Below are 57,475 nucleotides of genomic sequence, written 5' to 3'. Positions count from 1 at the left end.
CTGGGCAGTGGCACGGCCTGCGGCGCGGTGTTGCCGCTCTACGCCGCCGCCGACGCGAGAAGCTCGGCGGTGGTGCTGCGGCACATTTCCGTTAATAGGCTGCGCGGCATCATGCGCCGTGCGGGGCTGGATGAACCACGCTACCCCCTGCGTGAACACGGCGCGGGTACGTTCTATGTGACCGGGCCTCCCGGCTATGTCGACCAGGTGTTGCGCCTCGCTCAACGGATGGACCGACCCCCTCGCAAGGTGCCAGAGCGCGCCCCGGTATTCGGCGTGGTGAAAGTGATCAATGTCCTCGTAGACGATCACCTGCAGGGCGCGGGTGCCAACAGGGTCCTTGCACCGGGCATGGCTTCAATGATCAAAGCTGGGCTATCCCAGGCGCAGAAGGACCAACTGGCCGATGGCCGCCTTGTGTTAATGGCTTATCCGGATACCAACAGTCTGTTGATCAAGGGGCCGCCTGGCCAAGTGAAGGTTATCGAAAAACGGGTGGCCGAGTTGGATGTCGCCCAGCCGCGGGATGAAACCTCGCCGGGGCAGGCGCACGCTGTCGGTGACGAGGTGCAACTGGCCGGCTCACCTCAGTTGACCGCCGCGCAATACGAGCACGTGCGACGTGCGTTCCTGCGAGCGGACCAAGAGTTTTCCCCCTGAAAAAGGCGTTTGTCCATGCACCTGGAAATACTGCTGCAGGAGCAACTGATCAGCCGCAAGCGTTTGGCCGCATTCGCACCAGGGAAGGTGCTGCCCTTGGACCCAGGCGTAACCCGCTGTGTGGAGGTGCGGGTCAATGGGCAACTGATGGCAGTGGGAGAGTTGGTGCAGTTGGAGGATCGGTTAGGGGTTGAATTGCAGGAAACCTTTCAGGAGTGGCTGCCGCTATAAGGGTGCGAGCGAATTATCTGACCGGCCTCGGCCCAAAAAAGGCAAATGAATAGGTTTTTTCCTAACGCAGGTACGGGGGCCGATTTTTATAGTCATGCCAATGGCAGATGAGTTGGTTCACACAGTATGGATTTGAATGTCGGCAGTCGACTACAGAGGTGCGTATGGCCGTCGTAATGGATGAAACGACGACGTCCCTGGTCTTCGCTCGTTGGACCTTGCACGGCGATGGCCGGTTGACGGGCGTGGAGGCGGATATTCAGTTGCCTCCCAAGGAGGGGCATGTGCTGCGGTTGCTGCTGGCCTCCGGCGGCGCGCTGATGACCAAGGATCGCTTGCTGGAACTGGCCTGGCCTCGGGGGGAAGTGGCCGATGAGTCACTCACGCGGTGTATCTATTCCCTGCGCAAGCACTTGAGGGCCGACAAAGGCTTTATCAAGACTATTTATGGCAAGGGTTATCGCTTTACATGCCCGGTCCGCACGGGTGATCAACCCAGGGCAGTGGTGCACGTGTGCGCCGTCTGTGGTCAGGCCAGCAATGTCCAGGGTTAAGGCATGGGGCAAAGGCCTGGCGCTCGGCGTATCGATGGGCTGCAACCCGGCATGGGCCTATTGCTGGGAAGAGGCGGCCAGCCGCCACGACCTTGAGCCGCAATTGCTGCAGGCTATCGCGTCGGTCGAATCGGGTTACCGGGCGCAAGCGATGAATTACACCAACCGCAATGGCACGCGGGACATCGGCTTGATGCAAATCAACAGCATCCACTTGCCTCGTTTGCTCAAGCAGGGCATTACCGAAGAACGGCTGTTGACTGAGCCTTGCCTGTCGGTAGAAGTAGGCGCCTCGATTCTTGCCGAATTTATCCAGCGCTTTGGCTACAACTGGACGGCGGTGGGGGCTTACAACGTGGGGCCTGGGCCCGGTCCTCAGCGTGAGGCATTACGCCTGCGCTACGCCGAAAGGATCTGGGTGCGTTATGAGGCGTTGATGGCGCAACGTCAATGAGATCGGGCGCGCCTCGCATGCAGGCCGCCACCCCGGCTATATCAGCGCCACCTTTTGCCGCCATCCGAGTCTAGCCCGCCCATGTATACCCTGGCCCGCCAGCTGTTGTTCAAACTCTCCCCGGAAACCTCCCACGATCTGTCTCTGGACCTGATCGGTGCCGGTGGCCGTCTGGGGCTCAATGGCCTGGTATGCAAGGCACCGGCGAAAGTGCCAGTGTCGGTGATGGGGCTCGACTTCCCCAACCCGGTCGGTCTGGCTGCCGGCCTGGACAAAAACGGCGCGGCCATCGACGGGTTTGCGCAACTGGGGTTCGGCTTTGTCGAAATCGGCACCGTGACCCCACGGCCGCAACCGGGCAACCCCAAGCCCCGCATTTTCCGGCTGCCGGAAGCGGAGGCGATCATCAATCGCATGGGCTTCAACAACCTCGGCGTCGACCATCTGCTGTCGCGAGTTCAGGCGGCGAAGTACACCGGCATTCTGGGTATCAACATTGGCAAGAACTTTGACACGCCCGTGGAACGTGCGGTGGAGGACTATCTGATATGCCTGGACAAGGTCTACGAACACGCCAGCTATGTCACCGTCAACGTCAGCTCGCCCAACACCCCGGGCCTGCGCAGCCTGCAATTTGGTGATTCCCTCAAGCAACTGCTCGAAGCCTTGCGCCAGCGCCAGGAAGACCTGGCCGTGCGTCATGGCAAGCGTGTGCCGCTGGCCATCAAGATCGCGCCGGACATGAGCGATGAAGAAACCGTCCTGGTGGCCCAGGCCCTGGTGGATTCAGGGATGGACGCGGTGATTGCGACCAACACCACCCTCAGCCGCGTGGGCGTCGAAGGCCTGGCCCATGGTGACGAGGCGGGCGGCTTGTCGGGCGCGCCGGTGCGGGACAAGAGCACCCATATCGTCAAAGTGCTGGCGGCCGAGTTGGCTGGGCGTTTGCCGATCATCGCGGTGGGCGGTATCACCGAAGGCAAACACGCGGCTGAGAAGATCGCGGCCGGCGCCAGCCTGGTGCAGTTGTACTCCGGCTTCATCTACAAAGGCCCGGCATTGATTCGCGAGTCGGTGGATGCCATCGCTGCCTTGCGCTGATCAGGCAATAATAAAAAGGGCTCCGTAAAGGAGCCCCTGGGCCGAAGCCCGCCGCCCGGATGGGGCGTGCGTGGTTAAGTCGCTACAAATTCAAAGATGTGTGTGTCGCAATTAAATCCCCTGATTAGCCGACGGCGTGAAGTTCGTTGAGTCTGTGGATGCCCGCAGTGCCAGTCATACCGTCCCAGTTGTCGCCGCGTCCTTCTCGCCAGCCGTTGATCCAGGCTTGGCGTACCGACGGTAGAGTAAATGGGCAAAGCTCACGGGATTTTCCATGAACGCCATATTGATATCCGCGTAAAAATGCTCTTTCCAACGGATCACGCTTAAGTCTTCTCATAGGGTGTTTCCCTCACTTGTTGACTGTCTAGATATCCTTCGGCCTTGTCCAAGGCCGGGCAGAGTTTTTCTGCCGTTGGTGGGCTCGCTGCCGGCGTGGCGAGCCAATGTGTTGGCACCGTTACGGCGCCAACCTGTGTTGAGTTCTAACCAATAGGTCACATGTATTCAATGATCGTTTTGTCATAAGCACGTAACGATAGCGATGCTATAGCCATAAGCTGGGCTGGTTATTCGCCCCTTTTATAGGGCAAAGCCAGCTATGATGTGCCCTGTAAAGAGGAAAGGTTTAATTCCTTAGTGAGAATGCCCGCCTATTGCAGTCGGTTATTATTCGACGAAGGGTCGGAATATTTCTTTTTGTTGCGCAACATTCTTCTTCTGCCTCGCCAATAAAGGCTCAAGAGCCCGCCAGACGGGGTGGAACGGCACATTCGTGCCACGCGAGCACTCTTCGAGAAAAGTGCTTGATTGAAAACCGAACCGGCGATGCGTCGCCGGTTCACTTATTGCTGAAAAGCCTGGAATGCCCCATGTCGGACCGTTTTGAACTCTTCCTCACCTGCCCCAAGGGCCTCGAAGGCCTGCTGATCGAGGAAGCCGTCGGGCTTGGCCTTGAGGAAGCCCGCGAGCACACCTCGGCCGTGCGCGGCATGGCCGACATGGAAACCGCCTACCGCTTGTGCCTCTGGTCGCGCCTGGCCAACCGCGTGTTGCTGGTACTCAAGCGTTTCCCGATGAAAGACGCCGAGGATCTTTACCACGGCGTGCTGGACATCGAATGGGCTGACCACATGGTCCCCGACGGTACCCTCGCGGTGGAGTTCAGCGGGCACGGCTCGGGCATCGACAACACCCACTTCGGCGCGCTGAAGGTCAAGGATGCGATCGTCGACAAACTGCGCACCCCGACCGGCGAACGTCCGTCCATCGACAAGATCAACCCTGACCTGCGTATTCACCTGCGCCTGGACCGTGGCGAAGCCATCCTGTCCCTGGACCTTTCCGGTCACAGCCTGCACCAGCGCGGCTACCGCCTGCAACAGGGTGCGGCACCCCTGAAGGAAAACCTGGCGGCGGCGATCCTGATCCGCGCTGGCTGGCCGCGCATTGCTGCTGAAGGCGGCGCGCTGACAGACCCGATGTGCGGTGTGGGTACCTTTCTGGTCGAGGGCGCGATGATCGCCGCCGACATGGCCCCCAACCTCAATCGTGAATTGTGGGGGTTCACCACCTGGCTGGGCCACGTCCCGGCGCTGTGGAAAAAACTGCACGCAGAAGCCACTGAGCGTGCCGCTATCGGCATGAACAAGCCGCCGTTGTGGGTACGTGGCTATGAAGCCGACCCACGCTTGATCCAGCCTGCACGCAATAATATCGAGCGCGCCGGGCTGAGCCATTGGATCAAGGTGTACCAGGGCGAAGTCGGCACTTTCGAGCCGCGCCCGGACCAGAACCAGAAAGGCCTGGTCATCTGCAACCCACCTTATGGCGAGCGCCTGGGTGATGAAGCCAGCCTGTTGTACCTCTACCAGAACCTCGGCGAGCGCCTGCGCCAGGCCTGCATGGGCTGGGAAGCGGCGGTGTTTACCGGTGCGCCGGACCTGGGCAAGCGCATGGGTATCCGTAGCCACAAACAGTATTCGTTCTGGAACGGCGCATTGCCGTGCAAGTTGCTGCTGATCAAGGTCAACCCGGATCAGTTCGTCACTGGCGAACGCCGCACTCCTGAACAGCGCCAGGCCGAACGTGAGCAAGCGGCTTACGACCAGGCCCCGAGCGAGCCGGCAGAGCGTCAGTACAACAAGAACGGCAACCCGATCAAGCCCGCCCCGACCCCCGTGGTGGAGCAGGCGCGCTTGAGCGAAGGCGGGCAGATGTTTGCCAACCGCCTGCAGAAGAACCTCAAGCTGCTGGGCAAATGGGCCAAGCGCGAAGGGGTGGATTGCTACCGTGTGTATGACGCCGATATGCCTGAGTACTCCATGGCGATCGACCTGTACCACGATTGGGTGCACGTGCAGGAATACGCTGCGCCTAAATCCATCGACCCGGAAAAAGCCTCGGCCCGCATGTTCGATGCCCTGGCGGCAATTCCCCAGGCACTGAACGTCGACAAGAGCCGTGTGGTGGTCAAGCGTCGTGAACGTCAGAGCGGCACCAAGCAATACGAGCGTCAGAGTGCCCAAGGCAAATTCACCGAGGTCAGTGAAGGCGGCGTTAAGTTGCTGGTCAACCTCACCGACTACCTGGACACCGGCCTGTTCCTCGACCATCGCCCGATGCGCATGCGCATCCAGAAGGAAGCGGCGGGTAAGCGCTTCCTCAATCTGTATTGCTACACCGCCACAGCCAGTGTGCATGCTGCCAAGGGCGGCGCACGCAGCACCACCAGCGTCGACCTGTCCAAGACCTACCTGGACTGGGCGCGTCGCAATTTCTCCCTCAACGGCTTCTCCGACAAGAACCGCCTGGAACAGGGAGACGTGATGGCGTGGCAGGAAGCGAGCCGCGATGAATTCGACATGATTTTCATCGACCCGCCGACCTTCTCCAACTCCAAGCGCATGGAAGGCATCTTCGACGTGCAGCGTGACCATGTGCAGTTGCTCGACCTGGCCATGGCGCGCCTGGCGCCGGGTGGCGTGCTGTACTTCTCCAACAACTTCCGCAAGTTCCAGCTGGAAGACAACCTCAGCGAACGCTATGCGGTCGAGGAAATCAGCGACAAGACCATCGACCCGGATTTTGCGCGCAATGCCAAGATCCACCGCGCCTGGAAAATCACCGCACGCTGATTTTCCCCTGTAGGAGCGAGCTTCTGTGGCGAGGGAGCTTGCTCCCGCTCGGGTGCGAAGCGCCCGCAAGTTTCCGGGGCCGCTGCGCAGCCCAGCGGGAGCAAGCTCCCTCGCCACAATAAGTCCGTTGACGGTTTTGCACTGGTCAAACCCGTGACCGATGGCTATAACTTAAGCCCTAGCCAAAGTGACACCCCCGCACACTGGCGCTGTGAGTGTTGCCTATGCCGATGCAAGCCGTTCGCCCGAAAATCCTTGGTTTTATCAGTGAGCAGGCATCGGCTTGGCTGGTGGCATTGGTGGTGTTACTGGTCGGTAGCGCGCTGACGGTGGTCGTCGCGTGGGCGGCTTCGGACCTGTATCAGCAACAGGTGCGCCAGCGGTTCCAGTTGCTGGTCAACGAACGCTACAGCCGCATCCAGGAACGTTTTGAAGACCAGGAGCAACGCCTGGGCAGCCTCCAGCGTTTCTTCGTCAATTCCGGCGAGGTATCCCGCGCCGAGTTCGACGGTTTCGCCAAACCGCTGTTGTTGCATGCCCGTGCCTATGCCTGGGCACCACGCATATTTCGCACGCAGCGCAGCTTGTTTGAGCAGGACATTTCTCGCCAGCGTGGCATTCCCTTCAGTATCCGCGAACTCAATACCTCCGGTGAATTGGCGTCAGCGGCCGAGCGCGATGAATACGTACCGGTACTGTACAGCCAGACGCAAAGTTTGCTGGGCTCGCCGCTGGGCTTTGATCTGCTGGCCCAGCCCCTGCGCCGTTCAGCGCTGGAGCGTGCGCAACAAAGCGGCCAGCTGGCGGTGTCACAACCTATGCAATTGGTGGGGGTGGAGCCCGCTTATGCGGCAGGCGTTTTGTTGGTGGCGCCCGTGAGCAAAGTCGCAGATGCCGAGCCTTATGGCTTTGTGATGGCGGTTATCAGCATGCGCCCGCTGGTGGCCGCGGGGTTGCCCAGGTCCAACCGGGACAACCTGGTGATGCAGATCGTAGACACCTCCGACACCCAGCAACGGGTGTTGTATGCCTCCAGCAACGCCTTGGGCAGCAGTGGCTTGACGGCTGCGCGCCGCCTCACCCTGGGCGATCATGTCTACGCCCTGAGCCTGAGCGCCAGCGAAGTGTTCGACAGGGCCAACCATTCTTCGATGCATACCATTCTGGCGATGGGCGTGCTGCTCAGTGCCTTGCTCAGTGCGCTGCTCTATGTGTTAGTCAGCCAACGCCAGCGCGCACTGAAACTGGTGGAGCAGCGCACCCTGCAATTGCGCGCCCGTGAGCAGGAGTTGCGTGGCGCCCATGGGCAACTGCGCAGTGTGCTGAATGCGGCGACTCAAGTGGCGATCATTGCCACTGACCTGCGCGGCGTGATCAACACCTTCAATGCTGGTGCCGAGCAGATGCTGGGCTTTACGGCCGAGGAGGTGCTGGGGCATATGACCTTGGACCGCCTGCACGTGGCCGTGGAACTCGACGCGCGCGCTGAGCCGTTGAGCAGGGCGTTGGGCAAGCGTATTCCAGCGAGCCAGGCGATGCTGGTGGAGAGCCCGGACAGTCAACATGAAGGACGTGAGTGGACGCTGGTGCGCAAGGACGGCAGCCAACTGACGGTCAACATGTTGCCGACCGTACTCTTGGATGACCATGGCCTGTGGGTCGGGCACTTGGCGATCTACCTGGATGTCACCGAGCAAAAGCGCGCCTATGAGGCCCTTGCGGTACGCGACCGCCTGCTGAAAAAACTCAGTGCCCATGTGCCGGGTGGGATCTTCCAGTTCACTTTGGAACCACAGGACAATTGGCGTTTCATCTATGCCAGCGAAGGCATGCGCGATATCTATGAAATCGAACTGGGCGTGCTGCAGCAGGATGCGGGCAAGGTGCTGGAGCGCATTCACCCTTTGGACCTTGAGCGAGTGCGTGCCTCCATACGCCTTTCTGCGTTGCAACTGAGCCATTGGCGCGAAGAGTACCGCGTGCAATTACCCCAGCGAGGCCTGCGCTGGATTCGCGGCGAAGCGACGCCAGAAGAGTTGCCGGGAGGCGGTACGCTTTGGCACGGTTATGTGTCGGACATTTCTGATCTCAAACGGGTCGAGGAAGAACTGCGTGCGCTGTCCATCACCGACTCCCTGACGGGGATCTATAACCGGCGCTATTTCCAGGATCGCCTCAAGGGTGAAATGCTCCGGCTCAACCGGACCTCTGGCGCGCTGTCGTTGATCATGCTCGATATCGACCACTTCAAGCGCATCAACGATCAGCACGGCCATGCCGTGGGCGACAGCGTGCTGCAGGAGTTGTGCAAGCGTATCGGCCAACGCGTGCGCCGCACCGATGTGTTTTGCCGGCTGGGCGGGGAGGAGTTCGTGGTGCTGTGCCCCAACACCAATGGCGCACAGGCCTACAGCCTGGCGATGCAGTTGTGGCAGTCGTTGCGTGATGCGTCGATGGAGCCGGTGGGGGTGGTTACCGCCAGCTTCGGCGTGGCCAGTTGGCGGGTTGACGAAGGCATCGATGGGTTGCTGCTGCGCGCTGATTCGGCGGTGTACGTGGCCAAACAGGCGGGCAGGGATCGGGTCGAGGAAGCCCTGATGCCTGTAGGAGCGAGCTTGCTCGCGAAAAAGCCATAGACGCCGCGTTTATTCAGGAAACACGCGTTATCGTTGACGTTTTTCGCGAGCAAGCTCGCTCCTACAGGGCAATGTGAAGCTTTAGAGAACCGGTGCGGCTGCAACGGCCTTCGGCTGGCGATACAGGTCCAGCAGCACCTGATCCAACACCGACGAGGCTCCCCAAGGCTTGGCGTCGTTGAGAATCGCCACCACCGCCCAGGTATTGCCATTGTTATCGCGGCTGTAACCGGCGATGGCGCGCACGGTGTTCAAGGTGCCGGTCTTCACATGGGCTTCGCCGCGCATGGCGGTGGTTTTCAGACGTTTACGCATGGTGCCGTCGGTGCCGGCGATCGGCATCGAGCTGATGTACTCCGCCGCATAAGGACTTTTCCACGCCGCTTGCAGCATGGCCGCCATTTCGCGGGCGCTGACCCGTTCGGCGCGGGACAGGCCGGAACCGTTCTCCATCACCAGGTGCGGCGCAGTGATACCTTTCTTGGCCAGCCACTGGCGCACGACGCGTTGCGCAGCCTTGGCATCGTCGCCATCGGCATCGTTGCGAAACTGCGCACCCAGGCTCAGGAACAACTGCTGGGCCATGGTGTTGTTACTGTATTTGTTGATGTCGCGGATGATTTCCGCCAGGTCCGGCGAGAAGGCTCGGGCCAGCACCTTGGCATCCTTGGGCACCGGAGCCTGGATATCACGGCCCTGGATGGTACCGCCCAACTCCTTCCAGATCGCCCGCACGGCGCCTGCGGTGTAGGTGGCGTGGTCGAGCAGCGACAGGTAAGTCTGCGAGCTGCAGCCATCGCCCAATTGGCCGCTGACGGTCACGGTCACGCTGCCGTCGGCGGCGGTCACCGGGCTGTAGCGCACGTCACCGGTGCACTGTTTGGCGTTGGTGACTTTTACCTGATTATCGATGCGGATGCTGGCAATCGGCGGCTCGACCGACACGATCACCCGCCCCGAATCATTGCGGGTCACGAAGCGCAGGGCCTTGAGGTTGACCAGCAAGGCGTCGGGCTTGACCAGGAACGGCTTGTTCTCATCGTTGCCGTCGTCGTTGAACTCGGGCAATTGCGGCTGGTTGAAGAAGTTGCGGTCCAGCACCAGGTCACCGGTGACTTGCTGTACGCCATTGGCACGCAGGTCGCGCATCAGCAGCCAGAGTTTTTCCATGTTCAGCTTCGGGTCGCCGCCGCCCTTGAGGTACAGGTTGCCACGCAACACGCCGCCGCTGAGGGTGCCATCGGTGTAGAACTCGGTCTTCCACTGATGGTTGGGGCCGAGCATTTCCAGGGCCGCGTAAGTGGTGACCAGCTTCATGGTGGAGGCCGGGTTCACCGAGACGTCGGCATTGAAAACCGTAGGGGTACCAGGGCCGTTCAGGGGCAGCATCACCAGGGACAGCGCGGTATTTTGCAGCTTGGCCTTCTGCAAGGCCTGCGCAACGCTAGGTGGCAGGGTGTTATTGACGGGAGCGGCGGAAACGGAAAAGGCCAGGGGCAAGACAACACTGGCAAGTAACACTGAACGCAAAGATTTGATCATAAGAAATAAAACCCTACTGCTGAGGAGGGTGAAAAAGGCGAGGGGTATGGAAGAAAATCCCTCATTGGTCACGAAAGTGTCGGCATTATGCCCCAAGCTGGCGCCACGTGTAGCTGAACGATAGCTGCTAATCGTGGTTTTTTTGCGCGCATTTGCCCGTCGGTCCCAGAGAGTCGGGCAATTGCCGCCTTAAACTGCTAAAGTGCCGCCCGTTAATACTTATGAGGATTGTTCCAATGGCGACTAACCGTTCCCAGCGTCTGCGCAAAAAACTGTGCGTTGATGAATTTCAAGAGCTGGGTTTCGAACTGAACCTGGACTTCAACGAAGGCCTGAGTGAAGAAGCTATCGACGCTTTCCTCGAAGCATTCATCAAAGAAGCCATGGAAGCCAACGGCCTGGGCTATGTTGGCGGCGATGACTACGGTCTGGTTTGCCTGCAAAAGCGTGGCTCGGTCTCCGAAGAGCAGCGTGCTGCGGTCGAAGCCTGGCTGAAAACCCGTTCCGAGCTGACCAAGGCTGAAGTCAGCCCGTTGCTGGACGTGTGGTATCCAGAAAAGCCGATCAACGCGGCTAAGTGATACTAAAAAAAACGGCGACCTGAGGGTCGCCGTTTTTTTATGCCTTGCGCCAATTCAATATCAGCAGCGTCAACACCCCCGCCACAATCCCCCAGAACGCCGACCCGATGGAAAACAACGTCAAGCCAGACGCGGTGACCATAAAGGTGATCAGCGCCGCTTCCCGTTCCTTCGGCTCATTCATGGCGATGCTCAAGCCATTGATGATCGAGCCAAACAACGCCAACGCCGCAATCGACAGCACCAGTTCCTTGGGCAGTGCCGCGAAGAGTGCCGCCAGCGTGGCGCCGAACACCCCGGCAATGCCGTAGAACACTCCGCACCACACCGCGGCGGTGTAGCGTTTGTTGCGGTCTTCATGGGCGTGGGGGCCTGTGCAGATCGCGGCGCTGATCGCCGCCAGGTTGATGCCGTGGGAGCCGAACGGTGCCAGCACCAACGACGCCAGGCCGGTGGTGGTGATCAATGGCGAAGCCGGCACGGTATAGCCGTCGGCGCGCAGTACGGCTACGCCGGGCATGTTCTGCGAGGTCATGGCCACCACGAACAGCGGAATGCCGATGCTGATGGTCGCCGCCAGCGAGAAGTGCGGCGTCGTCCATACGGGCGTAGCCACCTCCAGATGAAAACCGCTGAAGTCCAACAACCCCATCAGCCCTGACAAGGCGGTGCCGATGAGCAGGGCGGCCAGCACGGCATAGCGCGGCGACAGGCGCTTGATGATCAGGTAGGTGAAAAACATCCCCAGCACCAGCCCGGTACGGTGCTGGGCGGCGACGAAAATCTCGCTGCCGATCTTGAACAGGATCCCCGCCAGCAACGCCGCTGCCAGTGACGCCGGAATCCGCTTGACCAGTTTCTCAAAGCTGCCGGTCAACCCGCAGAGCGTCACCAGTACCGCACAGGTGATGTAGGCACCGATGGCCTCGCCATAGCTCACGCCGCCCAGGCTTGTGATCAACAGCGCCGCGCCAGGGGTGGACCAGGCGATGGTGATCGGTGTGCGATAGCGCAGGGACAGGCCGATGCTGCACACCGCCATGCCGATGGAAATCGCCCAGATCCACGAAGAAATCTGCGCGGTAGTCAAGCCGGCGGCCTGGCCGGCCTGGAACATCAGCACCAGGGAGCTGGTATAGCCGGTCATCATGGCGATAAAGCCAGCGACGACGGCCGACGCAGAAGTGTCGGCCAGTGGGCGCAAGGGCGCTTGGGTGGCGTCGGTCATGGAGCGATGATCCTTGTGTCAGGCTTTCTTGTAGGAGCGAGCTTGCTCGCGAAAAACGTCAACGATAACGCGGGCTACCTGAATAACCGTAGCGCTCTCAGGTTTTTCGCGAGCAAGCTCGCTCCTACAAAGAGGGCGTGGGAAATCGTGGAATCAAGCCTAAACTCAAACGTAACGAGTCATTGCAATACAGCCGGGGCCGCAAACAGCCGTACAGTGTGTTGGCGCAGTGGGTTGTGTACAATGTGCGCTGTTTTTAGGTGATACTTGCCAGCGACACGCTGTTGCCGTATTACCGTTAATTCGCCGTTCTCAAACCCGAGTGCCCATGAACGAACAGTTGCAACCTCTCAAGAAACAACCGCGAGCCGGCAAGGCCGGTCGCAGCGGAACCCAGGACGATATCGTCTATGCGCATATCTTCGAGGCGATCCTTGAACAACGCCTGGCGCCCGGAACCAAATTGAGTGAAGAGGCACTGGGCGAGATCTTCGGCGTAAGCCGCACCATCATTCGCCGCGCGCTGTCGCGTCTGGCTCATGAAAGCGTGGTACTGCTGCGGCCCAATCGCGGTGCGGTGGTTGCCAGCCCAAGCGTTGAAGAAGCACGCCAGGTGTTCATGGCGCGGCGCCTGGTGGAGCGGGCGATCACGGAGTTGGCGGTGCAGCACGCCACGGCCGAGCAGTTGGCCGAGTTGCGCCAGATGGTCAACGACGAGCGCGACAGCTTCTCGCGCGGTGACCGTGGCGCCGGTATCCGTCTCTCCGGCGAATTCCACTTGAAGCTGGCCGAAGCCGCAAAGAACGCGCCGCTGATCAGCTTCCAGCGCAGCCTGGTATCCCAGACGTCATTGATCATCGCCCAGTACGAAAGCGGCAACCGCTCGCACTGTTCCTACGATGAGCACACCCAGTTGATCGACGCGATCGAAGCACGGGATGCGGTGCTGGCGGTGAACTTGATGATGCATCACATGGATCATATCGACAGCAAGCTCAACCTCGATGAAGAGAGTGCGTCGGATGATTTGCATGCGGTGTTTTCGCATCTTTTACAGACTAAAAAACCTGGGCGCTCGTCTGTAAAGTTGTAAACCCAATCAAATGTGGGAGTGAGCTTGTGTGGGAGCTGGCTTGCCTGCGATAGCATCACCGCGGTGTAACTGACATACCGCGGTGCCTGCATCGCGGGCAAGCCCGGCTCCCACACAAGCCCCTCCCACATTGGTTTTGTGGTGTCTCTGAGATCAGCGCTGGTGCACCAGCTGCCCGGCTGCATAGGTCTGCAACACCGTCCGGTCATCCCCCAGCGTCATCAGCACAAACAACGTCTCGGCAATGTTATTGGCCTGTTTCAGGCGATAGCTCAGCAGTGGCGTGGCGTTGTAATCCAACACCAGGAAGTCTGCATCGGTGCCAGGCTGCAAGGTGCCGATCTTGTCTTCCAGGCGCAGCGCCCTTGCGCCACCCAGGGTCGCCAGGTACAGCGACTTGAACGGGCTCAGCCGCGCACCTTGCAGTTGCATGACCTTGTAGGCTTCGTTCAGGGTTTGCAGCAGCGAGAAGCTGGTGCCGCCACCCACGTCGGTGCCCAGGCCCACGTTCAAGTTGTGTTTCTCGGCCATCGGCAGGTTGAACAGACCACTGCCGAGGAAGAGGTTCGAGGTCGGGCAGAACGCGACTGCCGAGCCGGTCTCTGCCAGCCGTGCGCATTCGTCGTCACACAGGTGTACGCCGTGGGCAAACACCGAGCGCTCGCCGAGCAGCTTGTAATGGTCGTAGACATCCAGATAGCCGTTGCGCTCCGGGAACAGCTCATTGACCCACTCGATTTCCTGCTTGTTCTCGCTGATGTGGGTCTGCATGTACAGGTCTGGGTATTCGCCCAGTAACTGACCGGCCAGCGTCAGTTGCTCCGGCGTGCTCGTAGGAGCGAAGCGTGGCGTCACCGCATAGTGCAGGCGCCCCTTGCCGTGCCAGCGTTCGATCAGCGCCTTGCTTTCCTGGTAGCCGGATTCGGCGGTGTCGGTCAGGTAATCCGGCGCGTTGCGGTCCATCATCACCTTGCCGGCAATCATGCGCAGGTCGAGTTTCTCGGCCGCTTCAAAGAATGCATTCACCGATTGCGGGTGCACGCTGCCGAACACCAGCGCCGTGGTGGTGCCGTTGCGCAGCAGTTCCTTGATGAAGATATCCGCGACTTCTTCGGCGTGAGCCTTGTCGGCAAACTGGCTTTCACAGGGGAAGGTGTAGGTGTTGAGCCAGTCCAGCAACTGTTCGCCATAGGCGCCGACCATACCGGTTTGCGGCAGGTGGATATGGGTGTCGATCAAGCCAGGGGTGATCAGCGCGTCCTGGTAATGGGTGATGTCGATATCGGCGGGCAGGCTCGGCAGCAGGTCGCTGGCGTGGCCAAGGGCGCTGATCTGGCCGTTGTCGATCACCAGCAGGCCGTCCTCGAAATATTCATAGGAGGCTTCGATCCCAACAACGGCAGGGTCGGCGATGCTGTGCAGGATGGCGGCACGGTAGGCTTTGCGAGTCAAAGGCATGATCGTCTCAATTCAGATAGCTTGGCTGCGGCGCGAAGCCGGCAGCAGTTTGGCAATAGGTTCGGCGCCGGCAAGGTGCTGGCCGAAACTGGCGTTATAGGTGGCGATGATTTCGCCGGCGATGGAGATGGCGATCTCCACCGGAAGCTTGCCCTTGACCTCGGGGAGGCCCATGGGGCAGCGCATGCGTTGTAATTGCGCGGCGTCAAAGCCACGGTCACGCAGGCGGTGTTCGAATTTGACCCGCTTGGTTTTCGAGCCGATCAGGCCGAAGTAGGCGAAGTCGTTGCGCTTGAGCAGGGCGGCGGTCAGTTCCAGGTCCAGCGCGTGGTTGTGGGTCATGACAATGCAGTAACTGCCTGCTGGCAAGTCGGCAATTTCGTCGACCGGCTCTTCGCTGACGATTTTACGCACGCCTTGGGGGATGTGCTCTGGGAATTCCTGCTCGCGGGAATCGATCCAGCGCACCCGACAAGGCAGGCTCGCCAGCAATGGCACCAACGCACGGCCGACGTGGCCGGCGCCAAACACGGCGATGTGCGCTTGCGCCTGGCCCATGGGCTCGAACAGCAGCACGGTGACGCCACCGCAGCACTGGCCCAGGCTGGCGCCGAGGCTGAAGCGCTCCAGATGGGTGTTTTGCTGGCCGCGCACCAGCATGTCCCGGGCGATCTGCATCGCCTTGTATTCCAGGTGCCCGCCGCCGATGGTGTCGAAGGCGTGCGCGGCGCTGATGACCATCTTGGAACCAGCGTTGCGCGGGGTTGAACCGAGTTCTTCGATGATGGTGACGAGCACGCAGGGTTCGCCCTGGTTGTGCAGGGTGGCGAGGGCGCTGATCCAGTTGTCCATGTCTACCTCAACATTTCTGCTGTTAGTTCTGCCGCTATCGCAGGCAAGCCAGCTCCCACATTTGATCGGGTTCGCACCTCAAAATGTGGGAGCCGGGCTTGCCCGCGATGGCAGCGCCTGGGTCTAGAGCGAAGCCAATTCAGTGTCAGCCTCGACAGCTTTCGCTGCCTGCAACTGCCGCATCTGCTCACACCCCCACAACACCCGCTCGGGCGTGGCCGGCGCATCGATCTTGGGCTGCTGGCGATAGTCAGCCAAACTCGCCACTGCATCCTTGATCGCACACCACGACGCAATCCCCAGCATGAACGGCGGCTCGCCCACGGCCTTGGAATGGAACACCGTGTCTTCCGGGTTCTTGCGGTTCTCTACCAGCTTCACCCGCAGGTCCAGCGGCATGTCGGCCACCGCCGGGATCTTGTAGCTGGCCGGGCCGTTGGTCATCAGCTTGCCCTTGTTGTTCCACACCAGCTCTTCCATGGTCAGCCAGCCCATGCCCTGGATGAAGCCGCCTTCCACCTGGCCAATGTCGATGGCCGGGTTCAGCGAGGCGCCCACGTCGTGCAGGATGTCGGTGCGCAGCATTTTGTATTCGCCGGTCAGGGTGTCGACGATCACTTCGCAGCAGGCCGCGCCGAACGCGTAGTAGTAGAACGGCCGCCCGCGTGACTGGCTGCGGTCGTAGAAAATTTTCGGGGTTTTGTAGAAACCTGTGCTGGAGAGCGATACCTGGGCGAAATACGCCTGCTGGATCAACGCCTCGAAGCTCAGGATCTGCTCGCGCACGCGCACATGGCCGTTGCGAAATTCCACGTCCGCTTCGCTCACGTCGTATTTGCGCGCCGCAAATTCCACCAGGCGCTGCTTGATGGTTTCGGCCGCATTCTGCGCGGCCTTGCCGTTCAGGTCGGCGCCGCTGGAAGCGGCCGTGGGCGAGGTGTTGGGCACCTTGTCGGTGTTGGTGGCGGTGATCTGGACGCGGTCGATCTCTACCTGGAATACCTCGGCCACGACTTGCGCGACCTTGGTATTCAAGCCCTGGCCCATCTCGGTGCCGCCGTGGTTCAGGTGGATGCTGCCGTCGGTGTAGATATGGATCAGTGCGCCGGCCTGGTTGAGGAAGCTGGCGGTAAACGAAATACCGAATTTCACCGGGGTCAGCGCCAAGCCCTTTTTGAGGATCGGGCTGTGGGCGTTGTACAGGCGGATCGCTTCGCGGCGCTCTGCGTACTGGCTGCTGGCCTCAAGCTCGGCGGTCATTTCTTCGAGCATGTTGTGCTCGACGGTCTGGTAGTAGTGGGTAACGTTGCGCTCGGTCTTGCCGTAGTAGTTGGCCTTGCGCACGGCCAGCGGGTCTTGGCCTAAATGGCGCGCGATGGCGTCCATCACCTCTTCGATGGCGACCATGCCCTGCGGGCCGCCGAAGCCGCGATAGGCAGTGTTGGAGGCGGTGTTGGGCTTGCAGCGATGGCCGTTGACCGTGGCGTCGCCCAGGTAATACGAGTTGTCGGCGTGGAACATGGCGCGGTCGACAATCGAGTTGGACAGGTCCGGCGAACAACCGCAGTTACCCGCCAGTTCCAGGTTGATGCCGTGCAGTCGGCCGTTGTCGTCAAACCCCACGTCGTATTCGATATAGAAGGGGTGGCGCTTGCCGGTCATCAGCATGTCTTCGACCCGTGGCAGGCGCATCTTGGTCGGCTGGCCGGTGAGGCGCGCCACCACGGCGCACAGGCACGCCGGGCTGGCGGCCTGGGTTTCCTTGCCGCCAAAGCCACCACCCATGCGGCGCATGTCGACCACGATCTTGTTCATCGACACATCCAGCACCTCGGCCACCAGCTTCTGCACTTCGGTGGGGTTTTGCGTGGAGCAGTAGACGATCATGCCGCCGTCTTCGGTGGGCATCACCGAAGAGATCTGGGTTTCCAGATAAAAGTGCTCCTGGCCGCCGATATGCAAGGTGCCCTGGATACGGTGCTTGGCGCTTGCCAGCGCAGTGGCCGAGTCGCCGCGTTGGTGGGTGTGGCTGTCGAGCACGAAGTGCTTGTTGCGAAACGCCTCGACCACATCCAGCACTGGCTCCAGGTCTTCATATTCGATCACCGCCGCCATCGCCGCCTTGCGTGCGGTCTCCAGGTCGCGGGCGGCCACGGCCAGCACCACCTGGCCGACGAACTGCACGGTGTCGATGGCCAGCAGCGGGTCGCCGGGCACCAACGGGCCGATGTCTTTCAGGCCCGGTACGTCTTCATGGGTGATTGCAATGCGCACGCCGTCGAAGGCGTAGCAGGGCGCGGTGTCGATGCTGATGATCCGGGCATGGGCGCGGTCGGACATGCGCGCATACAGGTGCAACTGGTTGGGAAATTCCAGGCGATCGTCGATGTACTGCGCTTCACCGCTGACGTGCTTGGCGGCGCTGTCATGCTTGACGCTGCGCCCGACCCCGGTGGTGAGGTCCTGGGCAAACAGTGCGGCAAGTTCGGCCTGGGTTTTTACCACGGCGTGATGGTTAGACATAAGCGGTCACCCGAGTCTCGATGTGCGGCGTTTGCAGTTCGATGAAGTATTTGCGCAACAGGTTCTGCGCGCTGAGCAGGCGGTATTCCTTGCTGGCGCGGAAGTCCGACAGTGGGGTGAAGTCACCGGCCAGGGCGGTGCAGGCTTTTTCTACCGTGGCCGCATTCCACGTGGCGCCTACCAACGCAGCTTCGCAGCGGGTTGCGCGTTTTGGCGTGGCGGCCATGCCGCCGAACGCAACGCGCGCTTCGCTGACCACGCCGTTGTCGATCTTCAGGTTGAACGCTGCGCACACGGCGGAAATATCGTCGTCCAGGCGCTTGGACACCTTGTAGGCCCGGAACAGCGTGTGGCCCTTGGGCACGATGATGGTCTCGATGAACTCGCTGTCCTGGCGCGCGGTGACGCGGTAATCGATGAAGTAGTCTTCCAGCGCCAGGGTGCGGCGGGTGTTGCCCTTGCACAGTACGATCTGTGCGCCCAACGCAATCAGCAGCGGCGGCGAATCACCAATGGGCGAAGCGTTGCCGATATTGCCGCCCAGGGTGCCTTGGTTGCGAATTTGCAGGGAGGCGAAGCGGTGCAGCAGTTCGCCGAAGTCCGGGTATTGGTGGTGCAGCGCGGCGTAGCAGTCGGAGAGGGCGGTGGCCGCGCCGATTTCCAGGCGGTCGTCGAACTGCTCGATGCGCTTCATGGCTTCAATGTTGCCAACGTAGATCATCACCGGCAGGGTGCGATGGAACTGGGTGACTTCCAGCGCCAGGTCGGTGCCGCCGGCCAGCAGGCGGGCTTGCGGGTAGGCGTCATAGAGGTCGGCCAGGTCGGCGACGGTCAGTGGCACCAGGCAGCGCTTGTCGCCGCTGTTGAGTTCACCGGTCTGGGTCGGCGCGATGGACTTGAGGCGGGCGATGGTTTCAGCCTGGCGGCTGTCGAATTGATCCTGGGGCTTGTTGCAGCAGGCCTGTTCGGCGGCGGCGAGAATGGGGCGATAACCGGTGCAACGACACAGGTTGCCGGCCAGCGCTTCATGGGCTTTCTGGCTGTCGGGGGCATTGCTGTTCTTTTGCAGGGCAAACAGCGACATCACGAAACCTGGGGTACAAAAGCCGCACTGCGAACCGTGGCACTCGACCATGGCCTGTTGCACGCTGTGCAGTTGGCCCTGGTGCTTGAGGTCTTCGACGCTGATCAGTTGTTTGCCGTGCAGTGACGACACGAACGTCAGGCAGGAATTGAGGCTGCGATAACGAATCTGCTCGGCGCCTTGCTCGTCGGTGTGCAGCTCACCGACCACCACGGTGCACGCGCCACAGTCGCCGCTGGCGCAGCCTTCCTTGGTACCGGGTTTGCCCACATGCTCGCGCAGATAGTTGAGCACGGTCAGGTTGGGGTCCAGGGCGTGCTCGCTACGGAGTTCCTGGTTAAGTAAAAACTGGATCACGGAAGGCCTCGCAGACTCATTATTGTTGTTAACCGCTTTGCGCCGAATCTAGTCATGTCTGACTTTTCGGTCAATGGTTTTCTGACCTAAGGGTCAAGAAAATACGGTCGCAACACTTTCAATTATGGTCCAGTCTTCTGGAACCGGCGTTTTTGGCGGCTTACAGGCTTTCAACGTTGCTTATTTCATGCCAAATTCGCCACGGTGGGCGTAGCGCCATCAGCGGGCCAATGCGCTACACTGCCGCGCTTGTACCGATAGCAGATTTTGAAGGGAAAACATGACGTTCAAGGCGCCGGACAGTCTCGCCGAGCAAATTGCTCACCACCTCGCCGAACGTATCATTCGCGGCGATCTCAAGCCTGGGGAGCGGATCCAGGAACAGAAGGTCACGCTGGCGCTCAACGTCAGCCGTGGTTCCGTGCGCGAAGCTTTGCTGATCCTTGAGCGCCGCCATCTGATTGCGATCCTGCCGCGCCGTGGCGCCCACGTCACCGAACTCACCGCGCACAAGGTGCAGAGCCTGTGTACGTTGATGGGCGAGATGTACATCCTGCTCGGCAATGCGGTTGCCGAAGGCTGGCAGACCCAGGCCGACATGGCGCCGTTCCTGCAGATCCAGCAACGCCTGCAGCTGAGCCTGGAGCGCGAGGACATCCGCGCTTTCGTCGAAGAAAGCTTCAGCGTGATGCGTGCCGCGTACCCCTTCGCCAACAACCCTTATTTGCAGGAAACCGTCGAAAACCTGCAGCCGGCGATGAACCGCGCTTATTACCTGGCGCTGGATCAGCGCAAGGCGTCCATGAGCGAGTTCCTGGCGCTGTTCGAGCAATTGCTCGCTGCGGTGCTTGCCCGTGACCTGGTGCAGATTCGCCTGGTGCTCACCGCCTATTGCCAGCGCAGCAGTTCGCTGGTCATCGCAGCCTTGGCGGGCGCCTAAGCGTGCGGCTCAAGTGCATCAAGTTGGCGGGGTTCAAATCCTTCGTCGACCCCACCACCGTCAACTTTCCCAGCAACATGGCGGCGGTGGTGGGCCCCAATGGCTGCGGCAAGTCGAACATCATCGATGCCGTGCGCTGGGGGAGGGGGGAGAGCTCGGCGAAGAACTTGCGTGGCGAGTCGATGACCGACGTCATCTTCAACGGCTCCCCCAGCCGCAAGCCGGTGAGCCAGGCCAGCATCGAACTGGTGTTCGACAACTCCGACGGCACCCTGGTCGGCGAATACGCGGCCTACGCGGAGATCTCCATTCGCCGCAAAGTCACCCGCGACAGCCAGAACAGTTACTTCCTCAACGGCACCAAGTGTCGCCGTCGCGATATCACCGATATCTTCCTCGGCACCGGCCTGGGTCCGCGCAGCTATTCGATCATCGAGCAGGGCATGATCTCCAAGCTGATCGAAGCCAAGCCCGAAGACCTGCGCACCTTTATCGAAGAAGCAGCCGGCATCCCCAAGTAAAAGGAGCGCCGCCGTGAAACCGAAAACCGCATCCGCCGTACCCATGAAAACCTCGCCCGCCTGACCGACCTGCGCGAAGAACTGGAGCGCCAGTTGGAGCGCCTGCACCGCCAGGCCCAGGCCGCCGAGAAGTATCAGGAATACAAGGGCGAAGAGCGCCAGCTCAAGGCGCAACTGTCGGCCCTGCGCTGGCAGGCATTGAATGACCAGGTGGGCCAGCGCGAAGCGATTATTGGCACCCAGGAAGTCAGCTTTGAAGCGCTGGTGGCCGAGCAGCGTAATGCCGACGCCAGCATTGAGCGCCTGCGTGACGGCCACCATGAGTTGTCCGAACGCTTCAATCTGGTGCAAGGCCGCTTCTATTCGGTGGGCGGTGACATTGCCCGGGTCGAGCAGAGTATCCAGCACGGCCAGCAGCGTTTGCGCCAGTTGCAGGATGACTTGAAGGAAGCCGAGCGCGCACGCCTGGAGACCGAGTCGCACCTGGGCCATGACCGTACGTTGCTACTGACTCTGGGCGAAGAGCTGGACATGCTCACCCCCGAGCAGGAAATCACCAGCGCCGCCGCCGAAGAAGCCGCCGCCGCCCTGGAAGAATCCGAAACCACCATGCACGGCTGGCAAGAGCAGTGGGACGCCTTCAACCTGCGATCCGCCGAGCCACGCCGCCAGGCCGAGGTGCAGCAGTCGCGCATCCAGCAGTTGGAAATCAGCATGGAACGCCTGGCCGAGCGCCAGCGCCGGCTGCAGGAAGAGCGCGTCCTGCTCGCCGCCGACCCGGAAGACGCGGCGATCATGGCGCTGAGCGAACAACTGGCCGAAAGCGAAATGACCCTGGAAGAGCTGGAGGCCAGCGAAGAACAGCAAGTGGAGCGCCTGGAGCAACTGCGTCAGCAGTTGCACACCGCGACCCAGGCGCAGCAGCAGGCCCAAGGCGATTTGCAGCGACTCAATGGTCGGTTGGCTTCGTTGGAAGCCTTGCAGCAAGCCGCGCTCGACCCCGGTACCGGCACCGCCGAATGGCTGCGCGACCAGCATTTGGCCGAGCGCCCGCGCCTGGCCGAGGGCTTGAAAGTCGAAGCCGGCTGGGAGTTGGCGGTGGAAACCGTGTTGGGTGCCGATCTGCAAGCGGTGCTGGTAGATGATTTTGCTGGTTTCGACCTGGCCGGGTTTGCCCAGGGCGATTTGCGCCTGCTCAGCCCAGCGGCTGATGGTGCACGGGTACCGGGCAGCTTGCTGGACAAGGTCGAGGCGGCGATTGATCTGTCGCCATGGCTGGGCCAGGTCAGGCCGGTGGAGTCCCTTGAGCAAGCCCTGGCCCAACGCGGCCAGTTGGCGGCCGGCGAAAGCCTGATCAGCCGCGATGGCTATTGGGTCGGCCGCCACTTTCTACGCGTGCGCCGCGCTAGCGAAGCGGAAAGTGGCGTATTGGCTCGTGGCCAGGAAATTGTCAACCTGAGTGCCGAGCGTGAAGAACGCGAAGCCACTCTGGAAAGCCTGGAAACCGAACTGCAAACCCTGCGCGCTACCCAGCGCCAGCAGGAAACCGGCCGCGAACACCTGCGTCGGCTGTTGCAGGACGAAGCGCGCCAGCAAGGCGAGTTGAAAGCCCAGTTGTCTGCGAGCAGAGCCAAGGTGGAGCAATTGACCCTGCGCCGCACCCGTCTTGACGAAGAAGTGGCCGAAATGGGCGAACAGCGCGCCCTGGAACATGAACAGATCGGTGAAGCGCGCCTGCACTTGCAGGAGGCCCTCGACAGCATGGCCCTGGACACCGAACAGCGCGAGTTGCTGCTGGCCCAGCGCGACAGCCTGCGCGAGCGCCTCGACCGCGTGCGCCAGGAAGCCCGCCAGCACAAGGACCATGCCCATCAGTTGGCCGTACGCCTGGGCTCGTTGCGCGCCCAGCACGATTCCACGCGCCAGGCCCTTGAGCGCCTGGAGATGCAGTCCGAACGCCTGACCGAAAAGCGCGAGCAACTGAGCCTCAACCTGGAGGAGGGCGAGGCGCCACTGGAAGAGCTGCGCCTCAAGCTCGAAGAGTTGCTCGACAAGCGCATGACCGTCGACGTCGAACTCAAGACCGCACAGATCGCCCTGGAAGACGCCGACCGAGAACTGCGCGACGCCGAAAAGCGTCGCACCATGGCCGAGCAGCAATCCCAGTTGATCCGCGGCCAGCTCGAACAACAGCGCATGGAATGGCAAGCCCTCACCGTGCGCCGCAAGACCTTGCAAGACCAATTGCTGGAAGACGGCTATGACCTGCACGGCGTGCTCAACACCCTGACCGCCGAGGCCAACGAGAAAGACGCCGAAGAAGAGCTTGAACGGATTGCCGCGCGCATTCAGCGCCTGGGTGCGATCAACCTCGCCGCTATCGATGAGTACCAGCAGCAGTCTGAGCGTAAACGTTATCTGGATGCCCAGGACGCCGATCTGGTTGAAGCCCTGGACACCCTGGAAAACGTGATCCGCAAGATCGACAAGGAAACCCGCAACCGCTTCAAAGATACCTTTGATCAGATTAATGGCGGTTTACAGGCGTTATTCCCAAAAGTTTTCGGTGGTGGCAGCGCCTACTTGGAACTGACGGGCGAAGATCTACTCGATACAGGGGTAACGATCATGGCGCGGCCTCCGGGCAAGAAGAACAGCACCATCCATTTGTTGTCCGGCGGCGAGAAAGCCCTGACCGCATTGGCCCTGGTATTTGCCATCTTCAAGTTGAACCCGGCACCGTTCTGCATGCTCGACGAAGTTGACGCGCCGCTGGATGACGCTAACGTTGGACGCTACGCTCGGTTGGTTAAAGAGATGTCCCAGACCGTGCAGTTCATCTATATCACCCACAACAAGATCGCCATGGAAATGGCCGACCAGTTGATGGGGGTGACGATGCATGAGCCCGGCTGTTCGCGGTTGGTCGCGGTGGATGTGGAAGAGGCGATGGCGATGGTGGAATCCTGAGCCACGCCGGGAGAGAGAATTTACAGCGCGCTGTAGGGCGATTTACCGGTCTGGGGAAAGTGGCAAATGGACATATTTGTTCAAGGCATTTTGACAGACGGTGTAAAGTTATCTTTGGTCGTGCTAGTTTAATGTCAATTTTTCGTGTGCGTGGGCAAAACGTCAGTCAGAACATAGAGTTGGCGCCACGTTTTAAAGCGGTTTGCACGGTGCTAAACCCCTTATTTTTCAGCATTTTTTATTAGAGGCACGGGATTACATGGAAATCGGTCTGCGCGAGTGGCTGATCGTCATCGGCATCATTGTCATTGCCGGTATTCTTTTTGATGGCTGGCGCCGCATGCGCGGTGGCAAGGGCAAGCTCAAGTTCCGGCTGGACCGAAACCTGTCCAATTTGCCTGACGACGACGGCTCCGCCGAGCTGCTCGGGCCGCCCCGTGTGCTGGATACCCATAAAGAGCCGCAACTGGACGAGCACGACCTGCCGTCGATGAGCGCTCCGCTGCGTGAAGCCCGCGAACCGTCGTCCAAGCGTGGCAAACGTGGTAGCGCGGCGGTTGCCGAGCCGCATCAGGGCGACCTGAACCTCGACGTCGATGATGGCCCGAGCTTCAGCAGCCGCGATGACGATTTCCCGGACGAGACGTCCACCAAGAGTGCAGCGCGCCAATCGGTGAACGATCAGCCGGCTGCCGAAGAAGTCTTGGTCATCAGCGTGATCTGCCGCGACGCCGGCGGTTTCAAAAGCCCGGCACTCTTGCAGAACATCCTCGAAAGCGGCCTGCGTTTTGGCGAGATGGATATCTTCCATCGTCACGAAAGCATGGCCGGGAACGGCGAAGTGCTGTTCTCCATGGCCAACGCGGTCAAGCCGGGCACGTTCGATCTGGACGATATCGACCTGTTCAGCACCCCGGCGGTAAGTTTCTTCCTTGGCCTGCCAGGCCCGCGTCACCCGAAACAGGCGTTCGACGTGATGGTGGCCGCCGCCCGCAAGCTGTCCCAGGAACTCAACGGCGAGCTCAAGGACGACCAACGCAGCGTGCTCACCGCCCAGACCATCGAACACTACCGTCAGCGCATCGTCGAGTTCGAGCGTCGCGCCCTGACACAGAAACGCTGAGGATCGATCTTAAGCGTTGTCTGTAGAATCCGTGCACTAACATATTGAGCAGCTTCGGCTGCTCTTTTGCTTTATGAGAGAACACCCATGACCGCCGCCCATACCCGCATTCTCGAACTGCGCGCTGAACTGGATCAGCACAACTCCCGCTACCACGTCCTCGACGAGCCGAGCATCCCGGACGCCGAGTACGACCGCCTGTTCCACGAGCTCAAAGCCCTGGAGGCCGAGCACCCGGAACTGGTGACGCGTGATTCGCCGACGCAGCGGGTCGGCAGTGCGGCGTTGTCGGCGTTCACCCAGGTCAAGCACGAGATCCCGATGCTCAGCCTGGGCAACGCCTTCGATGAAACCACCATGCTGGAGTTTGATCGCCGGGTCACCGAGGGGCTTGACCTGCCGGTTGGTGATCTGTTTGGCGCTGGCGCGGCGGTGGAATACAGCTGCGAGCCGAAGCTGGATGGCCTGGCGGTCAGCCTGTTGTACCAGGATGGCGAGCTGGTGCGCGGTGCCACCCGGGGCGACGGCACCACGGGCGAGGACATCAGTGTCAACGTGCGCACCGTGCGCAATATCCCCCTGAAACTGCACGGCACGGGCTGGCCGGCCACCCTGGAAGTGCGCGGTGAAGTGTTCATGTCCAAGGCCGGTTTCGAGCGATTGAACGCCTCGCAACTGGAGGTGGGCGGCAAGACTTTCGCCAACCCGCGCAACGCCGCGGCGGGCAGCCTGCGCCAACTGGATTCGAAGATCACCGCCAGTCGCCCGCTGGAGTTCTGCTGCTATGGCATCGGCCAAGTGACCGCGGATATCAGCGACACCCATATCGGCAACCTCAAGCAGCTGCAGAAGTGGGGCATGCCGATCAGCCACGAATTGAAGCTGGCCAAAGGTATCCAGGAATGCCTGGACTACTACCGCGACATCGGTGAGCGCCGCAATGCGCTGGGCTATGAAATCGACGGCGTGGTGTTCAAGGTCAACAGCATTGCCTACCAGCGTGAACTGGGCTTCCGTGCCCGCGAGCCGCGCTGGGCGATCGCGCACAAATTCCCGGCCATGGAAGAACTCACCGAACTGCTCGACGTGGAGTTCCAAGTCGGCCGTACCGGTGCGGTCACGCCGGTGGCGCGCCTCAAGCCGGTCAAGGTGGCCGGCGTGACCGTGTCCAATGCCACCCTGCACAACATGGACGAAGTGGCACGCCTGGGGCTGATGATCGGTGACACGGTTATCATTCGCCGCGCCGGTGATGTGATTCCGCAGGTGGTCTCGGTGGTCACCGAACGCCGCCCGGAAAACGCCCGCGCTGTGCAGATCCCGCAAAATTGCCCGGTGTGCGGTTCCCATGTGGAGCGCACGCAGTTGGTCAAGCGCAGCAAGGGCAAGGAAACCGTCAGCGAAGGCGCGGTGTACCGTTGCGTCGGGCGTCTGGCCTGCGGTGCGCAGCTCAAGCAGGCAATCATTCATTTCGTCTCGCGCCGGGCCATGGACATTGATGGCCTGGGTGACAAGACCATCGAGCAACTGGTGGATGAACAGCTCATCGGTTCGCCGGCCGATCTCTACAAGCTTAAGTACGAACAGATCATCGACCTGGAAGGCTTTGCCGATATCTCCAGCAAGAAGCTGATCAGCGCCATCGAAAACAGCAAGACCCCGAGCCTGGCACGCTTTATCTACGCCTTGGGCATCCCCGATGTGGGCGAGGAGACGGCCAAGGTCCTGGCGCGCTCGCTGGCGTCCCTGGAGCGTGTTCAAAAAGCGTTGCCAGAGGTGCTGACGTACTTGCCGGATGTAGGGCTGGAAGTGGCTCATGAGATCCATAGCTTCTTTGAAGACGGGCACAACCAGCAGGTGATTGGCGCGCTGTTGTCGCCGGACGAATGTGGCCTGCAATTGCAGGAGCAGGGCGAGCTCAGCGCGGAATTCGCCGCCAGCACCACCTTGGGTGGTTTGCTCGACAAGCTGCATGTGCCATCGGTGGGCCCGGGCGCGGCGCAGAAGCTTGCGGACAAGTTCGGTTCGTTGGAAGGCGTAATCAAAGCTGACTGGCTCGATATGCGCCAAGCGCTGCCCGAGAAGCAAGCCAAGGCTGTACGGGAGTTTTTCGACAATGCTGACAACGCCAACCACGCCCTGGCCATTGAGCAACAGCTCAAGGACTTCGGCATGCACTGGCAGAGCGAGAAAAAGGTCGTTGAAGGCTTGCCCGAAGCCGGGCACACCTGGGTACTCACCGGCTCCCTGGAGCTGATGAGCCGCGATGTGGCCAAGGACAAGCTCGAAAGCCTGGGGGCCAAGGTGGCCGGTTCCGTTTCGGCGAAAACCCACTGCGTGGTGGCGGGACCGGGCGCCGGTTCGAAATTGGCCAAGGCCAATGAGCTGGGCCTGAAAGTACTGGACGAAGAGGCCTTCGTCGCTTTCCTGGCCAAGCACAACATCACCGTCTGATTGATCGTCCCCACGCTCCGCGTGGGAACGCATCCTGTGACGCTCCGCGTCGCGGCCTTCGCGCAGACGCAGAGCGTCCAAGGCGGCATTCCCACGCGGAGCGTGGGAACGATCTCTTCCGAGAAATGATCTAGTCTCTGTCACCCCAGGGAGAGATCGCCATGTTCCGCTACTTCGAGCAACTCAGCACGCGCATCGCCGCTCCGTTCATGGCCCAAACCTCGCGCAACAGCAAGGTGTGGCAATGCCGGTGCGGCCAGTCGCTGTTCTTTCGCAACAGCCAATGCCTGGCCTGCCAGGCGGCGTTGGGTTACCAGCCGCAGCAAAGCCGCCTGTCGTCCTTGCAACCTGGACCGGTGGTCGGTACGTGGCTGGCCGACGGCAATCTCGATGCCGGCGCTTTCCGGCGCTGTGCCAACCTCGATTCACCCGCCGCCTGCAACTGGCTGATTCCTGCTCACAGCACAGCGTCGTTATGCGTGGCCTGTAGCCTGAACCGCACCATCCCTGACCTTTCCGTTGCGCAAAACCCCGAACGCTGGCGCAAGGTCGAAACCGCCAAACGCCGCTTGGTCGCGCAACTGATCAGCCTGGGCTTGCAGGTGGTGCCCAAGAGCGTAGACGAAGAGGCTGGCTTGGCCTTTGACTTCATCGGTATCGACCTGGAAGGCAACGCGCCCACCACTGGCCACGCCAATGGGCTGATCACCCTGGACATCAAGGAAGCCGACGACGCCCACCGCGAAAAAATCCGCGTACAGATGCGCGAGCCGTACCGCACTTTGCTTGGCCATTTTCGTCATGAAGTCGGCCATTACTACTGGGACCGCCTGATCGCCAACAGCCACTGGCTTACACCTTTTCGCAACCTGTTCGGCGACGAACGCGCCAGTTATGCCGAAGCCCTCGACCGGCACTACCAGAGCGGCCCGCGCCCGGACTGGCAACTCACCTGCGTGAGCGCCTACGCCACCATGCACCCATGGGAAGACTGGGCCGAAACCTGGGCTCACTACCTGCACATGATGGACGCCGTGGACACAGCACTGGGCTTTGGCATGAGCGCCCGCGAGATGGACCTGGATTACCAGCCATTCCCCCTGACCACGCTCTACGACCCCCAACACCCTGGCGGCCCGGCATTCCTTTCCTTCGTCAATGCCTGGATCGAACTGGCCGGCATGCTCAACGAACTGTCCCGCGCCATGGGCCAGCCGGATTTCTACCCCTTTGTGCTGCCGCCCGCGGTGATTGCCAAGCTGCACTTTATTCACCTGGTCATCCAGGAAGAAGGCGGCAGGGCCGATGGGGTTATGGCAAGTGCTTGAGCCTTCTCATTTTTTAATCCGGAACCAACGGTTGTAACTTCCGATGAGATGGGTACAATGGCGCGGCTTGCCGAGAGGCAGCGTCGTTATGGTGACCCCATCGGTCCCCCCGCAACGATTACCCGTGAACCTGGTCAGAGCCGGAAGGCAGCAGCCACAGCGGGAACATTGTGTGCCGGGGTGTGGCTGGTGGGGTTGCCTCCATAACGCTCCCTTCTGCAGTCCCTTCTAAAACTCAAGTTATTTTCAGCCAGTCATCTGTGATGCTTCTTGCACAGTGCATGACGGTCATTTCGCGTCTAGTGGCATACTCCCAAGCGTCTCTTCCCCTGGCTACGAGGCTCTATGCACTCGGAACATTTCGACTTATCCAGCCCCGTATTCTTGCCGATCACCGCGAACACCTGTGCGGGTTTGTTGGGCAGTGAGGGTTTCGATGCGCTTGTAGCCCTGAGTGAGCCCGAATTGGCGGCGGTGCTGGTGATCCAGAACCTGGCGCAGGTGCCGGAAAGCGACCTGAGCGCCAACGGTGCTGAAAAAGTGTTGGCCAAGCTGATTGACTGGGCAGTAGATGCCAGCCATTCGGCCAGTGTGTCCCTGCTCTCTGAAGCGCAGCGGCTGTTCGATCAGAGGAAGCTGTACTTCGGCCTCAATGTGGTCAAAAGCCTGAAGCTGCGCTTTCTGCTGGAGGAGGAAGTGCAGGCGCGGGACTATCTGTTGCCCAGTGGCAAATGGGATGTCGAATATAAAGTCCGCCACCTCAAGGCCAATGATCCGTTCAGCCAGCAGGTGATCACGCCCAGGCATCGCGAGCGCTGGTTGAGCGCCGAACAGGACAAGCTGCTCAGAACCTTCCGTGCCAACCTGAACGAAGACCTGCATGTGCAAGGCTACGCAGGCATTGGCAAGAGTCACCTGCTGGTGGCCTTGCTGGAGCACCTGCGCCCGGAAAAGACCTTGCTGCTGGCACGCACCCCGGCAAAACTCGAAACCCTGCGTGCGCGCATGGTGGGAGTGCGGGAGCGTAAGGCCGGGCATACCTTCCAGGGCTTTGCCCATGCCCTGTTGCATGGCCCCAGGTTACAGCCGCTGAACACGCCGGCGAGGGTGCCGACCAAGCAGGCGCTCGCCCAAGAACTGAATATCTTTGGTTTTCGCCGCCTGGAAGGGCAAGCGGTGGTGGAGGTGTGCCTCAAGGTGCTTGAGGCTTACTGCCGCTCCTGGGAGTACAGCCTGTCGGCCCAGCATTTGCCGCATTTCAAGCAACCGCTCGCCGGCGTCGATGCCAGGGTGCTGCTCGAATATGCTAGCCGGTTGTGGGGCTATCTTGAGGCGAACCCGGCCTGGGGCCACCATACCGGGTTTGAAGCCTTGTTGATGATCAAGCGCGCCAGCCTTGCAGGCTGCGTCGTCCCCGAGCGCTATACCCACGTGCTCATCGATGAGAGCCAGGACATCCCGGCGCCGCTGCTGCAAATCATCGAGCGCGGCCGCCAGGTGCTGATCACTTTGGGGGATGAGTATCAGCAGGCCAGTGGCGGCGTGGTCAAACGCGCCCGTGAGGTTCGCCATACCGACGTGTGCTACTCCGTGCGTTCCGGGCGCAATGTCGAGCGCCTGGTCAACTCGTTGATCAGCTTGCACTCGGAAAAAAGCAAATCGCTTTTCGAGGGCGCACGCGATGCCGATGTCGGCATTGAGTTTTACCCGCAGGGTTTCGTACCCCCGCAAGGTTGCGTGGTATTGACCGCTTCCCATTGGGACACCATGCAGTGGGCGATCCAACTGAGCCAGGCCCGTTGTGCGTTCGGCCTGGCGAGCAAAGAGGCCCAGCAGTCGCTCAAGCATTTCATGGACACGGTCATCGCGTTGTTCAAACCCGATTTCTATAGCAATGAGTTCAATGACCTCGGCCCCCATGCGTTTTTCAGTGACATGGCCGATTGGCAGCAGGTGCGCGAAGCCTGCCAGTTCGATGAGGCGTTTCTGTGGGTCGAGGCCGAACTGGAAAAAGGCTTTAACGTGGCGGATGTCACGCGTTTGAACAGGTTGATCGGCCATCCAGACGAGCGCGTCCTGCTGATGCTGGCGCAGGATGCGGGCGGCATGGAGTTCGACCGGGTACTGCTTACGCCGGAACTGTTGACCAACGTGAAGTTCCAGGACGCCTACGCGTTCGATCAAAGACTCTGTGCGGTGTATATCGCGATTTCACGGGCCAGGGTGCAGTTGTACCTGCCCTACGATGTGGTCGAGTGGCTCGACTACCACAAGTATCAAAAGACCCGTGAGTCCCACGGTTACTGACGGATTTAAGCCGGCTGTTTCACAACTTTCATAAAGCCCTCTGGACAACCCGCAGACCGCCTTGTTAGCTTGCGCCGGCCACTTGTTTCAGAGTATGACAAGGGCATGGATTTGATGTTGAAGTGCTATCACTTCTTTCACTCACAAGGATGTCTGTCATGAAAAGCCTGCAAGGGTTGCCTCGTCTTATCAGTGCTTCGGTGGGGACGCCCGGCAAAGCCCGCAACTTGCCCGCCGATGTTCAGTGCATCCAGTATCTATTCAATTTGATCATTCCCAAGATGGGGTTTGCCTTGCTGGAGAACGGCAAGTGCGACGGCCAATTGGTGCAATGCATCAGCCAGTACCAGTTTCGCCATCTCAAGTACGCCCATCCCGATGGCGTGATCGACCCCACCGGGCGGACGTTCAACAGTCTGATCGAAGAGGCGCTGAAGGTGCCGGTGCGGGCTTTTCCTAACACGCGTATTCCGACGTTTCTCAATATCTTCGGCAATAACAACGTCGATGCGGTACAGGCCACGGTCAATGTGTACCTGGACCGCGTGCGTGCGGTGATCGAGGCCGAACGGCGTAACCGGCAGTTGATGATGCAGTCCACCTGCGACGGCGGGACGACATTGAGCGATACGGATTTCCAGAACGCAGCCAAGCAATTGGGCAACGGTATTTCGGTGAATGTGGTCAAGGCGTTCGCCACGGTGGAGTCGGGCGGGAAGGTGGGGTTCGGGCCCGCCAAGTTGCCGATCATCGCCTTTGAAGGGCACCACTTTCGCAAGTACACCAAGCACATCTATGACCAGTCGCAGCCGCTGCTGTCGTATGTCTACAAGAAAAAAGCCGGCCCGCAGTGGCAGGTGAACAACAAGGATCAGGTCAAGGCCTGGGAGACCATGGCCACTGCCTTTGCGCTGGACCAGGAAGCGGCCTTGATGTCGGCCTCCTGGGGCATGTTTCAGATCATGGGGTTCAACTTTGCCGCGTGCGGATTCAAGACAGTGTTTGAGTTCGTGGCGTCATTGAAGGTCAATGCCGGTAACCAACTCAAAGCCTATCTCAGCCTTTGCAGCCACAATTCGGCGTTGTTGAGTGCCATGAAAAACAAGGATTTTACCGCCATGGCCCGAAACTATAACGGCGACGATTACGGCAACTATGACGTCCTGATGAAACAAGCCTACGAAGCCTTTGAAGGGAAGAAATAAGATGATTCGTTATCTGGCGATGGGAGTGTTGTCGTGGTGCGCCGTGGCGCCCGCGTTGGCCGGCTCGGCGGCGTTGCATTCAGGCCAATATGAAGGGCTGATGCTGGCGGTGACGCCTGGGCATCAGGTCGAGGGTTTCTACCAGGAATCGATGGGCGAAGGTGTGGCCCGTGGTTGCACGTTCTACCTGCAAGGCAAACCCGAAGCGCTCACCACCTGGCGGGACGCTGCCTACCCAGGCAGTGTGGCAGCGGCGCCCGACGGGGTGACCCTGACGGTGGAGCAGGGCCGCCAACACCCTGGCTGCATCAACGTGCTGATGCCGGAAATCGCCACCGGCCTGGAGCTGAGCCAGACCGCCAGCAAACAATGGATCGGCTTGGTGACGGTGTCTGCCGACAAGGCTTACCTGCTCAAAACGCCGGGCGCCAAAGCGGCAAAGCGGCCCTACATTGTCAAGCATGACGTGGTGGGCGTACTGGCATTCAAGGACGGCTGGGCGCAGGTGGAATTCATCAACGCTGACGACCGTTCGTTCACGGGCTGGATCAGCCAGGGCCAGTACGCACGGTTGGCTGCCCCGAAGCCCTGAATTGTAGGAGCGAGCTTGCCCGCGAAAAACGTCAACGATAATGCGTGCTTTCTGAATAAACGCGGCGCCCGTGAGTTTTTCGCGAGCAAGCTCGCTCCTACATTAGGGCGATTAAGGCAAGTCAGCCGAAGGTCTCGCGCAGTAGCCCGGCAAACGCATCTCGCGCCAGATGCCGCTGGGTGTCCGTATGCCAGAACAACAGGTTGTCCACGGGCGTCAGCGCTTCAAAGCGATAAGACGCCAACTGATTGGCCTGTTCATAGCGCGCCAGGATCCCCTCGGGTGCCAACGCCACGCCAATCCCCGCGCTGACGCATCCGATGATCGTGCCCCAGCTTGCATAGCTGGCGATTGCTGGCTTGACGTCATAGGGCTTGAGCCAGTTTTCCAGGGCGGCGCGATAAGGGCAGCCCGGCGGCCATACCAGCAATGTACGGCCGGCCAAGTCCTCGGCGCTGTTGATAGGTGCGCTGCACGCGCTGGCAATCAGCACCAGGCGTTCGCTGTAGACCACGCTCTGTTCCAGCTTCGTGCGTTTACCGCCGGCGGCCACCAGCGCCACATCCAGGCGGTGGTGCTGCAAGTCGTCCAGCAGTTGCGCCCAGGCACCGGTGACCAGTTCCAGGCTGACGTCGGGATAACGCCGGTGGTATTCCGCCAGCAGCGGCGGCAAGCGCCCGCTGGCACTGGATTCCACCGCACCGATGCGCAAGGTGCCACGGGGAATGGCGCTGGCATCCACCGCGCGTTTGGATTCATCCACCAAGGCCAGGATACGTTCGCAGTAATCCAGGAAGATCTCTCCCGCGGCGCTGATCGCCAGCCCTCGGCCGGCGCGGATAAACAACGGCGTGCCCAACTCGCTTTCCAACTGCTTGATGCGCGTGGTGATGTTGGACGGCACGCAGTGCAATTGCAGTGCAGCCTGGGCCACGCTGCCGGTTTGCGCCACGGCTCGCACCATTTTCAGTTGGGCCAGTTCCATTGCTCAGTTCCAATGAATTCAGAAGTCAGAAACGCTTAATTGTCCTATGCCTGGCGTGGGCCAAGACTGGCAGCATTCCTTTTGCGTGGATGCTGCCGATGAATACTCCGTCACCTCTGAAGCTTACGCTAGTCATCGCCAGCGTCATCCTCTGCTGGGCGTATTCGCCCATCGGCGTACACATGGGGCTGCACAGTTATAGTCCCGGCCAATTGGCGCTGCTGCGGTTTTTGATCGCGTCGGTATTCATGGGCGGCGTGGCCTGGGTGGTGGGAATTGGACGGCCACCATTGCGCGACCTGCCGTGGCTGCTGGTGCTGGGCTTTTTCGGGGTGTTCCTGCACCACACCAGTCTCAATTACGGGCAGCAATGGGTGACGGCGGCGGCGTCGAGTGTGTTGGCACAGTCGGCGCCGTTGTTCAGTGTGTTGATCGCGTTTTTCTGCTTGAAGGAGCAGGTCAGCGCCTGGCGCTGGGGCTGCGTGCTATTGGGGTTGGCCGGCGTAGTGGTGGTGATCTGGGGCGACCAGGGCATGGGCGATATCAACCCGCGAGGTTTGCTGATCTTGTTGGCGGCCTGCTCATGGAGTGTGTACTTCGCCATCCAGCGGCATTACGCCCATCGCTACAGCCCGTTGACCATGGCCTGCTACATGGTGTGGTCCGGCACCCTGATGCTGTGCGTGAACCTGCCGGGACTGCCCGCCGCCATCGTGCAGGCACCGATGGCGGAGAATCTTGCCGTGCTGGTGCTGGGCATTTTTCCCAGTGCCTTGGCCTATCTGGCCTGGGGTTACGTGTTGAAGCACGTCGAGGTCAGTCGTGCGTCGGTGGCGATGTACCTGATTCCCCCGGTTGCCATGCTGATGGCCGCCACGCTGCTGGGCGAACACGTCACGCTGCAGGTGATGCTGGGCGCGGGGATCGTGTTGGCCAGCGTCGCCGCTATCAGCCTGGAAGGGCGTTGGCGCTCCAATGTGCCAGCAACACGCCCGCAGGGGCCTTCTGGGAGGCCAATCGAATAAGCTTCGTCAGATTAGACGAGCGTGCCGGATGCAATTTCCCCCTTGCTCCGCTAGCATTACCGGCTTCTGCTTCCCAGTTGCGACGGTTTTCGATGAGTTATCAGGTTCTTGCACGTAAATGGCGCCCGCGCTCGTTCCGCGAAATGGTCGGCCAGACCCATGTGCTCAAGGCTCTGATCAATGCCTTGGACAGCCAACGGCTGCACCACGCCTACCTGTTCACCGGTACGCGCGGGGTGGGCAAGACCACGATTGCGCGCATCATCGCCAAATGCCTGAATTGTGAAACCGGTATCACCTCGACGCCGTGTGGCACCTGTTCGGTGTGCCGTGAGATCGACGAAGGGCGTTTCGTCGACCTGATCGAGATCGACGCCGCGAGCCGAACCAAAGTCGAAGACACCCGCGAGCTGCTGGACAACGTGCAGTACGCGCCGAGCCGTGGCCGCTTCAAGGTCTACCTGATCGACGAAGTGCACATGCTGTCCAGCCACTCCTTCAACGCCTTGTTGAAAACCCTGGAAGAGCCGCCGCCCTACGTCAAGTTCATCCTGGCCACCACCGACCCGCAGAAACTTCCGGCAACGATTTTGTCGCGGTGCCTGCAGTTTTCCCTGAAAAACATGACCCCCGAGCGCGTGGTCGAGCATTTGACCCATGTGCTGGGCGTCGAGAACGTACCGTTCGAAGACGACGCACTGTGGTTGCTGGGCCGTGCCGCCGATGGTTCGATGCGCGATGCCATGAGCCTCACCGACCAGGCCATCGCGTTTGGTGAAGGCAAGGTCATGGCCGCCGACGTGCGCGCCATGCTCGGTACCCTGGACCACGGCCAGGTGTTCGACGTGCTGCACGCGCTGATCGAGGGGGACGCCAAGGCGTTGCTCGAAGCGGTGCGCCACCTGTCGGAGCAAGGCCCGGACTGGAACGGTGTGCTCTCCGAAATCCTCAACGTATTGCACCGCGTCGCCATCGCCCAAGCCCTGCCGGAAGGCGTGGACAACGGTCATGGCGACCGTGATCGCGTATTGGCCCTGGCCCAGGCCTTGCCTGCCGAAGACGTGCAGTTCTACTACCAGATGGGACTGATCGGTCGCCGCGACCTGCCCCTGGCGCCCGACCCGCGGGGTGGCTTTGAAATGGTGCTGCTGCGCATGCTGGCGTTCCGGCCGGCAGATTCGGCAGACGCACCGAGACAGCCGCTAAAGCCAGTGGGGATCAGCCAGGCCACAGTTGATTCCGCCAAACCAGTGGCTGGCGCGGCCGTTGTCGCGCCAGTAGTTGCTGCGCCAGCGGTTGCTGTGCCTGAGCCGGTTGCGCTGGCACCTGAGCCCGAACCTGCGCCAGTTGCCGTCGCACCTGTGGTCGAGCCCGAGCCGGTCATCGAGCCCGAGCCCGTGGTCGACTTGCCCTGGAATGACCCGGTCGAAGCGCAAGTAGAGCCCGAGCAACAGCCCGCCGTGGAGCCCGTGCTGGAAACCACCGGCGAGCAGCCCGAGCTGACGCCGATGCCTGCGCCGACTCCGGACAGCGTGGTGCCGGATGCCCCAGAGTGGGTGTCGGCGCCCGTTCCTGAACCGACGGTCGCCCAGGTCGACGCCGCCACCCCCGGCATTGACCTGGACGACGAGCCGCCGCTGGACGAAGACTACATCGAGCCGGACATGGATTCGGCCTACAGCTACCTGGACGAATTGGCCAGCGAGCACACTGCGGAACCTGCGCCCGAGCCCGAGGCAGAACCTGCCGCGGCCCCGGCTACCGGCCTGGCCCTGCAATGGCTGGAATTGTTTCCGAAATTGCCGATCTCCGGCATGACCGGCAGTATCGCCGCCAACTGCACCCTGATTTCCATCGAAGGCGACCACTGGCTGCTGCACCTGGACCCGGCCCATAGCGCCTTGTTCAACGCCACCCAGCAGCGCCGGCTCAACGATGCGCTCAACCAGTACCATGGGCGCACGCTGACCATCGCCATCGAGCTGATCAAGCCCGAGCAGGAAACCCCGGCCCAGGCAGCGACCCGTCGGCGCCTTAACCGCCAGCGCGAGGCCGAGGACTCGATCCACGCAGACCCGCTTATCCAACAAATGATGCAACAGTTCGGTGCGGTCGTCCGCCACGATACTATTGAACCTGTCGAAGCCCCGGTGCCCCAAGCGTCATGACACCGGGCTACTCATTGATCCACGTACTTTTGAGGTGATTCCCATGATGAAAGGTGGCATGGCCGGCCTGATGAAGCAGGCGCAGCAGATGCAGGAAAAAATGGCCAAGATGCAGGAAGAGCTGGCCAACGCCGAAGTCACCGGTAAAGCCGGTGGCGATATGGTCAGCGTGGTGATGACCGGTCGTCACGACATCAAGCGTGTCAGCATCGACCCAAGCGTATTGCCGGGCGTGGGTGAAGATGACCTGGAAATGCTCGAAGCGCTGTTCGCCGCAGCCGTCAACGACGCTGTGCGCAAGATCGAAGCCAACAGCCAGGACAAAATGTCCGGTGTGACCGCTGGCATGCAACTGCCACCGGGCATGAAACTGCCGTTCTGATACACGCTTTAGCTAAACTCAAATGCCAGGCATCGCGCCTGGCATTTTTTTGGCCGGTCGAAACATCGAACCCCAAGCCTTCACCGATGGTCTGCACCCTATACCGTTGAAACCACTCACCGATAAAGGAGCCCCGCTGATGCCTCAAGATATGACGCTCAACCAACGCATCGTTCTGGTCTCACGCCCTCAAGGCGCCCCCACGCCGGAAAACTTTCGCCTGGAACGTGTAAGCCTGCCGGACCTGGCAGACGGCCAGGTGCTGCTCAAGACCCTGTACCTGTCTTTGGACCCCTACATGCGTGGACGCATGAGTGACGCGCCGTCCTACGCCGCGCCCGTGGAAATCGGTGAAGTGATGACCGGTGGGGCTGTCAGCCGTGTCGAGCAATCGCGCAACCCGAAATTCGAAGTGGGCGACCTGGTGGTCGGCGCCACTGGCTGGCAAAGCCACTGCATTTGCGAAGGCCATAACCTGATCCCGCTGCCCAAGGGCCTGCCGAGTCCGTCGATGGCCTTGGGCGTCCTGGGTATGCCGGGCATGACGGCCTATATGGGCTTGATGGATATCGGCCAGCCCAAGTCCGGGGAAACCCTGGTGGTGGCGGCTGCGTCGGGCGCGGTGGGGTCGGTGGTGGGCCAGGTGGCCAAGCTCAAGGGCTTGCGCGTGGTGGGCATTGCCGGTGGCGCGGAAAAATGCCGCTATGTGGTGGATGAGTTGGGCTTTGACGCCTGTATCGACCACAAGAGCGAAGATTTTGCCCATGAGCTGGCCCTGGCCTGCTTCAAAGGCGTGGACATCTACTTTGAAAACGTCGGCGGTAAAGTCTTCGATGCTGTGCTGCCTTTGCTCAACCCCAAGGCGCGCGTGCCGCTGTGCGGGTTGATCGCCGGCTATAACGCCCATGAAGCGCCCAGCGGCCCTGACCGTTTGCCGGCCCTGCAACGCACCTTGCTGACCAAGCGGGTGCGCATCCAGGGCTTTATTGTGTTCGACGACTATGGCGACCGCCAGCCGGAGTTCCTCAGCGCCATGGCGCCTTGGGTGCGCGAGGGCAAGATCAAGTTCCGCGAGGACGTGGTCGATGGCCTGGAGCAGGCGCCCGAAGCCTTTATCGGCCTGCTCGAAGGGCGCAACTTCGGCAAGTTGGTGGTGCGCGTCGCGCAGGATTGAGTATTTGACGCTAATCCGGGGCGCGGGTATAAACCGCGTCTCGTTGTTTTGTCGGACCCTTCGCCCATGAGCTTCAGCCCCCTGATTCGCCAACTGATCGACGCCTTGCGCACTTTGCCCGGCGTCGGCCAGAAAACTGCCCAGCGCATGGCGCTGCAACTGCTGGAGCGTGACCGCAGCGGCGGTACTCGCCTGGCCCAGGCCCTGAGCCAGGCCATGGAAGGCGTGGGCCATTGCCGCCAGTGTCGCACCCTTACTGAAGAAGAACTCTGCCCGCAATGCGCCGACCCGCGTCGCGACGACACGTTGCTGTGCGTGGTGGAAGGGCCGATGGATGTGTACGCCGTGGAGCAGACCGGTTACCGCGGGCGTTACTTTGTGCTCAAGGGCCACCTGTCGCCGCTCGATGGCCTGGGGCCGGAAGCCATCGGTATTCCACAACTGGTGGCGCGGATACAAGAGCAGGGCACCTTTACTGAAGTGATCCTGGCGACCAACCCGACGGTGGAAGGTGAAGCCACGGCGCATTACATCGCCCAGTTGCTGACCAATAAAGGTTTGATTACTTCACGGATCGCCCATGGCGTACCGTTGGGTGGCGAGCTGGAATTGGTGGACGGCGGCACCTTGGCACACTCGTTCGCAGGCCGTAAACCCATCGCGCTCTAAAACCCACTGCAATTTGGGCTTCCTAATCCTGTAGGAGCGAGCTTGCTCGCGAAAAACTAATAGGCGCCGCGTTCACGCAGGAAGCACGCGTTATCGTTGACGTTTTTCGCGAGCAAGCTCGCTCCTACAGGGTTAGCGCAGATGCATGACTTGATAACCAAGCAAGCGCTTGGTAAGTTCGCTCCATCCCGCCATGGAGCTTGCCGATGTCTGCCTTTCAGGAATACTTCGATCCCAGCCACCAATTGGTCCGCGACAGCGTGCGCCGCTTCGTCGAGCGCGAGATGTTGCCCGGCATCGAGCAGTGGGAGGAGGCGCAAAGCTTTCCCCGCGAGCTCTACCTCAAGGCCGGTGCGGCGGGCATTCTGGGGATCGGTTATCCCGAAACGCTGGGTGGCAGCCACGAAGGCGATCTGTTCGCCAAGGTCGCCGCCAGCGAAGAACTGATGCGCTGCGGCTCTGGTGGCGTGGTGGCAGGGCTCGGCTCCCTGGATATCGGCCTGCCGCCCATCGTCAAATGGGCCCGGCCTGACGTGCGTGAGCGCATAGCGCCTCGGGTGCTGGCCGGCGAAAAGATCATCGCCCTGGCGGTCACCGAACCCAGCGGCGGCTCAGATGTAGCCAACCTGCAAACCCGCGCCGTACGTGAAGGCGAGCATTACCGCGTAAGCGGCGCCAAGACCTTTATCACCAGCGGCATTCGCGCTGACTTCTACACCGTAGCCGTGCGCACGGGCGGGCCGGGCTTTGGCGGTATCAGCCTGCTGCTGATCGAAAAAGGCACCCCGGGTTTCACCATCGGCCAGCCGCTGAAGAAGATGGGCTGGTGGGCGTCGGACACCGCCGAGTTGTTCTTCGACGATTGCCGCGTGCCGGTGGGCAATCTTATCGGCGTCGAGAACATGGGCTTTGCCTGCATCATGGGCAACTTCCAGAGCGAGCGCCTGGCCTTGGCGCTGATGGCCAACATGACTGCACAGCTGGCCCTGGAGGAAAGCCTTCAGTGGGCCGCCCAGCGTGAAGCATTCGGCAAACCTATTGGCAAATTCCAGGTGCTCAAGCATCGCCTGGCGGAAATGGCTACCGCCGTGGAGGTTTCCCGCGAGTTCACCTATCGCCAGGCCGCGAAAATGGCCGCTGGCAAGAGCGTGATCAAAGAAATTTCCATGGCCAAGAACCTGGCCACCGATACCGCTGATCGAGTGACGTATGACGCGGTGCAGATACTGGGGGGGCAGGGGTATATGCGTGGCAGCCTGGTGGAGCGGCTTTATCGCGATAACCGGATTTTGTCGATTGGTGGCGGGACGCGTGAAGTGATGAATGAAATCATCAGTAAGCAGATGGGGTTGTAAACCGGGGTGTTCTTTCGGGCCTCATCGCGGGCAAGCCCGGCTCCCACAGGGGAATGCATTCCAAGGTGGGAGCCGGGCTTGCCCGCGATGACGGCAGTACTGACGACTCTTATCTCTCAGTCAGCCCAAATTGCGTCAGGCAAAACGTCGGAATGCCCATGTCTGCCAACCGCTGCGAGCCACCCAGCTCCGGCAAATCAATAATCGCCGCCGCCTCAAAAATCTTTGCCCCCATGCGCCGCACCAGGTTCGCCGCCGCAATCAGGGTGCCTCCGGTGGCGATCAGGTCATCGAACATCAGCACGGAATCGCCTTCGCACAGGCTGTCGGCGTGCACTTCCAGGAAGGCTTCGCCGTACTCGGTCTGGTAACCCTCGGCCAGCACGTCCGCCGGCAACTTGCCTTGCTTGCGAAACAGGATGAGCGGCTTGTTGAGCTGGTAGGCGATGATCGAGCCGATCAGGAAGCCACGGGCATCCATCGCACCGATATGGGTGAAATCGGCTTCGACATAGCGTTGGGCAAAGCTGTCGGCCACCAGGCGCAAGGCACGGGGCGATTGGAACAGCGGCGTGATGTCACGGAAGATCACCCCAGGCTTGGGGAAGTCGATGACGGGGCGAATCAGGGATTTAATGTCGAACGAATCAAAGGTCATCGTCGAGGAGTCCAGAGCGGAAAACGGACTCGAAGTATACCTGCGGCCTCGCCGATTGGCGCGGCCGCAGCCTGGATCAGACCTCCAGGGAACCGCCAGCCAATGCACACAGCTGGATCGGGTCGAGGATATGCACCTCTTTACCCTCGGCGGCAATCAACTGGTTCTGCTGGAAACGGGTAAACACGCGGGACACGGTCTCCACTGCCAGGCCCAGGTAATTACCGATCTCATTGCGCGACATGCTCAGGCGGAACTGGTTGGCCGAGAACCCACGGGCACGGAAGCGCGCCGACAGGTTGACCAGGAACGTGGCGATGCGCTCATCGGCGGTTTTCTTCGACAGCAGCAGCATCATTTGCTGGTCATCACGAATCTCGCGGCTCATCACGCGCATCAATTGGCGGCGCAATTGCGGCAGTTGCAGGGCCAACTCATCCAGGCGCTCGAAAGGGATTTCGCACACCGACGTCGTCTCCAAGGCCTGGGCCGACACCGGGTGAATCTCGGTGTCCATCCCCGACAGCCCGACCAACTCGCTGGGCAGGTGGAAACCGGTGATTTGTTCTTCGCCGCCATCGCTGAGGCTGAAGGTCTTCAATGCGCCCGAACGTACTGCATAGACGGAATCAAACTTGTCGCCCTGGCGAAACAGAAACTCGCCTTTTTTCAGCGGGCGGCCGCGTTTGACGATGTCGTCCAGCGCATCCATGTCTTCCAGATTCAATGAAAGTGGCAGGCAGAGGGGAGCCAGGCTGCAATCCTTGCAATGGGCCTGGCTGTGAGCGCGCAGTTTGACTGGCTCGGACATTTCTTAAATCCTTGTGGGAAAACACACATAAGACGTAAGGGTAACGCACTGGGGGGCACGGAGGCCAGCGTGTACAAAAAACCGATCGGTATATAAAGATTTGGCTAAAACCGCCGATAGTACTGCTATCGACTACAAATACGGCGGCTCAAACCATGTTAGCCCTCACTGCTCAACTCGCTTCGCGCACTCAGATCCAGGCACTGCCTGAACCCAAGAAGGCTGCCGAACCCGATGTTGCCGCTATCCCGACGACGGACGAAGCCAAGCCTGCTGTTTCGGTGACCATTTCCGGCGCCGCGATGAAAGCTGCTGCGGCGGAAAAAACCTCAAACAGTGACATCGACGAAAGCGGCCTGGCGGACAACGTCAAGAATCTGCTCAAGATGATTCGTGAGATCAAAAAGCAGATTGCCGAGAAACAAGCCGAGATGGCTGCGGTAATGGCCGACAGAAATCTCAGCCCTGAACAGGCCCGTGCCCGACTCTCCGGGCTGCAGTCAGCGTTGAGTGCACTGCAAGCCAGCTTGACCAGCGCCCAGGCGTCCCTGACCAAGGCGATGAAAGACATGAGTGCCGGTGATGCAGTCAAGGCCGCCAGCCTGGCCATGAAGTAAGTAAGTCTAGATGACCCGCGAAAATCGTTGCCTGTTCTGGTGCTCCAGGTAGGCATCGAACACCATGCACACTGAACGTACCAGCAAGCGCCCGGCCGGGAGCACACGAATGCCCTGGGCGTCCAACTCGATCAGGCCGTCGGCGGCCATCGTTTCCAACTGCGGCCATAACTCGGCAAAATAGCCGCGAAAATCGATGTTGTACGCCTGTTCGATCCCCTCGAATGCCAGGCTGAAATTGCAGATCAAATGCTGGATCACATCCCGTCGCAACCGGTCGTCCGTAGTGCAGACCAGGCCGCGGCTGGTCGCCAACTGCGCGCCCGCCAAGGCATTCTGGTACTGGTTCAGGTCACTGCTGTTCTGGCAATACAGGTCGCCGATCTGGCTGATCGCTGACACCCCCAGCCCAATCAAGTCGCAGTGCCCGTGGGTGGTGTAACCCTGGAAGTTGCGCTGCAGCTTGCCTTCTTCCTGGGCGACGGCCAATTCGTCGTCCGGCAGCGCAAAGTGGTCCATGCCGATGTAGCGGTAACCGGCCTGGGTCAGTTGTTCGATGGTGGTTTGCAGCATCAGCAGTTTTTCTGCCGGCGAGGGCAGGTCGTCGGTGTTGATCCGCCGTTGGGGCATGAAGCGTTCCGGCAGGTGCGCGTAGTTGAACACGGACAGGCGATCAGGCTGCAAGCGGATGACTTCTTCCACGGTGCGCGCAAAGTTCAACGGCGACTGCTTGGGCAGGCCGTAGATCAGGTCGATATTGATCGAGCGAAATTGCAAGGTGCGCGCTGCATCGATCACGGCGCGGGTTTCTTCCAGGCTTTGCAGGCGATTGACCGCCCGTTGCACCTCGGGGTCGAGGTCTTGGAGGCCGATGCTCACGCGGTTGAAGCCCAGTTCACGCAGCAGGCCCATGGTGGCCCAGTCGGCTTCGCGCGGGTCGATTTCGATGCCGTAGTCGCCCGAATCGTCATCCAGCACATTGAAATGCTGGCGCAGGCATTTCATCACCTGGCGCAGTTCATCGTGGCTGAGAAACGTGGGCGTACCGCCGCCCAAATGCAGTTGCTCAACGGGCTGCTGCGGGTCGAGGTGGCAGGCCACCAGCTGGATTTCCTGCTCCAGGCGCTGCAGGTAAGCCTGGGCGCGGCCACGGTCCTTGGTGATCACCTTGTTGCAGGCGCAGTAGTAGCAAATGTTGGCGCAGAACGGCACATGCACATACAGCGACAGTGGCCTTACGGCCTTGCGGCTGTCACGCAGGGCGTGGAGCAGGTCGAAGGTGCCGACCTGGCTGTCAAATTGTACGGCGGGGGGGGAGGACGGATAGCGCGGCCCCGCCAAGTCGTAGCGGTGAATCAGATCTGTGTCCCAACGAATGGCGTCGAGCATGCGGGCGGTCCCCCGGATTGGCTAGTGGGCCGAGTCTAGGGGCAGGGCGGTGCAGGCATCTTGATTTGCATCAACGGGGAGCGGCGCTATGCCACAGGGCCTGCTAATGCCCCATTAGCCAGTGCTGGTGGGGGCCAGGCAAGGTCCAGAGACCGAAGATCATCACCAGCACGCCACCGGCCACACGCACGCTGCGCTTGCGCAACAACGCAGTCACGCGTTCGGCGGCCAGCCCGGTGGCCAGCAGCACCGGCCAGGTGCCCAGCCCGAACGCCAGCATCAGTAAGGCACTGTCCAGCGCATTGCCCTGGCTCGCCGCCCATAGCAGGGTGCTGTAGACGAGCCCGCACGGCAACCAGCCCCACAGCGCGCCCAGCAGCAAGGCACGGGGCAGGCTGGACACTGGCAGCAAACGGTTGGCTACCGGCTGCAGATGCCGCCACAGGCCGCGTCCCAGGCTTTCGATACGGGTGAGGCCGCTCCACCAGCCTGCCAGGTACAGGCCCATGCAGATCAGCAGCAGCCCGGCAAGCACTCGCATGAACATCGCCGCCGGGCTGTTGGCCACCGCCCAGCCGGCCAGGCCGATCAATAAACCGGCGGTTGCATAGCTGAGGATGCGTCCCAGGTTATACGCCAGCAGCAGGCGAAAACGGCGGCTGCGTTGTTCCTTGGGGATCGCCAGGGTCAGCGCGCCCATCAGTCCGCCGCACATGCCCAGGCAATGGCCGCCGCCGAGCAGGCCGAGGATCAGCGCCGAGACCAGCAAGGGCGCCAGCTCAAGCATGGGGGGGCTCTTTGGGCGGCTGCTCGGGGCTGTTGGCTTCGTCGATGGCGGCCAGGTGGTTCGGGTCCTGGTCGTCGAACAGCACGCTGTGGGCCGGGCCATCGAGGTCTTCGTACTGGCCGCTGTCCACGGCCCAGAAGAAGATGTAGATGGCCACGCCCACTAACAGCAGTGCCGCCGGAATCATCACGTAGAGAGCTGGCATCTGTACTCCATGCCCGCGCGGCTCAGGCCGGCAGCGGGCGGGTTGCTGGGGCGGTGCCCGGGGCTTGCGTGCTCGGCAGGCGAGTGAGGCGCAACGCGTTGAGCACCACGGTCAACGAACTGAGGGACATGCCGATCGCCGCCCAGATCGGAGTGATCCAACCCAGGGCCGCAAACGGCAGCATAAGCCCATTGTACAACCCGGCCCACAACAGGTTCTCGATGATCACTCGGCGAGTACGCCGCGCCAGGCTGAAGGCCTGCACCAGCGCATCCAGGCGGTTGGACAACAGCACCGCATCGGCGCTGGTTTTCGCCAGGTCCGTGGCCGAGCCCATCGCCACACTGATATCGGCAGCCGCCAACACTGGCACATCGTTGACCCCATCGCCGAGCATCAGCACTTTGCGACCTTCTTTGTGCAGGTTTTGCAGTACCTGCAGCTTGTCGTCAGGGCGCAGGCTGCCGTGGGCTTCGTCGATACCCAGCTCAGAGGCGACACTGGCCACCATCGGCGAACTGTCGCCGGAGAGCAACAGCGTGCGCCAGCCCCGCGCCTTGCATGCGGCCAGCAAGGCGGGGGCGTCGTTGCGCAGACGGTCATCCAGTACGAACCAGGCCAGCGCCCCGCTGCGGTCGCCCAGCAGCAGCCATTGCCCGGCCTCGTCCGGCGAGGCGGGAATCGCGCAGCCACTGAGTTCACAGACAAAACCCGGCTGGCCGATGCGCAACAGACGTTCTCCCACACGACCTTCCAGGCCCAGGCCTGGAGTGCTCAGCACTTCATCAGCGGCCAGCGGCGCACGGCCGAAGGCACGGGCAATCGGGTGTTCGGAACGGTTCTCCAGGGCGGCGGCAAGGCCCAGGCATTGGTCGCTGTCCAGCGCACTCAAGGGCCGAATGGCGCGCAACGCCAGGCGCCCTTCGGTGAGGGTGCCGGTCTTGTCGAAAATCACCGTATCAATCTGGTTCAGGCCCTCGAGCACATGGCCGCGGGTCAGCAGCAACCCGAGACTGTGCAAGGTGCCGGTGGCGGCGGTGAGCGCGGTGGGCGTGGCCAGGGACAGGGCGCACGGACAGGTCGCCACCAGCATCGCCAGCACAATCCAGAACGCTCGGGATGGGTCCAGCTCCCACCACAGCAGGCCGATCAGCGCGGCGGCGATCAGTGAGCACAACAAGAACCACTGCGCAGCGCGGTCGGCGATTTGCGCCAGGCGCGGCTTCTCGGCCTGGGCGCGCTCCAGCAGGCGCACGATGGCGGACAAGCGCGTGTCATGCCCCAGGGCGCGCACTTGGACGGTCAGCGCGCCTTCGACATTCAGCGTGCCAGCCGTGACGCTGTCACCCGTGCGCCGAGGTTGCGGTAGGTACTCGCCGGTCAGCAGGGATTCATCAATGCTGGATTGGCCGTCGAGAATCACCCCATCCGCCGGCAGCACCGCACCGGGATGCACCAGCACACGATCCCCCAGCGCCAACTCGCTGAGCAGGATGCGTTCGCTCTGGCCATCGTCCTTGAGGTGCAGGCAGGAGGCGGGCAACAGGTTGACCAGTTGGGCGGTGGCTGCGGCGGTGCGTTCCCGGGCGCGGCGCTCAAGGTAGCGCCCGGCCAGCAGGAACAGGGCAAACATGCCCACGGCATCGAAATACAGTTCGCCCACGCCGGTGATCGCGGTCCAGATGCCGGCCAGGTACGCGCCGCCAATCGCCAGGGACACCGAGACGTCCATGGTCAGGTGGCGCGTGCGCAGGTCACGCAGGGCGCCTTTGAAGAAGGGGGCGCAGCTGTAGAACACGATGGGCGTGGTTAGAAACATCGCAACCCAGCGCAGGATGACGTGCAATTCCGGGCTCAGGTCGATATTGAATTCTGGCCAAGTGGCCATGGTTGCCATCATGGCCTGGAACCACAGCAAACCAGCGACCCCCAGTTGTCGCAGGGCCAGGCGATTCTCGCTGGCCAATTGTTCGGCGGCGCGGTCGGCCTGGTAAGGGTGGGCGGCGTAACCGATATGGCGCAGCTCGCTGAGCAGTTGGCTCAACGGCAATTGCCCATCGGCCCAGCGCACGTGCAGGCGGTGGTTGGACAGGTTCAATCGCGCTTCGGCCACGGCAGGCAGGCTGCGCAGGTGTTTCTCGATCAACCAGCCGCAGGCGGCGCAACTGATGCCTTCCATTAGCAGGGTGGTTTCGGCCAGGTCGCCTTGATGGCGGACAAAGGGTTCTTGCACATCGGCGCGGTCGTACAGCGCCAGTTCCTCCACCAACTGCACAGGCAGCGCCTCGGGGTTGGCCGAGGCTTCGCTGCGGTGTTGGTAATAGCTCTCCAGCCCGCCGGCCACTATCGCCTCGGCCACGGCCTGGCAGCCCGGGCAGCAGAGTTCACGGCGTTCGCCCAAGATCAGGGCGGTGAACCGGCTGCCGGAGGGGACGGGTAGGGCGCAGTGGTAGCAGGGGGTGGGTTGGGTCATTGCTCAGTTCCGTAGATCGTTCCCACGCTTTGCGTGGGAATGTTGCCCGTGACGCTCTGCGTCACAAAGCAGACGCAGAGCGTCCAGCAAGGCGTTACCACGCAGAGCGTGGGAACGAACATCGTCTACTTCTTCAGGTCTTCGGCGCCCTGTAACGGTTCGTCACCCAGCAGCAAGTCCTTGTCGTGGCTGACCTCTTCTTCTTCGAACAGGCGCCAGGTCTTGTCGCCTTCCACCCCCAGCAATTCCACAAAGCGCCGGCCTTCGACCTTGTCGGTGACCTGGCCGATGTAGCGGCCTTGCTCACTGTCGCTGCGGGTGAGGTTGATCTTGCGATCCTTCTCTGGCTGGGTCGGGGAGATCAGGTTCAGCTCCAGGGTTTTTGGATTGCTGTAGCCAGTCAGTTGCAGCTCGACCTCGCCGGTCAGGTCGTCCAGGTGCAGCTTGCCGCGCAGTTGCAGGGTCTGGGCCAGGCGTTCGCGGTCCAGGGAACGGTTGATGCCTTTGCCGGCCTCGTAGTAGTTGTCGTTGACCAGGTTGTCCGGGTTATTCACCGCGATGGTCACCATGGACAAGGTCAGGGTCACAGAACAGGCCAGAATCGCGATGATGATCCAGGGCCAGAGGTGTTTGTACCAAGGGCTGGCGGCAGTAGTTGCGGGCATGCGTGTGTTCCCTGTTAACGGACTTGTGGGCCGATGAATCGGCTCTTGGCTTCAATATGGACGCTGGTGTCATCGGCGTCTTCGAGGATGAAGGTCACCTCGTTAGTGCTCGACGGCAACTGCTCCGGCGCACTCGACAACTCCACCGGCATGCTGACGATATCGCCGGCGGCCACTTTGATTTCGCGCCGGCCTTGCAGTTTGAGGTCGGGCAGGCCAGCGGCGTCGAGCACGTAGGTGTGGTCGCGCTGGTCTTTGTTCATGATCTTCAGGCTGTAGACGTTTTCGATGCGACCTTCGGCGTTTTCGCGGTATAGCACGCGGTCCTTGCTGACGTCGAAACCCACCAGCGAGCGCATGAAGAAGGCGGCCACCAACAGGCTGATCATCGCCAGCAACACCAGGGCGTAACCGATCAAGCGCGGGCGCAGCTTATGGGTTTTCTGCCCCGAAAGATTGTGTTCGGTGGTGTAGCTGATCAGGCCGCGTGGGTACTCCATCTTGTCCATGATGTTGTCGCAGGCATCGATACAGGCGGCGCAGCCGATGCACTCGATCTGCAGCCCGTCGCGGATATCGATGCCGGTAGGGCACACCTGCACGCACATCGTACAATCGATGCAGTCGCCCAGGCCCTGGGCCTTGTAGTCGGTACCCTTTTTACGTGGGCCACGCACTTCGCCACGGCGTGGGTCATAGGACACGATCAAGGTGTCCTTGTCGAACATCACGCTCTGGAAGCGCGCATAGGGGCACATGTAGATGCACACCTGCTCGCGCAGCCAGCCGGCGTTGCCGTAGGTGGCGAGGGTGAAGAAACCCACCCAGAAATACGACCAGCCATCGGCCTGGCCGGTGAAGAAATCGAATACCAGTTCGCGGATCGGCGAGAAGTAGCCGACGAAGGTGATGCCGGTGGCAAAGCCGATCAGCAGCCACAGGCTGTGTTTGCTGAACTTGCGCAGGAATTTGTTGGCGCTCATGGGCGCCTTGTCGAGCTTGATGCGCTGGTTGCGGTCGCCTTCGGTGACCTTTTCGCACCACATGAAGATCCATGTCCACACGCTTTGCGGGCAGGTATAGCCGCACCACACGCGCCCGGCGTATACGGTGATAAAGAACAGGCCAAAGGCCGCCACAATGAGAATGCCCGACAGCAGGATGAAATCCTGGGGCCAGAACGTTGCACCAAAAATAAAGAATTTACGCTCCGGCAGGTTCCACCACACCGCCTGGTGACCACCCCAGTTCAGCCACACCGTGCCAAAGTACAGCAGGAACAGAGCGGCACCGCCGACCATGCGCAGGTTGCGGAACAAGCCAGTGAAGGCGCGGGTGTAAATCTTCTCACGCGAAGCGTAGAGGTCGACGGTTTTGGCAGGCGGGGTAACGTCATGTACCGGTATCTGGTCGCTCATCATTGCATCCCACGGCGGTGGAGATTTGCCTCGGCCAGTACGTGCCAACCGGGGTCAAATTAAGGGTGTTGCAGTGGCCTAATGATACGCCCCCGATGGTGCGCAAAGGGTGCGACCTTTAGTCGCGTTGGGGGAAATCAATTGATGGTGTACGTGACCTGGATCAATTGACTTGGCAAGTATGGACGGTTTTTGTCGGTAAGCCGGTCATTCGTCCCATGGATTGATCAGTGCAACGCCACTCGATTTGAAGTCGCTGATGTTACGCGTGACGACGGTAAGCCCGTGAACCAGCGCGGTTGCGGCAATCAATGAATCGCTTTCGTTGGCTCGGTCGGGTACATGCAAGTGTGCGCAACGCAGCGCGACTGCTGCATCGACGGGCAGGATTCTGGCATCAAAGGCGGGCATCACATGACGCTTGAGCCAGGCTCTCAACACCTTCCCCTGCGCCGGGTCTCGCCGCTCAATTCGCAGGACTCCGGTTTCCAATTCCTTCAGCGTGATCGCCGAAATAAACATACGTGGCGCTACCACACTTTTTGCCCACGCCACGACATTTGCATCAGCCTGAGGTTTACGCAGTTCAGAGATCACATTCGTGTCGAGTAAATACATCAAGAAAAGTCCACGGGGCGATGAATGATCACTGCACGTTCGGTTTCGAAGTCGATATCGGCCGCTTCCGGCATCACCAACAGGTCAACGATGTCGGCATTCAGACCTGTCAGCTTCTGGTAGTCCTCAATGCTTAGCAGTACATGGGCAGGCTTGCCGCGATCAGTGATAAAAACCGGCCCTTTGCGGGCGGCTTTTTTGGCACCGCTTGTGTCTTGATTGAATTCTCGGCTGGAAATGGTCGTGATGGTCATGGGGTAGTTCCCCCTTCGCTGGACTGAATGTAGTTACGTTACTACTTGGCGAGTGCGTGCGGCAAGGTTGAGGCTACGAACGGTAGATTTGGCTTTGAAAGGTTCGCAGCTAAAACAACAAAGCCCCGCCAGCATTCGCTGCGCGGGGCTCCATTGTTTCAGGGGTCTTACTGCTCCTCAGCCTTCTTATCCCCATGAGACAAGCTATACACATACGCCGCAAGCAAGTGCACCTTGTCATTGCCCTGCAACTGCTCCTGCGCCGGCATCTGGCCCTGGCGGCCATAACGGATGGTCTGCTGCAGTTGCGCGAAGCTTGAACCGTAGATGAACGCACCCGGATGCGTCAGGTCGGGCGCGCCCATCGCTGGGGTGCCTTTACCGGCCGGGCCGTGGCAGGCCACGCAGTTGGCGGCGAAGAGTTTCTCGCCGTTGGCCACGTCGGCTTTGGCGCCTTCCGGCAGTTTGCGGCCGTCGAGGTTGGTCACCACAAAGCCCGCCACGTCAGCCACGCCTTGCTCGCCGATGACTTCGGCCCAGCCCGGCATCACCGCGTGGCGGCCTTTCATGATGGTTTCCTTGATGGTGTTGGGTTCGCCACCCCAGCGCCAGTCGGCGTCGGTCAGGTTGGGGAAGCCGTAGGCGCCCTTGGCGTCGGAGCCGTGGCACACCGAGCAGTTGGAGGCGAACAGGCGACCGCCCATCTTCAAGGCTTGCGGGTCCTTGGCGACTTCCTCAATCGGCATCGACGCGAATTTGGCGAAGATCGGCCCGAACTTGGCCTCCGACCTGGCCATTTCCTTTTCCCATTCGTGCACGCCGGTCCAGCCGGTCTGGCCGTTGGCGAACGGGGTTTGCTTGTCGTTGTCGAGGTAGTTGTAGCCAGGCAGCAGGCCCTTCCAGTTACCGAGGCCAGGGTAGAGCACCAGGTAGCCAAGGGCGAAGACGATGGTGCCGACAAACAGCATGAACCACCACTTGGGCAGCGGGTTGTCGTACTCCTCGATGCCGTCGAACGAGTGGCCGACGGTCTCGTCCGTCTGCTCGGTGCGCTGGCCCTTGCGGGTCGACAGCAGCAGCCAGGTCAGGGCGAAGATGGTACCCAGACTGAGGACTGTGACGTACAGACTCCAGAACGTAGTCATTCTTTGTTACTCCTAGAAGCTTGCTCGACGTGCTTGATGGCTTCGGGGTCATCTGCAAAGGGCAGCATGGTCGCGTCGTCAAACTCCGACTTGCGCCGTGGGCTGAACACCCACAACGCCAGGCCGATAAAGGCCACCATCACCACAACGGTGCCCAGGCCACGAATCATCCCGATATCCATGAAGGTCACCGTTTGCTTTTGATGATGGTGCCAAGGCCTTGCAGGTAGGCCACCAATGCGTCCATTTCGGTCTTGCCCTTCACGGCGGCGGCCGCACCGGCGATGTCTTCGTCGGTGTAGGGCACGCCCAGGGTGCGCAAGACTTCCATCTTCTTCGCGGTGTCCTTGCCGTCGAGCTTGTTTTCCACGAGGAACGGGTACGCCGGCATTTTCGACTCCGGCACCACGTTGCGCGGGTTGTACAAGTGCGCACGCTGCCAGTCATCGGAGTAACGCCCGCCCACACGGGCCAGGTCTGGGCCGGTGCGCTTGGAGCCCCACAGGAACGGGTGGTCCCACACGCTTTCACCGGCGACCGAATAGTGGCCGTAGCGTTCGGTTTCGGCGCGGAACGGGCGGATCATCTGCGAATGGCAGCCCACACAACCGTTGGCGATGTAGACGTCGCGGCCTTCCAGTTCAAGGGCGGTGCGCGGCTTCATGCCTTCGACCGGCTTGTTGGTCACGTCCTGGAAAAACAGTGGGACGATTTGGGTCAGGCCGCCGATGCTCACGGCGATGACCATGAAGAAGGCCAGCAGGCCGATGTTCTTCTCGACTACTTCATGCTTCATCAGTGAGCTCCCACAACGGCGATCTTGGCGGCGGCTTCGGCTTCTACAGGGTCGCTGGCACGCACGGTGCGCCAGACGTTGTAGGCCATCAACAGCATGCCGCTGGCAAAGAACGCACCGCCCAGGGCACGTACGATAAAGCCCGGGTGGCTGGCTTGCAGCGCTTCGACGAAGGAGTAGGTGAGGGTGCCGTCATCGTTGATCGCACGCCACATCAGGCCCTGGGTGATGCCGTTGACCCACATCGAGGCGATGTAGAGCACAGTGCCGATAGTGGCCAGCCAGAAATGCGCGTTGATCAGCCCGACGCTGTGCATCTGCACGCGGCCGAACAGTTTGGGGATCATGTGGTACAGCGCGCCGATGGAGATCATCGCCACCCAGCCCAGCGCCCCGGCGTGCACGTGGCCGATGGTCCAGTCGGTGTAGTGGGACAGCGAGTTGACGGTCTTGATCGCCATCATCGGCCCTTCGAAGGTCGACATGCCGTAGAACGCCAGAGACACCACCAAAAACCGCAGGATCGGGTCGGTGCGCAGCTTATGCCAGGCGCCCGAGAGGGTCATCATGCCGTTGATCATGCCGCCCCAGCTTGGCGCCAGCAGGATGATCGACATCGCCATGCCCAGGGACTGTGCCCAATCCGGCAAGGCGGTGTAGTGCAAGTGGTGAGGGCCGGCCCAGATGTACAGGGTGATCAGTGCCCAGAAGTGCACGATGGACAGGCGATAAGAGTAGATCGGACGCTCGGCCTGCTTGGGCACGAAGTAGTACATCATCCCCAGAAAGCCGGTGGTGAGGAAGAAGCCTACGGCGTTGTGGCCGTACCACCACTGGATCATCGCGTCCGTTGCGCCGGAATAGGCCGAATAGGACTTGAACAGGTTCACCGGCAGGGAGGCGTGGTTGACGATGTGCAGCATCGCCGTGACCACGATAAAGGCCCCGTAGAACCAGTTGCCCACGTAGATGTGCTTGGTCTTGCGCTTGACGATGGTGCCGAAGAACACCAGGCCGTAGGTCACCCACACGATGGCAAGCAAAATGGCGATCGGCCATTCCAGCTCGGCGTATTCCTTGGTGGTGGTGTAGCCCAGGGGCAGGCTGATGATGGCGCCGACGATGACCGCCTGCCAGCCCCAGAAGGTGAAGGCGGCAAGGCCATCGGAAATCAGTCGCGTCTGGCAGGTGCGCTGCACGACATAGTAGGAGGTGGCAAACAGTGCACATCCGCCGAAGGCGAAGATCACCAGGTTGGTGTGCAGTGGGCGCAGGCGGCCGAAGGTCGTCCAGGGCAGGTCGAAATTCAATTGCGGCCAAACCAGTTGCGAGGCGATGAACACCCCGAGCCCCATGCCAAGGATCCCCCAGACCACCGTCATGATGGCGAACTGGCGGACTACCTTATAGTTATAAGCAGTCGGACTGATTGCTGTGCTCATTCTAAGGTTCCACGGTTTAGGTTTTTTTATAGGTAAAATCGGTCGCAAGTATGTAGAAAGCGAGGGGCCATTGCAACGCAATGGCTGACCTGGATCAATGCGTTCCACGCCAGATTCTGCGCCCTTTCCATGTTTGGCGTAGGGACAAAATCCAAAATAGAAAGCTGATCGAGTGGACAGGAAATTTCAGGGGCGCAACGGCTACCGTCGCGTAGGCCCGGAATGGTCCACTGTGGGAACAAGCGTAGACCCGAATAGGAGGAGGGGAAAGGTGGGCTTGGAAGGGGTGCGACACTTGGTCGCGACTTATGCCTGTGGCGAGGGAGCTTGCTCCCGTTGGGCTGCGCAGCGGCCCCAAAATCGTGGGAGCGCTTCGCACTCCAGCGGGAGCAAGCTCCCTCGCCACAGGTAGAGCTTTTACTGCGGTTGGCTGTCTGGCGTTGCACCTTCAGTATTATGGGACAGGCTATACACGTAAGCCGCCAGCAGATGCACCTTGTCATTACCCTGCAGCACCTCCTGGGCCGGCATCTGGCCCTGGCGACCATGGCGGATGGTCTGCTGCAACTGCGCCAGGCTGGTGCCGTAGATAAACCCGCTTGGTTCGGTCAGGTTCGGCGCGCCCATGGCTTCCACGCCGTGGCCTTGTGGGCCATGGCAAGCCACGCAGGTGGTGCTGAATGCGGCTTGGCCGGCGGCCAGGTCAGCGGTGTTGTCCGCCGGCAAGGGCAGCTTGGCCAGGTCGTGGCGCACATAGGCGGCGACGTTTTTCACCCCGTCCTCGCCCAGCACTTCCCCCCAGGCCGGCATCGCCGCGTGGCGACCGTTCAGGATGGTGGCCTTGATGGCCTCAGCTGAACCGCCCCAGCGCCAGTTGCTGTCCGCCAGGTTGGGGAAACCATAGGCGCCCTTGGCGTCCGAGCCGTGGCATACCGCGCAGTTGGAGGCGAACAAGCGACCGCCCATCTTCAACGCTTGCGGGTCCTTGGCGACTTCTTCCACCGGCATGGCCGCGAACTTGGCGAAGATCGGCCCGAACCTGGCGTCGGCCTTGGCCATTTCCTTGTCCCATTCCTTGGTCTGAGTCCAGCCGTCCTCATAGCCCGGTAGTACGCCTTTCCAGTTGCCCAGGCCCGGGTAGAGGATCAGGTAGCCGACGGCAAACACCAGGGTGCCGGCGAACAACATGAACCACCACTGGGGCAGCGGGTTGTCGTACTCCTCGATACCGTCGAAGGCGTGGCCCATGGTCTGGTCGACGCTGCCCTTGGTCTCGCCCTTGCGGGTGCCGACCAACAGCCAGGTCAGGCCGACCAGGCTGCCCAGGGTCAATACGCAGATCCATGTACTCCAAAACGTAGTCATGGCCGAGTGCTCCTTGTGGCTGGCTCTGCTTGAGCGTCGGGTGGGGAAGGTTCATCGGCAAACGGCAGCAGGCGCGCCTGCTCGAATTCCGCGTTGCGGCGGTTGTTGAATACCCACAGCGACAGGCCGATAAAGGCGATGGCCACCACCAGCGTGCCCAGGCCGCGGATGGTGCCCGCATCGAATTCAAATCCCATGGCTCACCTCTTGCTCTTGATGGCAGTGCCGAGCACTTGCAGGTAGGAAACCAGCGCGTCCATCTCGGTCTTGCCTTTGAGGCTGGCGACTGCGCCATTGATGTCGTCGTCGGTGTACGGCACGCCGAGGGTGCGCATCACTTTCAACTTGGTCTCGGTGTGGCTGCTGTCGACGGCGGCGGTGACCAGCCAGGGGTAGGCCGGCATTTTCGACTCTGGCACCACGTTGCGCGGGTTGTACAAGTGCGCGCGGTGCCAGTCGTCCGAGTAGCGTGCGCCGACGCGGGCCAGGTCCGGCCCGGTACGCTTGGAACCCCACAGGAACGGGTGGTCCCACACGCTTTCGCCGGCCACCGAGTAGTGGCCGTAGCGCTCGGTCTCGGCGCGGAACGGGCGGATCATCTGCGAGTGGCACTGCACGCAGCCTTCACGGATGTAAATGTCGCGGCCTTCCAGTTGCAGCGCGGTGTAGGGCTTCATGCCTTCCACCGGCTTGTTGGTCACGTCCTGGAAGAACAGCGGGACGATCTGGGTCAGGCCACCGATGCTCACGGCGAGCACCATCAGCAGCATCAACAGGCCGACGTTCTTTTCAATCGTTTCGTGTTTCATCATCGACTCCTCAGGCCATTTGCGCGGCAGCGGTGACTTCGGCAGGTTGCGCCGAACGCACGGTGCGCCATGTGTTGTAAGCCATCAGGAACATGCCGCTGAGGAAGATCGCACCGCCCACCAGACGCACGATGAAGCCTGGGTGGCTGGCCACCAGGGTTTCGACGAAGGAGTAGGTGAGGGTGCCGTCTTCGTTGACCGCACGCCACATCAGGCCCTGGGCGATGCCGTTGACCCACATCGAGGCGATGTAGAGCACGGTGCCGATGGTGGCCAGCCAGAAGTGCGCGTTGATCAGGCCGAGGCTGTACATCTGCTCGCGACCGAAGACTTTCGGGATCATGTGGTACAGCGCGCCGATGGAGATCATCGCCACCCAACCCAGCGCCCCGGCGTGTACGTGGCCGATGGTCCAGTCGGTGTAGTGGGAGAGGGCGTTGACGGTCTTGATCGCCATCATCGGGCCTTCGAAGGTCGACATGCCGTAGAAGGCCAGGGAGACAACGAGGAAGCGCAGGATCGGGTCGCTGCGCAGCTTATGCCAGGCGCCCGAGAGGGTCATCATGCCGTTGATCATGCCGCCCCAGCTTGGCGCCAGCAGCACCAGTGACATCACCATGCCCAGGGACTGCGCCCAGTCCGGCAAGGCGGTGTAGTGCAAGTGGTGAGGGCCGGCCCAGATGTACAGGGTGATCAGCGCCCAGAAGTGCACGATGGACAAGCGATACGAATACACCGGGCGTTCGGCCTGCTTGGGCACGAAGTAGTACATCATGCCGAGGAAGCCCGCAGTGAGGAAAAAGCCTACTGCGTTATGCCCATACCACCACTGCACCATGGCATCCGTCGCACCGCCGTACAGCGAGTAGGACTTGGTCAGGCTGACCGGGATTTCCAGGTTGTTGACGATATGCAAAATGGCCACGGTGATGATGAACGCACCGAAGAACCAGTTGCCCACATAGATGTGCTTGGTCTTGCGTTTCATGATCGTGCCGAAGAACACGATGGCGTAGGCGACCCAGACGATGGTGATCAGGATGTCGATCGGCCATTCCAGCTCGGCGTATTCCTTGGAGCTGGTGTAGCCCAGTGGCAGGCTGATCGCGGCCAGCAGGATCACAAGCTGCCAGCCCCAGAAGCAGAACGCGGCGACTTTCGGCGCGAACAGCTGCGTCTGGCAGGTGCGTTGCACCGAGTAAAAGGAGCTGGCGAATAGCGCACAGCCACCGAACGCGAAGATCACCGCGTTGGTGTGCAAAGGGCGCAGGCGGCCGAAGCTGGTCCAAGGCAAATCGAAGTTGAGCGCAGGCCAAACCAATTGGGCGGCGAGA

At 61.1% G+C, this 57,475-nt stretch carries 49 protein-coding genes, 1 other RNA gene and 1 pseudogene (2 of these 51 running past the window's edge); 25 read left to right on the top strand and 26 right to left on the bottom strand.

Translation table 11 applies throughout. From position 1 onward, the window contains the following. The 5 genes from CER19_RS15760 to CER19_RS15740 form a co-directional block, all read left to right on the top strand. Nucleotides 1-660 carry the 3' portion of a secretin N-terminal domain-containing protein gene (locus CER19_RS15760; protein WP_116667072.1) on the top strand. 72 nt of this gene lie to the left of the window's left edge, so the window shows 660 of its 732 coding nt (coding positions 73-732); its start codon lies beyond the left edge, outside the window; it ends in the stop codon at nt 658-660. A 15-nt stretch (nt 661-675) separates the two neighbouring features. Beyond that, on the top strand, nt 676-891 hold the full coding sequence (locus CER19_RS15755) for a FliM/FliN family flagellar motor switch protein (protein ID WP_116667071.1): 216 nt from the start codon (nt 676-678) through the stop codon (nt 889-891). 164 nt (nt 892-1,055) lie between these two features. After that, nucleotides 1,056-1,445: a winged helix-turn-helix domain-containing protein gene (locus CER19_RS15750; RefSeq protein WP_116667070.1), complete on the top strand. Its 390-nt coding sequence runs from the start codon at nt 1,056-1,058 to the stop codon at nt 1,443-1,445. Further along, nucleotides 1,432-1,899 carry a transglycosylase SLT domain-containing protein gene (locus tag CER19_RS15745; RefSeq protein ID WP_116667069.1) on the top strand — a complete coding sequence of 156 codons (468 nt, stop codon included), beginning with the start codon at nt 1,432-1,434 and terminating at the stop codon, nt 1,897-1,899. The genes CER19_RS15750 and CER19_RS15745 overlap by 14 nt, the downstream gene beginning before the upstream one ends. Nucleotides 1,900-1,980: 81 nt before the next feature. Next, complete coding sequence (locus tag CER19_RS15740) at nt 1,981-3,000, top strand: quinone-dependent dihydroorotate dehydrogenase (protein WP_116667068.1); 1,020 nt, start codon at nt 1,981-1,983, stop codon at nt 2,998-3,000. Nucleotides 3,001-3,124: 124 nt separating this feature from the next. Here CER19_RS15740 and rmf read toward each other — a convergent pair whose 3' ends face one another. Continuing rightward, a complete protein-coding gene (rmf, locus tag CER19_RS15735; RefSeq protein WP_002553055.1) occupies nt 3,125-3,340 on the bottom strand; it encodes a ribosome modulation factor in 216 nt (71 codons plus the stop codon). A 532-nt stretch (nt 3,341-3,872) separates the two neighbouring features. On the opposite strand from rmf, the gene rlmKL reads away from it, so the two are divergent. Beyond that, nucleotides 3,873-6,137, top strand: a complete 2,265-nt coding sequence (gene rlmKL / locus CER19_RS15730) for a bifunctional 23S rRNA (guanine(2069)-N(7))-methyltransferase RlmK/23S rRNA (guanine(2445)-N(2))-methyltransferase RlmL (protein WP_116667067.1) — start codon at nt 3,873-3,875, stop codon at nt 6,135-6,137. A 224-nt stretch (nt 6,138-6,361) separates the two neighbouring features. After that, nucleotides 6,362-8,773 carry a diguanylate cyclase gene (locus CER19_RS15725; protein WP_116667066.1) on the top strand — a complete coding sequence of 804 codons (2,412 nt, stop codon included), beginning with the start codon at nt 6,362-6,364 and terminating at the stop codon, nt 8,771-8,773. A gap of 81 nt (nt 8,774-8,854) precedes the next feature. Here the strand turns inward: CER19_RS15725 and dacB are convergent, their stop codons facing one another. Further along, on the bottom strand, nt 8,855-10,315 hold the full coding sequence (gene dacB, locus CER19_RS15720; protein WP_116667065.1) for a D-alanyl-D-alanine carboxypeptidase/D-alanyl-D-alanine-endopeptidase: 1,461 nt from the start codon (nt 10,313-10,315) through the stop codon (nt 8,855-8,857). Nucleotides 10,316-10,551: 236 nt separating this feature from the next. Here dacB and CER19_RS15715 point away from each other — a divergent pair, with 236 nt between their 5' ends. Then, nucleotides 10,552-10,896: a YggL family protein gene (locus CER19_RS15715; protein WP_003193255.1), complete on the top strand. Its 345-nt coding sequence runs from the start codon at nt 10,552-10,554 to the stop codon at nt 10,894-10,896. Between the two features lie 37 nt (nt 10,897-10,933). Here CER19_RS15715 and CER19_RS15710 read toward each other — a convergent pair whose 3' ends face one another. Next, nucleotides 10,934-12,124: a benzoate/H(+) symporter BenE family transporter gene (locus tag CER19_RS15710; protein ID WP_019820510.1), complete on the bottom strand. Its 1,191-nt coding sequence runs from the start codon at nt 12,122-12,124 to the stop codon at nt 10,934-10,936. 328 nt (nt 12,125-12,452) lie between these two features. Here CER19_RS15710 and CER19_RS15700 point away from each other — a divergent pair, with 328 nt between their 5' ends. Further along, complete coding sequence (locus tag CER19_RS15700; RefSeq protein ID WP_116667064.1) at nt 12,453-13,217, top strand: GntR family transcriptional regulator; 765 nt, start codon at nt 12,453-12,455, stop codon at nt 13,215-13,217. 153 nt (nt 13,218-13,370) lie between these two features. Here the strand turns inward: CER19_RS15700 and guaD are convergent, their stop codons facing one another. The 4 genes from guaD to xdhA form a co-directional block, all read right to left on the bottom strand. Next, nucleotides 13,371-14,675, bottom strand: coding sequence for a guanine deaminase (gene guaD, locus CER19_RS15690; protein WP_116667062.1), 1,305 nt, complete (start codon nt 14,673-14,675; stop codon nt 13,371-13,373). A 12-nt stretch (nt 14,676-14,687) separates the two neighbouring features. After that, nucleotides 14,688-15,527 (bottom strand): xanthine dehydrogenase accessory protein XdhC, encoded by an 840-nt coding sequence (xdhC, locus tag CER19_RS15685; protein ID WP_116667061.1) that lies wholly within the window; start codon nt 15,525-15,527, stop codon nt 14,688-14,690. A 123-nt stretch (nt 15,528-15,650) separates the two neighbouring features. Continuing rightward, a complete protein-coding gene (gene xdhB / locus CER19_RS15680) occupies nt 15,651-18,050 on the bottom strand; it encodes a xanthine dehydrogenase molybdopterin binding subunit (RefSeq protein WP_116667060.1) in 2,400 nt (799 codons plus the stop codon). Beyond that, the gene (xdhA, locus tag CER19_RS15675; RefSeq protein ID WP_116667059.1) at nt 18,043-19,491 is read right to left on the bottom strand and encodes a xanthine dehydrogenase small subunit; all 1,449 of its coding nucleotides are present in this window, start codon (nt 19,489-19,491) and stop codon (nt 18,043-18,045) included. Before xdhA ends, xdhB begins: the two co-directional genes overlap by 8 nt. Nucleotides 19,492-19,771: 280 nt before the next feature. Here xdhA and CER19_RS15670 point away from each other — a divergent pair, with 280 nt between their 5' ends. The 9 genes and pseudogenes from CER19_RS15670 to CER19_RS15630 all read left to right on the top strand — a co-directional run bounded on the left by CER19_RS15670 (nt 19,772) and on the right by CER19_RS15630 (nt 32,931). After that, complete coding sequence (locus CER19_RS15670) at nt 19,772-20,431, top strand: GntR family transcriptional regulator (protein ID WP_116667058.1); 660 nt, start codon at nt 19,772-19,774, stop codon at nt 20,429-20,431. Between the two features lie 2 nt (nt 20,432-20,433). Further along, nucleotides 20,434-23,922: pseudogene (gene smc / locus CER19_RS15665) on the top strand (chromosome segregation protein SMC). A 259-nt stretch (nt 23,923-24,181) separates the two neighbouring features. Next, nucleotides 24,182-25,045, top strand: coding sequence for a cell division protein ZipA (zipA, locus tag CER19_RS15660; protein WP_116667057.1), 864 nt, complete (start codon nt 24,182-24,184; stop codon nt 25,043-25,045). 87 nt (nt 25,046-25,132) lie between these two features. Beyond that, the gene (ligA, locus tag CER19_RS15655; RefSeq protein WP_116667056.1) at nt 25,133-27,499 is read left to right on the top strand and encodes an NAD-dependent DNA ligase LigA; all 2,367 of its coding nucleotides are present in this window, start codon (nt 25,133-25,135) and stop codon (nt 27,497-27,499) included. A 161-nt stretch (nt 27,500-27,660) separates the two neighbouring features. After that, a complete protein-coding gene (locus CER19_RS15650) occupies nt 27,661-28,827 on the top strand; it encodes a putative zinc-binding metallopeptidase (protein ID WP_116667055.1) in 1,167 nt (388 codons plus the stop codon). A gap of 98 nt (nt 28,828-28,925) precedes the next feature. Next, nucleotides 28,926-29,022: signal recognition particle sRNA small type (gene ffs, locus CER19_RS15645), an RNA gene on the top strand. A 150-nt stretch (nt 29,023-29,172) separates the two neighbouring features. Beyond that, entirely contained in the window at nt 29,173-31,134 is a 1,962-nt protein-coding gene (locus CER19_RS15640) for a hypothetical protein (RefSeq protein ID WP_116667054.1), read from the top strand. A gap of 158 nt (nt 31,135-31,292) precedes the next feature. Beyond that, a complete protein-coding gene (locus CER19_RS15635) occupies nt 31,293-32,339 on the top strand; it encodes an N-acetylmuramidase family protein (protein WP_116667053.1) in 1,047 nt (348 codons plus the stop codon). A 1-nt stretch (nt 32,340) separates the two neighbouring features. Beyond that, on the top strand, nt 32,341-32,931 hold the full coding sequence (locus CER19_RS15630) for a hypothetical protein (RefSeq protein WP_116667052.1): 591 nt from the start codon (nt 32,341-32,343) through the stop codon (nt 32,929-32,931). A 121-nt stretch (nt 32,932-33,052) separates the two neighbouring features. On the opposite strand, the gene CER19_RS15625 is transcribed toward CER19_RS15630, so the two are convergent. Then, on the bottom strand, nt 33,053-33,916 hold the full coding sequence (locus CER19_RS15625; RefSeq protein WP_116667051.1) for a LysR family transcriptional regulator: 864 nt from the start codon (nt 33,914-33,916) through the stop codon (nt 33,053-33,055). Between the two features lie 98 nt (nt 33,917-34,014). Between CER19_RS15625 and CER19_RS15620 the strand changes: the two genes are divergently transcribed. The 6 genes from CER19_RS15620 to CER19_RS15595 all read left to right on the top strand — a co-directional run bounded on the left by CER19_RS15620 (nt 34,015) and on the right by CER19_RS15595 (nt 40,689). Continuing rightward, nucleotides 34,015-34,941 (top strand): DMT family transporter, encoded by a 927-nt coding sequence (locus CER19_RS15620; protein WP_116667129.1) that lies wholly within the window; start codon nt 34,015-34,017, stop codon nt 34,939-34,941. A 92-nt stretch (nt 34,942-35,033) separates the two neighbouring features. Further along, nucleotides 35,034-37,109, top strand: a complete 2,076-nt coding sequence (gene dnaX / locus CER19_RS15615; RefSeq protein ID WP_116667050.1) for a DNA polymerase III subunit gamma/tau — start codon at nt 35,034-35,036, stop codon at nt 37,107-37,109. Nucleotides 37,110-37,152: 43 nt separating this feature from the next. Further along, nucleotides 37,153-37,491, top strand: coding sequence for a YbaB/EbfC family nucleoid-associated protein (locus CER19_RS15610; protein WP_003193199.1), 339 nt, complete (start codon nt 37,153-37,155; stop codon nt 37,489-37,491). 139 nt (nt 37,492-37,630) lie between these two features. Beyond that, on the top strand, nt 37,631-38,665 hold the full coding sequence (locus tag CER19_RS15605) for an NADP-dependent oxidoreductase (RefSeq protein WP_116667049.1): 1,035 nt from the start codon (nt 37,631-37,633) through the stop codon (nt 38,663-38,665). Between the two features lie 66 nt (nt 38,666-38,731). Continuing rightward, nucleotides 38,732-39,334: a recombination mediator RecR gene (gene recR / locus CER19_RS15600; protein WP_032895829.1), complete on the top strand. Its 603-nt coding sequence runs from the start codon at nt 38,732-38,734 to the stop codon at nt 39,332-39,334. A gap of 206 nt (nt 39,335-39,540) precedes the next feature. After that, nucleotides 39,541-40,689, top strand: coding sequence for an acyl-CoA dehydrogenase family protein (locus tag CER19_RS15595; protein ID WP_116667048.1), 1,149 nt, complete (start codon nt 39,541-39,543; stop codon nt 40,687-40,689). Between the two features lie 109 nt (nt 40,690-40,798). On the opposite strand, the gene CER19_RS15590 is transcribed toward CER19_RS15595, so the two are convergent. Together CER19_RS15590 and fnr are read right to left on the bottom strand one after the other, a co-directional pair. Then, complete coding sequence (locus CER19_RS15590) at nt 40,799-41,347, bottom strand: adenine phosphoribosyltransferase (RefSeq protein WP_003193191.1); 549 nt, start codon at nt 41,345-41,347, stop codon at nt 40,799-40,801. Nucleotides 41,348-41,423: 76 nt separating this feature from the next. Then, nucleotides 41,424-42,158: a fumarate/nitrate reduction transcriptional regulator Fnr gene (gene fnr / locus CER19_RS15585; protein ID WP_005790290.1), complete on the bottom strand. Its 735-nt coding sequence runs from the start codon at nt 42,156-42,158 to the stop codon at nt 41,424-41,426. Nucleotides 42,159-42,313: 155 nt separating this feature from the next. Between fnr and CER19_RS15580 the strand changes: the two genes are divergently transcribed. Then, nucleotides 42,314-42,775: a hypothetical protein gene (locus CER19_RS15580; RefSeq protein ID WP_116667047.1), complete on the top strand. Its 462-nt coding sequence runs from the start codon at nt 42,314-42,316 to the stop codon at nt 42,773-42,775. Between the two features lie 6 nt (nt 42,776-42,781). Here the strand turns inward: CER19_RS15580 and hemN are convergent, their stop codons facing one another. From hemN to ccoN (CER19_RS15500), 16 genes are all read right to left on the bottom strand, one after another. Next, complete coding sequence (gene hemN / locus CER19_RS15575; RefSeq protein ID WP_116667046.1) at nt 42,782-44,164, bottom strand: oxygen-independent coproporphyrinogen III oxidase; 1,383 nt, start codon at nt 44,162-44,164, stop codon at nt 42,782-42,784. A gap of 103 nt (nt 44,165-44,267) precedes the next feature. Continuing rightward, entirely contained in the window at nt 44,268-44,951 is a 684-nt protein-coding gene (locus CER19_RS15570) for a sulfite exporter TauE/SafE family protein (protein WP_032895833.1), read from the bottom strand. Further along, nucleotides 44,944-45,156, bottom strand: coding sequence for a cbb3-type cytochrome oxidase assembly protein CcoS (gene ccoS, locus CER19_RS15565; RefSeq protein ID WP_003193184.1), 213 nt, complete (start codon nt 45,154-45,156; stop codon nt 44,944-44,946). The genes CER19_RS15570 and ccoS overlap by 8 nt, the downstream gene beginning before the upstream one ends. Before the next feature lie 22 nt (nt 45,157-45,178). Beyond that, nucleotides 45,179-47,629, bottom strand: a complete 2,451-nt coding sequence (locus CER19_RS15560) for a heavy metal translocating P-type ATPase (protein ID WP_116667045.1) — start codon at nt 47,627-47,629, stop codon at nt 45,179-45,181. 125 nt (nt 47,630-47,754) lie between these two features. After that, entirely contained in the window at nt 47,755-48,294 is a 540-nt protein-coding gene (locus tag CER19_RS15555) for a FixH family protein (RefSeq protein ID WP_116667044.1), read from the bottom strand. 14 nt (nt 48,295-48,308) lie between these two features. Next, a complete protein-coding gene (gene ccoG, locus CER19_RS15550; RefSeq protein WP_034128398.1) occupies nt 48,309-49,712 on the bottom strand; it encodes a cytochrome c oxidase accessory protein CcoG in 1,404 nt (467 codons plus the stop codon). A gap of 207 nt (nt 49,713-49,919) precedes the next feature. After that, a complete protein-coding gene (locus tag CER19_RS15545; protein WP_073527185.1) occupies nt 49,920-50,330 on the bottom strand; it encodes a type II toxin-antitoxin system VapC family toxin in 411 nt (136 codons plus the stop codon). Next, nucleotides 50,330-50,584: a type II toxin-antitoxin system Phd/YefM family antitoxin gene (locus tag CER19_RS15540; protein WP_034128400.1), complete on the bottom strand. Its 255-nt coding sequence runs from the start codon at nt 50,582-50,584 to the stop codon at nt 50,330-50,332. The genes CER19_RS15545 and CER19_RS15540 overlap by 1 nt, the downstream gene beginning before the upstream one ends. 167 nt (nt 50,585-50,751) lie before the next feature. Continuing rightward, entirely contained in the window at nt 50,752-51,729 is a 978-nt protein-coding gene (ccoP, locus tag CER19_RS15535) for a cytochrome-c oxidase, cbb3-type subunit III (protein ID WP_032895838.1), read from the bottom strand. Next, nucleotides 51,726-51,911: a CcoQ/FixQ family Cbb3-type cytochrome c oxidase assembly chaperone gene (locus CER19_RS15530; protein ID WP_003193169.1), complete on the bottom strand. Its 186-nt coding sequence runs from the start codon at nt 51,909-51,911 to the stop codon at nt 51,726-51,728. Before CER19_RS15530 ends, ccoP (CER19_RS15535) begins: the two co-directional genes overlap by 4 nt. 5 nt (nt 51,912-51,916) lie before the next feature. After that, a complete protein-coding gene (gene ccoO / locus CER19_RS15525; RefSeq protein WP_003193167.1) occupies nt 51,917-52,525 on the bottom strand; it encodes a cytochrome-c oxidase, cbb3-type subunit II in 609 nt (202 codons plus the stop codon). Continuing rightward, nucleotides 52,525-53,967, bottom strand: a complete 1,443-nt coding sequence (gene ccoN / locus CER19_RS15520; RefSeq protein ID WP_014719443.1) for a cytochrome-c oxidase, cbb3-type subunit I — start codon at nt 53,965-53,967, stop codon at nt 52,525-52,527. Before ccoN (CER19_RS15520) ends, ccoO (CER19_RS15525) begins: the two co-directional genes overlap by 1 nt. 417 nt (nt 53,968-54,384) lie before the next feature. Beyond that, a complete protein-coding gene (gene ccoP / locus CER19_RS15515) occupies nt 54,385-55,332 on the bottom strand; it encodes a cytochrome-c oxidase, cbb3-type subunit III (RefSeq protein ID WP_116667043.1) in 948 nt (315 codons plus the stop codon). After that, nucleotides 55,329-55,529: a cbb3-type cytochrome c oxidase subunit 3 gene (locus CER19_RS15510; RefSeq protein WP_003193161.1), complete on the bottom strand. Its 201-nt coding sequence runs from the start codon at nt 55,527-55,529 to the stop codon at nt 55,329-55,331. The genes ccoP (CER19_RS15515) and CER19_RS15510 overlap by 4 nt, the downstream gene beginning before the upstream one ends. A 3-nt stretch (nt 55,530-55,532) precedes the next feature. Further along, nucleotides 55,533-56,141: a cytochrome-c oxidase, cbb3-type subunit II gene (ccoO, locus tag CER19_RS15505; protein ID WP_003193159.1), complete on the bottom strand. Its 609-nt coding sequence runs from the start codon at nt 56,139-56,141 to the stop codon at nt 55,533-55,535. Between the two features lie 10 nt (nt 56,142-56,151). Then, nucleotides 56,152-57,475: the 3' portion of a cytochrome-c oxidase, cbb3-type subunit I gene (gene ccoN / locus CER19_RS15500; RefSeq protein WP_034128402.1), read on the bottom strand. Its footprint extends 101 nt past the window's final position; only the last 1,324 of its 1,425 coding nucleotides appear in the window; its start codon lies beyond the right edge, outside the window — the gene reads right to left on this strand; it ends in the stop codon at nt 56,152-56,154.

Origin of the sequence: Pseudomonas sp. GL93 (genome assembly GCF_003408955.1) — a bacterium.
Lineage (GTDB): Bacteria > Pseudomonadota > Gammaproteobacteria > Pseudomonadales > Pseudomonadaceae > Aquipseudomonas > Aquipseudomonas paracarnis.
The sequence above is the reverse complement of the archived record's forward strand: the minus strand, read 5'-3'. Positions and strand labels throughout refer to the sequence as shown.

Excerpts from the sequence above, each read along its gene's own strand:
- CER19_RS15555 (WP_116667044.1), bottom strand. The coding sequence starts at position 48,294 with ATGCCCGCAACTACTGCCGCCAGCCCTTGGTACAAACACCTCTGGCCC.
- xdhB (WP_116667060.1), bottom strand. The coding sequence starts at position 18,050 with ATGTCTAACCATCACGCCGTGGTAAAAACCCAGGCCGAACTTGCCGCA.
- rlmKL (WP_116667067.1), top strand. The coding sequence starts at position 3,873 with ATGTCGGACCGTTTTGAACTCTTCCTCACCTGCCCCAAGGGCCTCGAA.
- CER19_RS15620 (WP_116667129.1), top strand. The coding sequence starts at position 34,015 with ATGAATACTCCGTCACCTCTGAAGCTTACGCTAGTCATCGCCAGCGTC.
- ccoN (WP_014719443.1), bottom strand. The coding sequence starts at position 53,967 with ATGAGCACAGCAATCAGTCCGACTGCTTATAACTATAAGGTAGTCCGC.
- CER19_RS15740 (WP_116667068.1), top strand. The coding sequence starts at position 1,981 with ATGTATACCCTGGCCCGCCAGCTGTTGTTCAAACTCTCCCCGGAAACC.
- zipA (WP_116667057.1), top strand. The coding sequence starts at position 24,182 with ATGGAAATCGGTCTGCGCGAGTGGCTGATCGTCATCGGCATCATTGTC.
- ccoP (WP_116667043.1), bottom strand. The coding sequence starts at position 55,332 with ATGACTACGTTTTGGAGTACATGGATCTGCGTATTGACCCTGGGCAGC.
- CER19_RS15700 (WP_116667064.1), top strand. The coding sequence starts at position 12,453 with ATGAACGAACAGTTGCAACCTCTCAAGAAACAACCGCGAGCCGGCAAG.
- CER19_RS15710 (WP_019820510.1), bottom strand. The coding sequence starts at position 12,124 with ATGACCGACGCCACCCAAGCGCCCTTGCGCCCACTGGCCGACACTTCT.
- recR (WP_032895829.1), top strand. The coding sequence starts at position 38,732 with ATGAGCTTCAGCCCCCTGATTCGCCAACTGATCGACGCCTTGCGCACT.
- CER19_RS15540 (WP_034128400.1), bottom strand. The coding sequence starts at position 50,584 with ATGACCATCACGACCATTTCCAGCCGAGAATTCAATCAAGACACAAGC.
- xdhC (WP_116667061.1), bottom strand. The coding sequence starts at position 15,527 with ATGGACAACTGGATCAGCGCCCTCGCCACCCTGCACAACCAGGGCGAA.
- dacB (WP_116667065.1), bottom strand. The coding sequence starts at position 10,315 with ATGATCAAATCTTTGCGTTCAGTGTTACTTGCCAGTGTTGTCTTGCCC.
- CER19_RS15545 (WP_073527185.1), bottom strand. The coding sequence starts at position 50,330 with ATGTATTTACTCGACACGAATGTGATCTCTGAACTGCGTAAACCTCAG.
- ligA (WP_116667056.1), top strand. The coding sequence starts at position 25,133 with ATGACCGCCGCCCATACCCGCATTCTCGAACTGCGCGCTGAACTGGAT.
- CER19_RS15725 (WP_116667066.1), top strand. The coding sequence starts at position 6,362 with ATGCCGATGCAAGCCGTTCGCCCGAAAATCCTTGGTTTTATCAGTGAG.
- CER19_RS15560 (WP_116667045.1), bottom strand. The coding sequence starts at position 47,629 with ATGACCCAACCCACCCCCTGCTACCACTGCGCCCTACCCGTCCCCTCC.
- CER19_RS15755 (WP_116667071.1), top strand. The coding sequence starts at position 676 with ATGCACCTGGAAATACTGCTGCAGGAGCAACTGATCAGCCGCAAGCGT.
- CER19_RS15715 (WP_003193255.1), top strand. The coding sequence starts at position 10,552 with ATGGCGACTAACCGTTCCCAGCGTCTGCGCAAAAAACTGTGCGTTGAT.
- CER19_RS15610 (WP_003193199.1), top strand. The coding sequence starts at position 37,153 with ATGATGAAAGGTGGCATGGCCGGCCTGATGAAGCAGGCGCAGCAGATG.
- CER19_RS15670 (WP_116667058.1), top strand. The coding sequence starts at position 19,772 with ATGACGTTCAAGGCGCCGGACAGTCTCGCCGAGCAAATTGCTCACCAC.
- guaD (WP_116667062.1), bottom strand. The coding sequence starts at position 14,675 with ATGCCTTTGACTCGCAAAGCCTACCGTGCCGCCATCCTGCACAGCATC.
- CER19_RS15630 (WP_116667052.1), top strand. The coding sequence starts at position 32,341 with ATGATTCGTTATCTGGCGATGGGAGTGTTGTCGTGGTGCGCCGTGGCG.
- CER19_RS15590 (WP_003193191.1), bottom strand. The coding sequence starts at position 41,347 with ATGACCTTTGATTCGTTCGACATTAAATCCCTGATTCGCCCCGTCATC.
- ccoS (WP_003193184.1), bottom strand. The coding sequence starts at position 45,156 with ATGCCAGCTCTCTACGTGATGATTCCGGCGGCACTGCTGTTAGTGGGC.
- rmf (WP_002553055.1), bottom strand. The coding sequence starts at position 3,340 with ATGAGAAGACTTAAGCGTGATCCGTTGGAAAGAGCATTTTTACGCGGA.
- ccoG (WP_034128398.1), bottom strand. The coding sequence starts at position 49,712 with ATGAGCGACCAGATACCGGTACATGACGTTACCCCGCCTGCCAAAACC.
- CER19_RS15530 (WP_003193169.1), bottom strand. The coding sequence starts at position 51,911 with ATGGATATCGGGATGATTCGTGGCCTGGGCACCGTTGTGGTGATGGTG.
- ccoP (WP_032895838.1), bottom strand. The coding sequence starts at position 51,729 with ATGACTACGTTCTGGAGTCTGTACGTCACAGTCCTCAGTCTGGGTACC.
- CER19_RS15580 (WP_116667047.1), top strand. The coding sequence starts at position 42,314 with ATGTTAGCCCTCACTGCTCAACTCGCTTCGCGCACTCAGATCCAGGCA.
- CER19_RS15510 (WP_003193161.1), bottom strand. The coding sequence starts at position 55,529 with ATGGGATTTGAATTCGATGCGGGCACCATCCGCGGCCTGGGCACGCTG.
- CER19_RS15605 (WP_116667049.1), top strand. The coding sequence starts at position 37,631 with ATGCCTCAAGATATGACGCTCAACCAACGCATCGTTCTGGTCTCACGC.
- CER19_RS15750 (WP_116667070.1), top strand. The coding sequence starts at position 1,056 with ATGGCCGTCGTAATGGATGAAACGACGACGTCCCTGGTCTTCGCTCGT.
- CER19_RS15595 (WP_116667048.1), top strand. The coding sequence starts at position 39,541 with ATGTCTGCCTTTCAGGAATACTTCGATCCCAGCCACCAATTGGTCCGC.
- CER19_RS15650 (WP_116667055.1), top strand. The coding sequence starts at position 27,661 with ATGTTCCGCTACTTCGAGCAACTCAGCACGCGCATCGCCGCTCCGTTC.
- ccoO (WP_003193159.1), bottom strand. The coding sequence starts at position 56,141 with ATGAAACACGAAACGATTGAAAAGAACGTCGGCCTGTTGATGCTGCTG.
- CER19_RS15640 (WP_116667054.1), top strand. The coding sequence starts at position 29,173 with ATGCACTCGGAACATTTCGACTTATCCAGCCCCGTATTCTTGCCGATC.
- hemN (WP_116667046.1), bottom strand. The coding sequence starts at position 44,164 with ATGCTCGACGCCATTCGTTGGGACACAGATCTGATTCACCGCTACGAC.
- dnaX (WP_116667050.1), top strand. The coding sequence starts at position 35,034 with ATGAGTTATCAGGTTCTTGCACGTAAATGGCGCCCGCGCTCGTTCCGC.
- fnr (WP_005790290.1), bottom strand. The coding sequence starts at position 42,158 with ATGTCCGAGCCAGTCAAACTGCGCGCTCACAGCCAGGCCCATTGCAAG.
- ccoO (WP_003193167.1), bottom strand. The coding sequence starts at position 52,525 with ATGAAGCATGAAGTAGTCGAGAAGAACATCGGCCTGCTGGCCTTCTTC.
- CER19_RS15625 (WP_116667051.1), bottom strand. The coding sequence starts at position 33,916 with ATGGAACTGGCCCAACTGAAAATGGTGCGAGCCGTGGCGCAAACCGGC.
- CER19_RS15570 (WP_032895833.1), bottom strand. The coding sequence starts at position 44,951 with ATGCTTGAGCTGGCGCCCTTGCTGGTCTCGGCGCTGATCCTCGGCCTG.
- CER19_RS15745 (WP_116667069.1), top strand. The coding sequence starts at position 1,432 with ATGTCCAGGGTTAAGGCATGGGGCAAAGGCCTGGCGCTCGGCGTATCG.
- CER19_RS15635 (WP_116667053.1), top strand. The coding sequence starts at position 31,293 with ATGAAAAGCCTGCAAGGGTTGCCTCGTCTTATCAGTGCTTCGGTGGGG.